This is a genomic window from Mesorhizobium prunaredense (assembly GCF_900156895.1).
Taxonomy (GTDB): domain Bacteria; phylum Pseudomonadota; class Alphaproteobacteria; order Rhizobiales; family Rhizobiaceae; genus Mesorhizobium; species Mesorhizobium prunaredense.
In genome coordinates this window covers 1-43980 of sequence record NZ_FTPD01000024.1, presented here as the reverse complement: position 1 = coordinate 43980, position 43980 = coordinate 1, and the positions used below count along the sequence as shown (strand labels likewise).

Sequence of the window (43980 nt, the reverse complement as noted above, 5' to 3'; positions counted from 1 at the left end):
CCGGAGCCGGAACCGGCGGAGCCGCAAGGCGAGAACATCCCGCTCGACGTCCTCTATGAAGACAATGAATTGATCGTCATCGACAAGCCGCCGGGGCTGGTCGTCCATCCCGGCGCCGGCAACTGGACCGGCACGCTGGTCAACGCGCTGATCCACCATTGCGGCGACAGTCTTTCCGGCATCGGCGGTGTGCGGCGGCCGGGCATCGTCCACCGCCTGGACAAGGAGACCAGCGGCGTCATGGTCGTGGCAAAAACCGACCGCGCCCACAAATCATTGTCGGAGGCCTTTGCCGACCATGGCCTGACCGGCGATCTCAAACGCGCCTATCTGGCGCTGGTCTGGGGCATTCCGATGAGACCGACAGGCACGGTCGACGAGCCGCTTGGCCGCGCCGCCGACCGCGTGCGCCGTGCCGTGGTGCCACAGGGCCGCGACGATGCCCGCCACGCCGTCACCCATTTCACGGTGGTCGAGCGCTTTGGCGAGCAGCAAAAGGAGTTTGCCACGGCGAGCCTGGTCGAATGCCGGCTCGAGACCGGGCGCACCCATCAGATCCGCGTCCACATGGCTCATATCGGCCATCCGGTCGTCGGCGATCGCGATTACGGCCAGGCCTTTCGCACCAAGGCGAACCGGCTGCCCGAGCCGCTGAAAGGCCAGGTGAAGGCCTTTCCGCGACAGGCATTGCATGCCCGCCTCCTTGAATTTCGGCATCCGACTACCCATTTACCGATGTGGTTCGAGGCGCCGCTACCGAGCGACATGGAGGAACTTGTGGACGGCTTCCGCAGACTCTGAACCGGCTTCATCCATTCAAAACCAGATCGGCAAAAACCTGACCCGCGTTGTTCACTTTGGCGTGACACACTGTTTCGTGTTGAACCAAATGCTGTCCTTTCTGGTTTTGTTCCTGTATACATCCGCTGTCGCGAACGAGCCTTTGGCGTTCGTGACATATGCCCGCCGCGTTAGGGGGCACCACTCCGAGAGAGGGGGCGCTATCATGGCCCAGTCACTACCCAGTATCGTTTCCGGTGAAGGCGGCCTCAGCCGCTACCTGGAAGAAATCCGTCGCTTTCCGATGCTTCAGCCGCAGGAAGAGTACATGCTCGCCAAGCGTTACGCTGAGCACGAGGACACCACGGCTGCGCACAAGCTCGTCACCAGCCACCTTCGGCTCGTCGCCAAGATCGCCATGGGCTATCGCGGCTACGGCCTGCCGATCGGCGAAGTGATCTCGGAAGGCAATGTCGGCCTGATGCAGGCCGTCAAGAAATTCGAACCGGAGCGCGGCTTCCGGCTCGCCACCTACGCCATGTGGTGGATCAAGGCCTCGATCCAGGAATACATCCTGCGCTCGTGGAGCCTGGTCAAGATGGGCACCACCGCCAACCAGAAGCGCCTGTTCTTCAACCTGCGCAAGGTGAAGGGCAAGATCCAGGCGCTCGACGACGGCGACTTGAAGCCCGAGCAGATCGCCGAGATCGCCACCCGCCTCAACGTGTCGGAAGCGGAAGTGGTGTCGATGAACCGCCGCCTGTCGGGCGACGCCTCGCTCAACGCGCCGATCCGGGCGAGCGAGGGCGAGTCCGGTGAGTGGCAGGACTGGCTGGTCGATGACCACGAAAGCCAGGAAGAGGCGCTGATCGAGCAGGACGAACTGGAAAACCGGCGCGGCATGCTGTCCGGCGCTCTTGCCGTGCTCAACGAGCGCGAGCGGCGCATCTTCGAGGCGCGCCGCCTGGCCGAGGAGCCGCTGACGCTGGAAGAGCTGTCGGCCGAGTTCGACATCAGCCGCGAGCGCGTGCGCCAGATCGAGGTGCGCGCCTTCGAGAAGGTGCAGGACGCGGTCAAGGCCGCAGCCAAGCGCCAGATGCAGGCGTTGCGCACCATCGAGGCGCAGCCGGCGGCGTAAACCTCCGGCGGAAACAAATAGCGGCGGCGTCAGGTAACTGGCGCCGCCTTTTTTATGGTCCACCGACTGCCGGGAACTGTCCCTTGGGTTGCCGGTTCCGCCGCGCCTTTGCGAACGCCCGATCCGTCGCCATAACGGCTCAATCATCGGTGTGATCAGCCTGGCCGGCTCATAGCGGCATTATAGCAATTTTCCCCAAGCCCTGGGAACCGCAACGCTGCAAATTGTGGCGGCAATGTTCCGGCGCCGACGCGGGCTTCCGTCGCGAAATTTCACGAGGCGGCGCTTGCTGCAAGCGGGCGCGACCATGGGCCGTCGGGGCTGCGCTGGGCAGTTGAGCTCGCCTATTTGGAAACCAAAGGCAGTATGACGATGACGATTTCTCCGTTTCTCACCGCTCTCGGGTCCGTAGGTCCCCCAGCCGACCGAGCGAAAGACATGAACCTGTATGGATGGCTAATTGGAAGCTGGGAAATGGACACGGTCCACTACCGCGATGACGGCACAATCCAGAAATGGGATGGAGAATGCCATTTTGGCTGGGTGCTCGAAGGCCGCGCGATTCAGGACGTCTGGATCAGGCCCAAGCGCCCTGCGCCATCCACGATGTATGGCACGACTTTGCGCATCTTTGATCCTGGGATCGATGGCTGGCACATCATATGGAACGACCCGCTCAACCGAGATCACTCGCGCCAGATCGGGCGGGCCGAGGGTAAGGACATTGTCCAACTCGGCACTGATTCGCGCGGTCTGAAAACTCAATGGCGTTTCACCGAGATCACTGCCAACAGCTTCCATTGGATCGGCGAGGAACGATCTTCCGAGAGCGACCCTTGGCAAATCACGTATGAACATTTAGTCCGCCGAACAAAACCCTGAAGCTAGACTGGCTGGCGTCTGCGCTGCCCCTCATCCGGCTGCCGCCACCTCCTCCCCGTATAGGGACGGGGAGAAGAGGCCCGGCAGGGCGATGAGGGGCGGCGCCGAGATTGCAGAAGTTGGACCCGCGCCCCTCAAAGGCAATCCAGCGGAAATTTCAAATAGCGGCGGCCGTTGGGCTCCGGTTCCGGCAAGCGCCCGCCATTCATGTTGACCTGCAGCGCGTGCAGGATCAGCCTCGGCATCGGCAGCGTCCTGTCGCGCGCCTCGCGCAACGCTACGAAATCGGCCTCCGTCCTACAGGCGGCAACATGGGTGTTCTTGGATTTTTGTTCCGCGACCGTGCTCTCCCACAAGGGCTCGCGCCCCTCCGCCTGGTAGTCATGACCGACGAAAAGGCGTGTCTCGTCCGGCAGCGCGAGGATATTTTGGATCGAGCGCCAGAGTTGCGCGGCACTGCCGCCGGGAAAGTCCGCTCTCGCCGTGCCGCTGTCCGGCATGAACAGCGTATCGTGGATGAAAGCGGCGTCGCCGATCACATAGGTGATCGAGGCCAGCGTGTGTCCCGGCGAAAAAAGCACCTTTGCCGGAATGCCGCCGACCGTAAAGGTCTCGCCGTCGGCAAACAGCCTGTGCCACTGGGATCCGTCGGCAGGAAACCCCGGCCAGTTGTAGATTGCCTTCCACAGTTTCTGGACGTCGACGACCTTCTCGCCGATCGCCGTGGGCGCTCCTGTCTTCGTGCTGAGATAGTGTGCCGCGGAGAAATGGTCGGCATGCGGGTGGGTGTCGAGGATCCATTCGACAACCAGCCGTTGATCTCTAATGAAGTCGAGCAGGGCGTCGGCATTTTTCGTGGCAGTGGCCCCGGACTTCTCGTCGAAATCCAGGACCGGATCGATGATTGCGCATCGTCGCGTCTGCGGGTCGGCAACGACATACTGGATGGACCCGCTCGGCTTGTCGTAAAAGCCTGCCACCTGCAGCTTGGCCGATGATGCGTCCAATCCCGGCTCCCTCAGCTCCCACCCGGCAGGAATGGTTTTCCCTGCCGGGGTAAAAGAAGAGCATGGTCATTCGCCAGCGCCACGCCGTCAAGCACCGCATGCTTCGCCGAGGCAAAAAAGCCGAAAATCCTTCCGTGCCGCCCTGGCCCCTCAGGCGGAGGGCTGCTTGGTCTTCCGGAGATACGGCAGGATCGTCTCGAAGGCGCCGAAACGCTTGACCGCATCCTCGTTGGAAACGGCGGCGGTGATGATGACGTCCTCGCCCTGCTTCCAGTTCGCCGGCGTCGCCACCTGGTGCTTGGCGGTCAGCTGGATGGAATCGATCGCACGCAGGATCTCATCGAAGTTACGGCCGGTCGTCATCGGATAGGTGAGAACCAGCTTGATCTTCTTGTCGGGGCCGATGACATAAACTGAACGCACCGTCGCGTTGTCGGCGGGCGTGCGCCCTTCCGAGGTTTCGCCGGCGCCCGCCGGCAGCATCTCGTAAAGCTTGGCGACCTTGAGGTCCTTGTCGCCGATCAGCGGGTAGTTCACCGATTGGCCGGTCGCCTTCTTGATATCGTCCTGCCATTTGCCATGGCTTTCGACCGGATCGACGGAAATGCCGATGATCTTGACGTTGCGCTTCTTGAACTCACCTTCCAGCCCGGCCATCGTGCCGAGCTCGGTCGTGCAGACCGGCGTGAAATTCTTCGGGTGGCTGAAAAGCACCGCCCAGCCGTCACCGATCCATTCGTGGAAGTTGATCGTCCCTTGCGTGGTTTCGGCCGTGAAATCCGGCGCGGTGTCATTGATACGAAGGCTCATGATGCGTCCCTACCCTGTGATTGCAGCCGGCATTGACCATCCACCGGCCCTGCTTCTGCCTTTCTACCACTGCGGCGTCATCCTTCAAATGCCTGTTGCACCGGCACCGAGGCCGGCGGCGAAAACTTTTCGCCTTTAGTCGTAAACAGCAGCATTCCCGCCCATTGATGCCGTTGCAACAGGGGCGCGATGGCAGTGGAAGTCTAAGCCTTGTTCACCGCCAGCGTCGTCGCCAGATCTTCCATGCGCTGGGCGAGCGCGCCAAGCGCTTGGGTCAGCACGGAATCGTTCTTGTCGGCCTTGGTCAGCGCGTCGTCACGCGTCTTGCGCAGCGTCAGCACTTCGCTTTCCAAGCCCTTGACGCGTTTTTGCAGTTCCGAAAGTTCGTCCATGACCATGATGCCGGCCATTACGGTCAGCCGCTGGTCGCCGATTTCGCCGAATGAGTCTTTCAGATGCGAGACATAGCGGTCGAAGCGCTCGGCAAGGTCGATCAGATGCTCTTCCTGGCCCTCGTCGCAAGCCATGCGATACTGCTTGCCATCGATGGAAACCGTGACTTGTGCCATTGGGCCAGCCCCTATCTATCCAACACGGCGCGGATGGTTTCCATGGCGGTCACCAGCCGACGCGACACTTCCTTGTTGGCGTCTTCCAGCCGTTCGGCGCGCGCTTCGGAATTGTCGAGTTCCTGCGCCAGCCGCGAGCGGTCGGCGTTCATGCGCTGCACCTCCGCCTCGGCTTCCGTATAGTCGCGCTCGTGCTCGAGCTTGGCCGCGACGGCGTTTTCCAGCCCCTCGATGGCCTTACCCAGCCTGGCAATGACTTCCTTGAGTGTCGTTTCCCCGGTCATGGCTTTCGTCCTGCGCCCTGCCCATCACCGAATCATCCACGTTCAGAACGCGTTATGTCTGAAACATTACGCGCCGTGTGAAGCCAACGTCAATAAAGCTCTCGCGACTGTCCCCTGCTAACGCTAATTTAGGCCACCAAAGCCCTTCCGGCGCCATCGCAAGACCGGCAAAAGCGCCGGTTTAATGACCAACAAGATCGGCAAAAGCGCGCCGGTTTGTTGACTAAAAAGCCGCGCCTGCTATGTGTCGCGCACCCCTTTCCAGGGCTCTCCCAAGGCCCGCCCCCCTCACACTGGAGGAAGCATGACCTCGCGCGAACAACATGACCGGATGGCCAATGCGATCCGTTTTCTTTCCATGGACGCCGTCGAGAAGGCCCAGTCCGGGCACCCCGGCCTGCCCATGGGCTGCGCCGACATCGCCACCGTGCTGTTCACGCGTTTCCTGAAATACGATGCGAAGAGCCCGCATTGGCCCGATCGCGACCGCTTCATCCTGTCGGCCGGCCACGGTTCGATGCTGCTCTATTCGCTGCTCTATCTGACCGGCTACGAGGACATCACCCTCGACCAGATCAAGCATTTTCGCCAGGTGGGATCGAGGACGGCGGGCCATCCCGAATATGGCCATGCCGCCGGCATCGAGACGACGACCGGCCCGCTCGGCCAGGGGCTTGCCAATTCGGTCGGCTTCGCGCTCGGCGAGCGCATCATGAATGCCGCCTTCGGCAACGACCTCGTCGACCACTACACCTATGTGCTGGCCGGTGACGGCTGTCTGATGGAGGGCGTTTCCCAGGAAGCCATCGCGCTTGCCGGACATCTCAAGCTGAACAAGCTGATCGTCTTTTGGGACAACAACAACATCTCGATCGACGGCCCGGTTTCACTGGCCGACAACACCGATCAGGTCGCCCGCTTCCAGGCGTCCGGCTGGAACGCCAGCCACATCGACGGCCAGGATCCGGAGGCGATCGCCTATGCCATCGAGGCGGCGCGCCATTCCGACAAACCGACGATGATCGCCTGCAAGACGACGATCGGCTTCGGCGCGCCGACCAAGGCCGGCACCAACAAGGCACACGGTTCGCCGCTCGGCGCCGAGGAAATCGCCGGCGCCAGAAAATTCTTCGGTTGGGATTATCCGCCTTTCGAACTTCCTGCCGATATCCTCGATGCCTGGCGCGACGCCGGCAAGACCGGCGTCAAGGCACGCACCGACTGGGAAGGCCGCCTTGCCGGGGCCGACGCCCAATTGCGCAGCGAATTCGAGCGCCGCATCAGTGGCACGCTGCCGGCGAATTTCGACGCCGTCATCACCGACTACAAGAAGAAGCTCAGCACGGACAAACCGAAGGTCGCCACCCGCAAATCGTCGGAAATGGCGCTCGAGATCATCAACGGCGCCGTGCCGGAAACCATCGGCGGCTCAGCCGACCTGACCGGCTCCAACAACACCAAGACCAGCCAGACCAAGAACATCACGGCAGACGATTACGGCCAGCGCTACGTTCACTACGGCATCCGCGAGCACGGCATGGCCGCCGCGCTCAACGGACTGACGCTGCATGGCGGCCTCATCGCCTATGGCGGCACGTTCATGTGCTTTTCCGACTATGCCCGTCCGTCGATGCGGCTCGCCTCGTTGATGGGCATCCGCTCGATCTTCGTCATGACCCACGATTCCATCGGTCTCGGCGAAGACGGCCCGACCCATCAACCGGTCGAGCATCTGGCCGCACTGCGCGCCATTCCGAACCACAATGTCTTCCGCCCGGCCGACGCGGTCGAGACCGCCGAATGCTGGCAGTTGGCCATCGAACAGGAAAAGACGCCTTCGACGCTGGCGCTGACCCGGCAGAACCTGGCGGCGGTACGCAACGACTTCGTTGCGGAAAACCTTTGTCGCCAGGGCGCCTATGAGTTGGCCGCCGCCAGTGGCGATGCGGCGGTGACGATCTTCGCTTCGGGCTCCGAGGTCGAGATTGCGCTGGCGGCGCGCGAGGCGCTGGAGAAGCACGGCCATCCGACCCGCGTCGTCTCTGTGCCCTGCTTCGAATTGTTCGACAAGCAAAGTGCTGATTACCGCAACAAGACGATCGGCAACGCGCCGATCAAGATCGCCATCGAAGCCGGCATCCGCCAGGGCTGGGATCATTTCATCGGCACCGACGGCATCTTCATCGGCATGACCGGCTTCGGTGCCTCTGGCACGATCGAACAACTCTATCCGCATTTCGGCATCACCGCCGAAGCGACGGTGAAGGCGGCGGAAGCCCGCCTGCACGGCGAGTAAATGCGCTGGTATCCGGCGAAGCCGCACATGGCGGTTTCGCCGGCAGCCGCGACCTAATGGACTTAAATCCAACCCATCGACGGCTGGATTCTTTGCCAGCCCGCCGTTATGAAGCTGCGGACTTGATCTTCGGCCTCCAACTCCCAGGGAGAGAAAAATGACCGTCAGAGTTGCCATCAACGGATTCGGCCGCATCGGCCGCAACATCCTGCGCGCCATCCACGAATCCGGCCGCAAGGACATCGATGTCGTCGCCGTCAACGACCTCGGCCCGGTCGAGACCAATGCGCATCTGCTGCGCTACGACAGCGTGCATGGCCGCTTCCCGCATGAAGTGACGGTCGACGGTGACCAGATCACCGTCGGCAGCGAAAAATTCAAGGTCACCGCCATCAAGGACCCGACGCAGCTGCCGTGGAAGGATCTCGGCATCGATATCGCGCTCGAATGCACCGGCATCTTCACCGCCCGCGACAAGGCCGCCGCGCACCTGACCGCCGGCGCCAAGCGCGTCCTCGTCTCGGCGCCTGCCGAGGGCGCCGATCTCACCGTCGTCTATGGCATCAATCATGACAAACTGACCAAGGACCACATCGTCATCTCGAACGCCTCCTGCACCACCAACTGCCTGGCGCCGCTGGCAGCCGTGCTGCATGAGGCCGTCGGCATCGAGAAGGGCATGATGACGACGATCCACTCCTACACCGGCGACCAGCCGACATTGGACACCATGCACAAGGATCTCTACCGCGCCCGCGCCGCGGCGCTGTCGCAGATCCCGACCTCGACCGGTGCGGCCAAGGCGATCGGCCTGGTGCTGCCCGACCTCAAGGGCAAGCTCGACGGCATCTCCATTCGCGTGCCGACCCCGAACGTCTCGGTCGTCGATTTCAAGTTCATCGCCAAGCGTGCGACCACGGTGCAGGAAATCAACGAAGCGGTGATCGCCGCCTCCAACGGCAAGCTGAAGGGCGTTCTCGCCGTCACCCGTCATCCGAACGTGTCGATCGACTTCAACCACGATCCGCACTCCTCGATCATGGCGCTCGACCAGACCAAGGTCATGGACGGCAATTTCGTTTCGGTGCTGTCCTGGTACGACAATGAATGGGGTTTTTCCAACCGCATGGCCGACACCGCAGTCGCCTTCGGCAAGACCATCGTCTGACCGCAAGAACGATCTTCTTGCGCTTGAATCGCCCGGCCTGTCCGGGCGTTTTCATGAGGGCGCCCAGCGCCCTTTTGGATGCGCAAACGACGCTCCAAGGGTTTGTTTGGCAAGACCCGCGCCTCGAGCGCCAAAACACTCGAAAATCAGCGGCATAGGGCAAAAAACCACCCTCACGCCTTGCACCGGTCATGTCTTCGCCTCACTCTGCCGTAAAGCGAGAGGAACACGAATTCGAGGGCAATTGGCGGATGGAGCATGCGATCTATCTCGTGACGCTGGTCGGCGCCGCACTCGTCGTCGCCGCCGCGTTTTCGAGCCTGATCGCCTTCCGCTTCGGCGCCCCTCTCTTGCTGCTGTTCCTCTGCATTGGCCTGGCCACCGGAACCGACGGCCTCGGCATCCAGTTCGACAATGCGCGGCTGGCTTATTTTGCCGGCTCACTGGCGCTGGCGGTCATCCTGTTCGATTCCGGTTTCGGCACGCCACTCAACGCGTTGCGCCAGGCGGCCGGACCGGCGCTGTCGCTGGCGACCGTCGGCGTCCTTCTGACCACCGGCCTGTTCGGCGCCGTCGCCCATTATCTGCTCGATCTCAGCTGGCTGGAATCCTTCCTGCTCGGGGCCGCTGTCGCCTCGACCGACGCGGCAGCGGTGTTCTTCCTGTTGCGCGCCGGCGAGATCAATTTGCGCGAACGCGTGCGTTCGACGCTCGAGGTGGAATCCGGCACCAATGACCCGATCGCCATCTTCCTGACCATAAGCCTGGTCGAGATCATCGCCGCCAACGCCAGCCCCGAGGCCAGGGTGCTGGTTACCGACCTCGCCCTCGGCTTCCTTCTCAACATGGGGCTTGGCGCCATCGTCGGCATTTTCGGCGGCCTCGCCATCGTTCGCCTCGTCGACCGGCTCAATCTCGACCACGGGCTGCTGCCGATCTTCGTGCTGACGCTGTCGCTGATGGTGTTCGCCGCCGCCGGCGCCATTGGCGGCTCCGGCTTTCTGGCGGTCTATCTCGCCGGCCTCGTTGCCGGCAATTCCGACATCCGCGCCGTCACCATCCTCAAGCGCTTCCAGGACGGCATGTCGTGGCTGGCGCAGATCATCATGTTCTTGATCCTCGGCCTGTTCGCGACGCCCTCGCAATTTCCGGCGATCCTGCTGCCGGCGGTGCTGCTGGGCCTGTTCCTGATATTCGTGGCGCGGCCGATCGCCGTCTGGCTTTGCCTGATGCCGTTTCCTCTGCCGCGCCCGGAAGTCGCCTTCGTCTCATGGGTGGGTCTGCGTGGCGCCGTGTCGATCCTGCTCGCCATCACGCCGCTGCTTGGCGGTCTTGAGAATGGCCGCCTCATCTTCAACACCGCCTTCATCGTGGTGTTGGTGTCGCTGGTCATCCAGGGATGGACCGTCGGACCGCTGGCGCGCCGCCTCGGCCTGATCGTGCCCGCCCGCCTGGGTCCGTTGGACAAGGTCGAGCTCGAATTGCCTGGCTCCGCCCATCACGAGCTGCTCGCCTACCGCGTAGCACCAGGCAGCCCGGTGGCGCGCGGCGAGCGCATCCCGCGCTGGGCGCGGCCGTCGCTGGTGCTGCGCGACGGGCGCTCGATGCGCTTCCAGGACATGGGCAGGCTCGCCGCCGGCGACCATGTCTACATCTTCGTGCCGGATCGCTATCCGGCCCTGCTCGACAAGCTGTTCGCCAGCCGCGCCGTGGTCGATCCCGAGGATGCCGACTTCTTCGGCGCCTTCGCCGTCGATCCGGCGCGCTCCGCCGCGGAACTGGAAGCGGCTTACGCGCCGGGCCTGACCGAGGAGGAACGCAAGCTGACCGTCGGCGACCTGGTGACGGCGCGGCTCGGCGGCCATGCCGAATATGCCGACCGCGTGCTGATTGGTCCGATCGAGCTGATCGTCCGCGACGTCGACGACAAGGGCAAGATCACCGGTCTCGGTCTTTCCCTCGAGCCGACCGCGCCGGTGGCACGGGTGCCGGTGTTCCTGAGTGCCGGCGAGATCGCCGACCGCATCGTTGGCTTTGTGCGCAATTGGCGCAAGCGGACCAAAAAGCAGGGTGCCGAGGCGCCGGCGGACGCGGAACCGGCTCCACAGCCAGTGGTGGGAAAAGCAACCGGCGAGGGCTGACTGCCTGCGACCCGAGGCGTGGATCATATTTTCCGTGAACTCCCATGCAGGTCTTGCATCGTCGTTGATGCGGGGTAAGGTCGCCGCGATTTTTCGCGAAAGGGAACAGCATGGCCGGCTTCAAGACACTGGACGACATCGGCAATATCGACGGCAAACGTGTGCTGGTGCGCGTCGACCTCAACGTTCCCGTCGCCGACGGCAAGGTCACCGATGCCACCCGCATCGAGCGCATCGCGCCGACCATCGCCGAGCTTTCCGGCAAGGGCGCCAAGGTCATCCTGCTTGCCCATTTCGGCCGGCCCAAGGATGGACCTTCGCCCGAATTCTCGCTTGAGCCGATCGCCAAGGCGGCCGCGGAGGTGCTTGGCCGCCCTGTCGGCTTCGCGGCGGATTGCATCGGCGACAAGGCCTCGAGCGCCGTCGCCGCCATGAACAACGGCGACGTGCTGCTGCTCGAAAACACACGCTTCTACAAGGCCGAGGAGAAGAACGACCCGGCCTTCACCGAAAAGCTGGCCGCCAATGGCGACATCTTCGTCAACGACGCCTTTTCCGCCGCCCACCGCGCCCATTCGTCGACGGAAGGGCTTGCGCAGCTGCTGCCGGCCTTCGCCGGCCGTACCATGCAAGCCGAGCTCGACGCGCTGGAAAAGGGCCTCGGCAACCCCGTCCGCCCTGTCGTCGCCATCGTCGGCGGCGCCAAGGTCTCGAGCAAGATCGACCTCCTGATGAATCTGGTGAAGAAGGTCGACGCGCTGGTCATCGGCGGCGGCATGGCCAACACCTTCCTCGCCGCGCGCGGCACCGCCGTCGGGAAATCGCTGTGCGAGCATGATCTCGCCAACACCGCCAAGCAGATCATGATCGAGGCGGCCGAAGCCGGCTGCGCCGTCATCCTGCCGGTCGACGGTGTCGTCGCCAGGGAATTCAAGGCGGGCGCCGCCAGCGAAACCGTCGCCATAGCGGAGGTGCCGGCCGACGCCATGATCCTCGATGTCGGCGAAAAGACCGTGAAGGCCGTTGCCGACTGGATCGACCGCGCCGCGACGCTGGTCTGGAACGGCCCGCTCGGCGCCTTCGAGATCGAGCCGTTCGACCGGGCGACAGTGGCGGCGGCCAGGCACGCCGCGGCCCGCACCAAGGCCGGCAAATTGATCTCGGTGGCAGGTGGCGGCGACACGGTGGCCGCCCTCAACCATGCCGGCGTCGCCGACGACTTCACCTATGTCTCGACCGCCGGCGGCGCCTTCCTGGAATGGATGGAGGGCAAGCCGCTGCCCGGTGTCGACGTGCTGAAGCACTGAGGCCCTGGGCAACAGGCGAACGAGCGCGTTTGCGCGTTTCAATCGATTCGAGCTTTCCGCTCGGACTGGTTCGACTTGAACCTGCTTTGCTCTAGTGGTCTGCTAGCCCGGATATTTCACACTGTTGGAACAACCGGTTCAGGAGGATGCACAATGAGCGAACGTCTCGAGGACATTGCCGCTGCGATGGTGGCCAACGGCAAGGGTCTTTTGGCCGCCGACGAGAGTTCCGGCACCATCAAGAAGCGCTTCGACGTGATCGGCGTCGAATCGACCGCCGACAGCCGCCGCGACTATCGCGAGATGATGTTCCGCGCCAAGGAGGCGATGAGCAGATACATCTCCGGCGTGATCCTCTATGACGAGACCATTCGCCAGAAAGCCGCCGACGGCACGCCGCTGGTCGACATCATCAAGACGACGGGCGCCATTCCAGGCATCAAGGTCGATGCCGGCGCCAAGCCTCTGGCCGGGTACCCCGGCGACACCATCACCGAAGGCCTCGACGGCCTGCGCGAGCGGCTCGCCGACTATTACAAGCTCGGCGCCCGTTTCGCCAAATGGCGTGCGGTGATCGACATCGACGTCGCCAGGGGCGTGCCTTCCGCCACGTCGATCGGCTCGAACGCCCATGCGCTGGCCCGCTATGCGGCGCTCTGCCAGGAGGCCGGCATCGTGCCGATCGTCGAGCCGGAGGTGCTGATGGACGGCGCCCACGACATCGGCACCTGCTACGAGATCAGCAAGGCAACGCTGACGAAACTCTACACCGAGCTCTACGCCGCCCGCGTCGTCCTCGAAGGCACCATCCTGAAGCCGAACATGGTTCTCGCCGGCAAGAAGTCCGGCAACACCAGCAGCCCCGAAGAAGTCGCCGAAAAAACCATAAAACTGTTCCGCGAAACGGTGCCGGCAGCGATTGGCGGCATCGCCTTTCTCTCCGGCGGACAATCGGACGAGGAGGCGACCGCCAACCTCAACGCCATCAACGCCATCGGCCCGCATCCATGGAAGCTGACCTTCTCCTATGGCCGCGCCTTGCAGGCGGCGCCGCAGAAGGCCTGGGGCGGCAAGGCGGCCAACGTCGCCGCTGCCCAGGCAGCCTTCGCCCACCGCGCCCACATGAACCACCTGGCAGCGCTTGGCAAATGGCAGCCGGAACTGGAACAGGCCGCCTGACCGGTTTTTCTATCTTTGTCCGAACCCGGGCCATGTGCCCGGGTTCCCTCTTCACCAAAATGCCAAAAAAAGCGACGCCGGTGTCGGCTTGCGTTGAGCCCGAACGTCCTTGGGGCAAACGAGGAGCAGGCTGATGCCAAACAACAAGATCGTTTCACAGCAAGACTGGTTCCAGGCGCACAAGGCGCATCTGGCCCGTGAAAAGGAATTGACGCGTTTTCGCGACCGCATCGCTGCCGAACGGCGGGAATTGCCTTGGCTGAAGATGCGGAAGGACTATGTCTTTGAGACCGAACAGGGCCCGCAGAAACTGGCCGACCTGTTCGGAGGCGCGAGCCAGCTGATCGTCTACCACTTCATGTTCGGGCCTGGCGCCGACTACCGTTGCGAAGGCTGTTCCTTCCTTGCCGATCACATCGACGGCGCCAACCAGCACCTCAAGCACCATGATGTGTCGCTGGTCGTGATCTCGCGGGCGCCGCTGGCCGAATTTCTGCCCTACAAACAGCGCATGGGCTGGAACTTCGACTGGGTGTCGTCCTACGCCTCGGACTTCAACTTCGACATGCAGGTTTCCTTCACCGACAAGCAGATCGCATCCGGCGACACGACCTACAATTTCGAGCAGCGCGCGTTGAAATCGAAGGACCTTCCCGGCATCAGCGTGTTCTACAGGGATGAGAACGGCGACATCTTCCTGACCTTCATGTCGCGCTCCAGGGGCGGCGATCCGCTGATCGGCGCCTATCACTATCTCGACCTGACGCCGAAGGGCCGCAACGAGACCGGTCCCTACCACAGCCTGATGGACTGGGTGCGGCTGCACGATGAATATGCGGGCAGGCACGAAATGCAAGACGCCTGCTGCCATTGACGACGGACCGTCGACGCAAGGTCTTTCGTCTTTGGCCCGATCTGCGCTAAGTGCTGCTCGACGGACTTGCCGCTTTAACGGTTTGCGATGCAGCGCTTTCTTGCCCTCCTCACCTGGCTCGCCTTTCCGGTCTATGTCTGGCAGGGGCTCGGCGTGCGCCGCCGCACCAGCCGCATGCTGCCGGCGCAAGGTCCGGTCATGCACGAGATTTCGGGCCAGGCGCCGGCGATCTCGCTGCTGATGCTTGGCGATTCTTCCGCCGCATCGGTCGGCATCGGCAATTCCGAATACGGGCTGGCCGCGCAACTGGCCGAGCTGATCTCGAAACGCACCGGCCGCGCGGTGCGCTGGCGGGCAGCCGGCTTCAACTCGGCGACCTCAGGCCAGATCCGCGATCATGTGCTGCCCAATCTGTCGGCCGATCCGTGGACGCATATCGTGCTCGCCATCGGCACCAACGACACCAAGAACTTTCACTCGGTGCCACGCTTCAAGAGCGATTTTGGCGGCCTGCTCTACGCGCTGCGCGCCAAATGGCCGGAGGCGCGCGTCGTGTGGTCGCCGGTGCTGGAATTCACCCGCGCACCGGCAATGCCGCCGCTGCTCGGAAAGATCCTTGAAATCCGCGCCGCCGAGATGAACCGGATGGGCGAGCGCCTTTGCCTCGAACGCGGCGCTGTGCCGGCGCCGCGCCTGCCGATCACCAATGCCGAAGCCGGTTTTGCCTCCGACGGATTTCATGCCTCGGAAGCCGGCTACCGGGCCTGGGCGGAACATCTGGTCGATTTGGTGCTGGCCAACGAACCACGCCTCGCGTAGCGGGCCGCCAGCCCTAATGCATGTCGCGCAAAAGTGTGCAGCGGTCTTGCGATAACGACATGCATAAACAACAACCTAAAGCGCGTCGCGTGAGGTCGGTCGAACGCGACGCGCTTTAGGTCCAATGGCCCAGCGCCGCTGTTATCGAAATTGCCGCCATCGCCAGCACCGCCAGCTTCCAAAAATCGCTGCGCCGCTTCAGCCCCGGCCAGCCGAGCGGCTTGATCAGCTGGATGACCATCATGGCAATGATAACGAGCGCGAGGAGTTTCGACATGCCGCTTTTGACTAGCGCATCGGCCCGCAAATCGAAATCGATTTTCGGAAAGCACGATGCGTAGAGTCAATGCTGCTGGAGCATCCTTTGCGCCTCCAAGGGGCACGCGGCGCTCCAGCATCACGGTCGGCTGTCAAAGTGCTCCTTTCGCTGGCTCACGGGAGCACTATGCCAGCGGTTTGAGGCCGGCCTCGATCGCAGCCCGTTTCGGTTCGAGGAACGGTGGCAAGGCCAGCCTTTCGCCCAGCGTTTCCAGCGGCTCGTCGGCCGTGAACCCTGGGCCGTCGGTGGCAATCTCGAACAATATGCCGTTCGGCTCACGGAAGTAGAGCGAGCGGAAGTAGTATCGCTCGACCTCACCGCTTGACGGCAGGCGGAACTCGGCCAGCCGCGCCGTCCATTGATGCAAGATCTCCTGGTCCGGCGCCCTGAATGCCACGTGGTGGACCGCACCGGCGCCCTGCCGTGCCGGCGCAAGGCCCGGCTGCACGGCGACATGAAGCTCCGCCGCCGGGCCGCCTTCTCCCATCTCGAAGACGTGAACCTGGCCCTGACCATCCGGCGAGGCATAGTCCCGCGCCTTGCGCATGTTCATCACCCTGGTCAGCACGGTTTCAGTGTTGGTGATGTCGGGAACGCTGATGACGATAGGCCCGAGCCCGCGTATCTGGTGCTCGATTGGGACCGGGCTTTGCACCCAGGGGTGACTGTCGCCCTTGCCGCCATCGCTGACGAGACGCAGGCGCTGGCCTTCCGGGTCTTCGAAGTCCAGCGACGGGTAGCCGCCGATATCGCCGATCTCTCCCGTCGCGACGGTCTCGCCGGACAGGTACTGCTTCCACCAGGCAAGGCTTTCAGGGCTGGCGACCCTCAGGCTGGTCCGCACGATGCTGTTGGTGCCGCGCCGCTCGCGTCCGACCGGCCAATCGAAGAAGGTAAGATCGGTGCCAGGCGTCGCCACGGCGTCGGCATAGAAAAGGTGATAGGCCGACGTGTCGTCCTGATTGACCGTCTTCTTGACCAGTCGCAGGCCCAGGGTCCTGGTGTAGAAACGAAGGTTTCCGGGTGCATTGGCCGTGATTGCGGTCAGATGGTGAATTCCTGTCAGTTGCAGGCTCATTGTCATCTCCCTGATCTCTGGAAAATTCTCTCCTTCAATACCAGAACCCCGGCCCTATCGCTGCTGCGGATTCCGACGCTCCGTCGTTGGCAAATGAAAGACTTGATCCCGGCGACGAGAAAGCCTGCTTCTCTCGGGCAGACGGAGCGGAACCGGCAAAACCTGGCACGCTCACCAAAAACCGCTCAGCCTCCTGACAGACTGCTGTCAGGAGGGGTGTGAGATAGTGTCTCCATCGAAAGAGAGGAGACCAGCTATGAACGGTTTTACCATTCTGCGTAGCGTGCAGCACTATGTCGGCAAGATCCGGACGATGCGCAACGAGATCCGCACCCGGCGTTTCATGAACGAGTTGCCGCAGAGCATCCGCAAGGACATCGGTTGGCCGGATAATTATGAAGGCCGCCACGGCCGCGGCCATTGAGGCGATTTTTTCGCAGCAGCAGTTGGATGCGGACGCCAAGGCGCCCAGATAAATAGGTCCGGCGGACCGAAAGACGGAGCAGGAAATGTCCGAACAGAAAACCATCGGCGTTCTTTTTATCGATCGCTTCGCCGACTGGGAATATGGGCTGCTGGCGGCTTCGGCGGTCGAATGGTTCGGTGCACGCGCGGTGTCGCTGACCCCGAACGGCAAGCCGGTGACCTCGGCCAGCGGATTTGTGCTGACGCCCGACCGCTCCACCGCGGTTGATGAAAACACCGATCTCGACGCCGTCGCGGTCATCGGCTCCGACCAGTGGGTCGATGCTCCGCCTGACATCTCCGCACTGCTGACAGCGATTGCGGCGCGCGGCGGCGTGGTCGGCGGCATCTGCGCCGGCACGCTGGCACTGGCGCGTGCCGGCCTGTTCGACAATGCCAAACACACCAGCAATGGTCGTGACTGGATCAACGAAAAGGAACCGGGCTATCCGGGCGCTCAGAACTATCAGGACGTGCCCTATGCCGTCGCCGACGGTCGCATCGTGTCCGCGCCGGGTTCGGCTCCCGGCACGTTCGCTCTTGCCTATTTGAAGACGCTCTATCCCCAGAGAAGCAGCGATCTCGCTGAGATGCGCACGCTGTTCGCCAAGGAGTATTCTGAAGGGGAATATGCTGAAGCCTCCTGACAGTATGGTGTCAGGAGCAGCGTGCAATAGTGCGATAGTATCAGGAGACAGACATGGCCTTCATCCCTGCAAAAGCTTCGGGCTCTTCGTCTAGGTGACGCATGGTAAGGAGCTGGAACGACAGACTGAACACGCCGGGCATCAACGGTATCAAGCCGACGCCGCGGACTGTTGGCGACGTCATCGAGGGCCAGCCGATGCTGGTGCCGACGGCACGGCAGGTCGATGATTTCATCCGCTCCATTCCAGAGGGCGTGGCCATGGATGTCCGCGCGTTGCGCACCGCGCTCGCCATTGAGCACGGCGCCGAAGTGACATGTCCGGTCACCATCGGCTATCATCTGCGCACTGTCGCCGAGGCCGCCAACGAGGATCTGGAACGCGGCATGACGCTGAGCGACATCGCGCCGTTCTGGCGGGTGCTGGATGCAAAGACGCCTACAACAGGGAAGTTGTCCTTCGGCGCGGCATTCGTCGCCGCGCAGCGCAAGCGCGAAGGGCTGAAATCATAATGCATGTCGCCCAAAAGTGGGACCGGTTTTGGGACAACGACATGCATAAAAATAATGTAAAGGGAACGTACGATGCGCCGCGCCGACAGGCTCTTCCAGATCGTGCAGCATCTGCGCGGTGGCCGTCTGGTCACCGCCCAGAAGCTGGGCACGTGGCTCGAGGTTTCCGAGCGAACCATTTACCGCGACATCGCCGACCTGCAGTCGACCGGCGTGCCGATCGACGGCGAGGCCGGCGTCGGCTACATGATGAGGGAGGGTTTCGACCTTCCGCCGCTGATGTTCACGCGTGACGAGATCGTCGCGCTGGTCGCCGGTGCCCGCATGGTGCGCGCGTTTGGCGGCGCTGCCATGGCGCGGGCCGCCGACGAGGCGCTGGTCAAGATCGGCGCCGTGCTGCCCGACGCCGAAAAGGACCGCATCGCGCGCACCGAGATTCACACGCCGATGTGGGTGGTGAGCGATGCCGCCCGCGAAGCAATCGACCTGATCGAGCGCGCGGTGGAAAAACGCCAGGTGCTAACCATCGACTACTCCGACGAAGCAGGCCGCAGCACCGTGCGCGACATCAGGCCATTGGGCCTGTGGTTCTGGGGCAAGGTGTGGACGCTGGTCGCCTGGTGCGAGATGCGCGACGACTTTCGCGCTTTCCGCATCGACCGCATCGCTTCGGTGGTCATAGCCGGCCGCGTCTTCAAGCCGGAGCGCGGCAAGCAGCTCGCCGATTTTTACCGTGCGGTGGAGCGCAGCGAGGACTACGGCATGGCGCCGGACCGGGCCGCGCGAACTTAGGCGCTCTTACCTTCTCCCCTTGTGGGGCCCGAAGGGCGGGCGAGGCCCGTGACTCGCCCCGGGCGGTGGAGGCGCGCAGCGCCAAGACGGAAGAGGGGTGTTGGACGGAGTGCGTCGGCACCCCTCATCCGGCCGCTTCGCGGCCACCTTCTCCCACAAGGGGAGAAGGAACAGCGCCGCTTCTTACGCCTCGTCGTCCTTATCCTCGTCCTTCGACTTCAGCGCCGAGAGCTTGGCGAAGACGGCGTTGGCGTCGAGTTCCGCATCCTCGTCCTTTGGCTTCTCCGGCGCCGGCACGAGGCGCTCGGTCAATGCCGCCGGCAGCAGCGTGTCGCCGGCAGGCTGCGCCTGCTCGCGGCCACGCGAGGCGCGGTTGACTTCCATGTCGAGGTCGATCTGCGAGGCGAGCCCCAGCGTCACCGGATCCATCGGCTGCAGATTGGCTGAGTTCCAGTGCTTCCTGTCGCGGATCTGGTCGATCGTCGACTTGGTGGTGCCGACGAGGCGCGCGATCTGCGCGTCCTTCAACTCGGGATGGTTGCGCACCAGCCACAGGATGGCGTTGGGCCGGTCCTGGCGCTTCGACAGCGGCGTGTAGCGCGGCCCCTTGCGCTTGGATTCCGGCACCCGCACCTTGGGGTCGGACAGCTTCAGCCGATGGTTCGGATCCTTCTCGGCGCGTGCGATCTCGTCGCGGCTCAGCTGGCCGGTCATGATCGGGTCCATACCTTTGATGCCTTGCGCCGATTCGCCGTCGGCGATCGCCTTGACCTCGAGCGGATGCAGCCCGCAGAACTGCGCGATCTGCTCGAACGACAGCGCGGTGTTGTCGACCAGCCAGACGGCGGTCGCCTTGGGCATCAGCAGCGTATTGGCCATTGCAAATATCCTTCTCGTTCGCCCGCGTTCCCGCGCGGGCGGTGGTTTTAGAGCCACCAAAATGGGAAAATCGCGATTTATATAGCCGCTCCGTTGCCGTTCCGCAACGTTTTTGGAAGGACACGTTTTTGGAAGGTTCCGTCGCCGACTCGTCAACTATGCAACTTGCGCGAGAGCCTTGGTGCGTTTAGCCTCGTGACATCAGCAGGATCAAGGGCGCCCCATGGCTGACGTCACCACCGAAGCGGTATCCGCTGTTGTCGGCCAGATCTACGAAGCTGCCTATGATCAGGAACGATGGCCCGACGCGGTGACCGGTCTGCGCGACCTGTTCGGCGGCTCGCGCTCCTGCATTGTGCGCCTCAGTGCGGAAACGTTCGATGCGGTTGCATCCGACCTGGACCCGGAATTCACTTCGCAAAGGGGCATCGAGGCTCTTCTGCGCGATCCCTTGGCTGCGGCGGCAGCCGCCATACCTGTCGGCGCGGTCACTCACTGGCCAATGGGCCTCGACGTGGCGGCGTTCCGCCGCCGCGAACTCTGGCAGGACTGGCTGAGGCCGCGCGACATGTATCACGGACTCGCCTGCAAGCTGCTCTCGTCCAGCAGCGCAAACTGGCTGCTTAGTATAGATCGCGGTTCAAGGCAGGGGGCATTCGATAACGCCGATATCGACCTTTTGCAAAAGATCGTGCCGCATATGCTGCGCGCCGGGCAGATCGGTCGACAGCTGGAGAACACCTCGGCGCTGGCATCGGCCTTCTCGCACCTGCCCTTCGGCGTGTTTCTGGTAAACGGACATCAGCATATCGCGCAGATGAACGAAGCCGCCGAGGCAATGCTGGCGCGATCCGACACCCCGATGAAGCTGAATGGCGGCGCAATCGTCGCCTCCAATCCCAAGGACACACAGGCGCTTCAGCGGCTGGTCGAGGACGCCTGTTGTTTGCGGGACGGCACGATGCCCGGAACCGGAGGAACATTGATGGTGCCGTCGGATCACAAGCGCTCTGACCTGACCCGACTGGTGCTGTCGGTCGCTCCATTCGTCGATGCCCGCGCCTATGGACTGGCGTCGGAACGTTGCGCGGTGATCATGGTCACCGAGGTCGCCCGACGCATTCCCGATGGCTTCGAACAGCATGTGCGCAGCCTGTTCGACTTGACGTCGGCCGAAGCCCGGCTCGCAGCCGGTTTGGCATCCGGGAGGACTCTGAAAGAAGCAGCGGCGAGCTCGAGCATAACCGTGAAGACCTGCCGCACTTATCTGGAACGGATTTTTTCCAAGACCAGCACCCGTCAGCAGAGCGAATTGGTCGCGCTGCTCAAGAGCACGGAACCGCTGAGCGGCCGCGGCCGCTAGTCCGGCAACAAAACGTCCTGATGCCGGCATTTGCCGACTGTTAGAGAGGACGCGTTTCATCCACATTTTGCTTCGGTAGCGGCGACCTGCTTTGGGAGAGCAAGCCGCCGCCGATGTGGGCTAATCGATGTTGGAAACCGGGCACGCTGTCGCGGCGGGGTTGTTTCCGTTTGCCATTTCCTATGCGCTGTTGGCAATGCTGCCGGGCGCCAATTTTGCTGTCGTCGCGCTGGCCGGGCTAACCGCTTCGCGTACCACAGCGCTTTCGGCAGCCGCCGGCATCGCCTTGGGCGCGAGTTCGCTGGCGATGGTCGTCGCGACGGGCGCCGCAGCCTACGCTGAAACTGGAGTCAACCGCAGATTGCGGCCGAGTTGTATTCGGTTCTGGATAGTGGCCATCATAGCAGCCGCCGCTGTAGTCTCGGACGTCAAATGACAAAACCCGCCGGACTGGGTCCAGCGGGCTCGGAACCGGCGACGGGAAACCCGCCTGCCTCGGCTCTTGCTTAGCGGATCAAAGCGTCTTGCGGGCGATCCTCTCGATGTCACCACGGTTGATGCCGAGGTCGTTGAGCTCGCGGGCGTTCAGGCGGTTCAGTTCGCGCACGGTTTCATTGTACATGCGCCAGTTACGGAAAGCACGGATCGGGTTCATGGTAGCCCTCCATCGTTTCGATGCCGCTCAAATAGGCACCGTTGATGAAAAGTTGAACAGACGCTTTTGCATGGCGGCAATGCGTTTGTTGCATTGCGCAATTAAGGTTTTGTTCAGCTTGCTTACCGACCGTCAGCCGACATCGAGCACGATCTTGCCGATGTGGTCGCCGTCCTCCATCCGCTCATGCGCCCGCCACGCTTCCTTGAGCGGAAAGATCATGTCCATGACCGGTGCTACCTTGCGGGTGCCGAGCAGCGGCCACACCTGCGCCTCCAATGCCGCGGCGATCGCCGCCTTGAATTCGACGCTGCGCGGCCGCAGCGTCGAGCCGGTGTGGCTGAGCCGCTTGACCATGATCTTCGAGAAATCGGCGCTCGCCACAGCCCCGCCCTGCGTGGCGATCTGGACGATGCGGCCTTCCACCGCCGCAGCCTCGTAGTTTCGCGCCACATAGTCGCCGCCGACCATGTCGAGGATGACGTTGGCGCCGCGGCCGTCGGTCGCGTCCTTGACCGCCGCGACGAAATCCTCCTCGCGGTAATTGATCGCCCGGTCGGCGCCGAGCTTCAGACAGGCGTCGCACTTCTCCTGGCTGCCGGCGGTGGTAACGACATAGGCGCCGAAGGCCGAGGCGAGCTGGATCGCCGTGGTGCCGATCCCGGATGAGCCGCCATGCACGAGCAGCGTCTCGCCGCTCTTCAAGGCCCCGCGCTCGAAGACATTATGCCAGACGGTGAAGTAGTTTTCCGGTACCGCCGCCGCCTCGGTGTGGGTGAAGCCGGCGGGCAGCGGCAGCACGCTGCCGGCATGGACCTTGACGTATTCGGCATAGCCGCCGCCGGGCGTCAGCGCGCAGACCCGGTCGCCGACGCGCCAGCGCGATATCTCGTCGCCAAGAGCGGCGACTTCGCCGGACACTTCGAGGCCCGGCAGGTCCGACGCACCGGGCGGCGGTGGATAGGCGCCCTTGCGTTGCTGCACATCCGGCCGGTTGATACCGGCGGCGCGCACCCGGATCAGGATTTCGCCGGGACCGGGCACGGGCACGTCGCGCGTTTCCGGTTTCAGCACCCGTGGTCCGCCGGGTTCCGAGATCGCGATGGCCGTCATCTTCGCCGGAATCTTGTCCTGTCCGCTCGCCATGAATTTTTCCCGTCTCGCTTCACCAGTTTCTTGCCAGCTGCCGGTTTTGTTGCCGACTGCCGGTTTTCTTGCCGACTGTTTGCATCCATGCCCCTGTCCTATGTATGCTGATTGCCAAATCAGGCAAATGGCCCCTGCAGCGCCGGGCGTGCGATTGGACGCGCGAAGGACGCTGTAGCCGTTTAATTTTTGCGCATCAGCGAGGAGCGACGATGGCGATCTTCGACGACGAACCCAAAAAGAAAGCCCGCCCGCATGAGATCGGGCAGGATCTGTCGCTGCTTTCCGTCGATGAACTGTCCGAGCGGATCGGCATCTTGCGCGACGAGATCGCCCGGCTCGAAGCCGAGCTCAAGACCAAGAGCACCACCAAATCAGCGGCCGAGGCGCTGTTTCGCCGCGGATAGTTTCCAGAGCCGAAGCGCCCGCCGCCGAAAAGCTCGAATGCGCCTGTCTTCAGACCCTCCCCAAATTCCAGCCGGATCAGCTAAATGTTTGCAAGCTACCGACCGATCCTTTCGCTGCTTCGCGGCACCGCTTTCCTGCTGGCGGCAACCGGACTGCACGGGCTGTTGTTGCCGCTGCGCGGCCAGCTAGAGGGTTTCTCGACCGCATCGCTCGGCCTGATGGGCACGGCCTGGGCCGGCGGCTTCGTCACCGGCTGCTTCTTTGCGCCGCGCCTGGTGCGCCGCGCCGGTCACGTACGCGCTTTTGGTGCCTTTGCGGCATCGGGCGCCATTGTCGCACTGCTCACCGGCCTGATCATCGACGAATATATCTGGATCCTGCTGCGCGCCTTCACCGGCTTCACCATGGCCGGCGCCTTCATGATCATCGAAAGCTGGCTCAACGAGAAGTCCACCAATGAGAACCGCGGCGCCGTCTTCGGGCTTTACATGATGGTCACCTATGCCTCGATCATGGGCGGCCAGATGATCGTTGCCGGCGGTGACGTGAAGTCGGCCTCGCTGTTCATGATCACCGGTATCCTGTTCTGCCTGTCGCTCATTCCGACCGCAGTGTCGACGGCTTCGCATCCCAAGCCGCTGCAGGACGTCTCGCTCGACGTCAAGGGGCTCTATGTCAATTCGCCGGTGTCGGCGATCGCCTGCGTTTTGATCGGCGTCGCCAACGGCGCCTGGGGCACGCTTGGCGCCGTCTATGGCGCCCGCATCGGCATTTCCACGGCCGAGATCGCGCTGATGATGAGCCTGGTGGTCGTCGCCGGCGCCGCCATGCAACTTCCGGCCGGGCGTCTCTCCGACAAGACCGACCGCCGCTTTGTGCTGGCAGGCCTGGCCTTCGGCGCGGCGCTGTTCGCCCTCGCGCTGTTCCTGTTCGAGCCGCGCTCCGGCGTCTTCGTCATCGTCTGTACCGCCGCCTACGGCGCCTTTGCCTACACGCTCTATTCGATCGCCGTGGCCCATGCCAACGACCACGCCCGCGCGGAGGATTTCGTCAAAGTGTCCGGCGGCCTGCTGCTGCTCTATGGTTTCGGCACGATGATCGGGCCGCTGCTGGCCGCCGGCCTGATGGGCTGGATGCGTCCGGAAAGCCTGTTCCTTGCAACGGCCCTCGCGCATCTTTGCCTGGCATTCTATACGCTGCTGCGCATCAGCCGGCGCGCACCGGTGCCGATCGAAGATCGCGACGCCTTCAAGACGCAACCGGCCGAGCGCTCGATCACCCCGGAAGCCTTGCGGCTCGATCCGCGCAGAAAGCCTGAAACCAACGGTTGAGATTTGGAACACTTTGCCTCACAAATAAGGCATGATGTTTTCCGACGCCTTCATGGCGATTGCCGATCCCAACCGGCGCCATCTCTTGGAAGAGCTCAGGCGCGGCCCGAAGACGGTCAACGAACTGGCCGCCGGGTTGCCGGTCTCGCGACCGGCTGTTTCGCAGCATCTGAAGGTGCTGCTCGACGCCGGGCTGGTCAACGCCAAGCCGGAAGGGACAAGGCGCGTCTATACGGTCAGCAGTGCCGGCTTCCTGAAGCTCAACATCTGGCTCGACCAGTTCTGGGAGGCCGAGCAGCTTGGCTCGCCCGGAAGCTGAGGTGCGCCGTGCGTTCCTTTTGGCTCGAGGACACCGGTGCCGAGGTTCGCCCCGCTGCTTACCTGGCTTGGCTATGGCTGACGATGGCACCAACGATCGCGTCCCAATCGTCGGGATGCAGTTCGTGGCCGCCGCCTTCAATGCGGACAAGCCTCGCGCCGGCAACTGCTTCGGCCAGAGCGGCGCCATGCTCGACCGGAAAGATCGGATCCGCGGTGCCGTGGATGACGAGGAGCGGAACCTTCAAGTCGTGCAAGCGACCCTTCCGATCCTCGCCGCCCTGATCTTCACCGCTCTTGAGCATGAAATGATTGGTCGCGCTTAGAAAACCGCCGGACCGGTCGTAGTCCTGTTCGACGAAAGCCCTCGTCCGCTTCTGGTCGAAGGGATGCGCGGTGCCGGCGATCGCGTACGCGTCCTTGACGATGTAGTCGACCACCTGGGCTCGGTCAGACCAGTCGACCCTGGCGCCTTCGGCCGAATGATTCATATAGGCTTCGGTCGTGCCAAGCAGGTGCGACGTGTCGATCCCTACAGGAGAAGTGCTGATCGCCGTTAGCGAGACGATCCGCGACGGATACTTCAGCGCCACAAGCTGCGCGATCATGCCGCCCATCGACATGCCGACGACATGCGCTTTCGCGACGCCATAATTGTCGAGGACGCGGATGGCGTCGTCCACCATGTCGTCGAAAGTGTAAGGCGGCTCGCCCGGCGCATATTTGGTCGAACGGCCGGTATCGCGATTGTCATAGCGGATCACGAACAGGCCCTTGCCGGCCAGTTTCCGGCAGAACGCCTCGGGCCACCAGAGCATCGAAGCCATCGCGCCCATAATCAGCAGCATCGGCGGATGCGCGGGATCGCCAAACGTCTGCGACGCGATTTCCGGTTCCGCTGCCTTGGTCATGGTCACCGTCTCCTCTCCGTTAAACCGATTGCCTTTCGCAATCAGTTGCACGATAATAAAACTGATATAGTAATGCAACCGGTTTCTGTCGGAGAATCGCATGAGCATCGATCATCGATCTGGGTGCCCGATCAACCTGTCGCTTGAAGTGTTCGGCGACCGGTGGAGCCTGATCATCCTTCGCGACATGATTTTCGGCGGCAAACGCCACTTTCGCGACCTGCTCAACGGGTCATTGGAACGCATCGCTTCCAACATCCTCGCCGATCGGCTGAAGCGGCTGATGGAGCTCGGCATGCTGACCAGGGCCGACGATCCGACCCACAAGCAGAAGGCGATCTACAGCCTGACCGAAATGGCGATAACGCTGGTGCCGATCCTGGCACATCTCGGCGCCTGGGGTCGCGTCTGGCTGCCGGTCAGCGAGGAGCTCTCGATCCGCGCCGAGCTTCTGGAAAAGGGCGGCCAGCCGATGTGGGAAAAGTTCATGGACGAACTGCGCCACGAACATCTGAGCACGCCTTCCGACACGCCGCCGGATGCCACCGTGCGTGCGACGTTGCAGGCCGGATACGAGGCGGTTGTCGCCCGAAAGGCGCCGGGCGCCGGGTGCGATGCCGGCGCCTGACCAACTTATTTCCCCCATCGCAGGTCGGCTCTGCTATTAAAGCTATTGAAAACTATAATTTACGGGATTGGAAAAGCCCTTGGTTGAGAACTCTAAGGATACTGCCCGCGCGCGGGCCGATTTGCGTTTCAAGAAGCAGGAAGAGGCAGCCACGGTTCGTCAGAAGGCGATGGCGGAATATGTCGCCGAGAGCGATGCCCGCCAGATAAAGACCAACAAGCTGAGGGCGCTCCGCCTTGCCAAGGAAGCGGAAGACCTCGCCAATGCGCCGGCTGCTCCGGTGAAGAAGCCGGCGCGCGCCAAGAAAAAATAGCGGTCCAGCGTGTCGGGCGGGCCTGTCCTGCCCGTCGTCGGCAGGTGCTGACAACGAGGCGGCGGCTTCACCGCCTTTTATGCATGTCGTTATAGCAAAACCGCTGCGCACCCTCGGTTCAAGCCCACGGGCATGCTTTTGCGCGACATGCATCAGCCCATGTTGATGTCACGGGTGGCTGCTCGCATCGATACCGAGAAGCCGGCCAGGACGTCGACCAGTGCGATGACCATCAACGTAAAGAAAACCGAGTGCGCCGCGCCCTTCACCAGCAGGAACTCGACCAGGAACGCCACGAAGACGAAGGTCGACAACAGGTGGTCCATGATCGAGGCGCTCGACGTGCGTGTCGACTTCACGATCTCGACGAAGAAGAGAAGCAGCCCGATCAGCACGATCAGATCGCCGAGCGTCATCGAGAACACGCCGCCCGACATCATTCGGATCGAGAACATTTGGATTGCCCAGGGATCGTCGCCGCCGCCGAATATTCCCAGAAGCCCTAGATTATAGAGGACGAAGGGCACGATCAGCAGCGGGATTGCACCGAACATCAGAAGGCTCCGGTTGGACAGCCTTCTCTAGTATGCGCTCGGCGTTCGCCGTCAAGAATTTTCGCACGCGACCGCGAACACGGAAAGAGACCGTGCGAAATAACAGTACCAGCCGGTACGGCTGCATCCGGTACGGCTTCTGGCATGTTTGAAAACAATTCGGTGGGCGATCATCTGCGCAAAACGCAGAAAGACCGGCGCGATGGCCGGTCCTTCGATAGTCACAAACCGTCGAAAGCGTTCTCAGCTTTCCTTCGGCTCGAGAACCTGGCGACCGCGATACATGCCGGTCTTCAGGTCGATATGGTGCGGCCGGCGCATCTCGCCGGAATTCTTGTCCTCGACATAGGTCGGGGCCTTCAATGCATCGGCCGAACGGCGCATGCCGCGCTTCGACGGAGAGGTTTTTCGTTTCGGTACGGCCATGGATATGCTCCACTACATGGTCAAAATGCCCCGGCTGCCCTCGTGAAAGGGCCGCATCAGGGCCGGAATCTGAGAAAGTCGGGTGCCTATACACGCCCTGCGCCGTTTTGGCCAGCGCCGCCGCGAATTTTTTTAAGCTATCGCAGACAACCGACATAGGCGCCGGACCGGCCGGCGCGCCGCTCGATCAGCGAGGCCAGCCGTCTCAGCCCCGGCCCGGGCTTGGCCGGGTTGCGCGTGATCGGGTTCGGCAAGGTGACGGCAAGCAGCGCCGCCTGGCGACGCGACAATCGTTTTGCCGAAACCCCGAAATGGTGCTGGGCGGCGGCCTCGATGCCATAGATGCCCGGCCCCCATTCGGCGATATTGAGATAGATTTCCATGATGCGCCGTTTCGACATCACCATGTCGACATAGACAGCGAGCGGCAGTTCAACGACTTTCCGGACCGAGCCCAGCGGCCTTGACCAGAGATAGAGGTTCTTGACGCTCTGCATGGTGATGGTCGAGGCGCCGCGCGTCATCTCGCCGGCCAGCGCATCGTCGACGACGCCCCTCAACTCGCCGAGGTCGATGCCGCGATGGAAACAGAACTGCCCGTCCTCCGACATGATGACCGAATGCGCCAGCGCCGGCGCCACATCGTCGATCGAGACCCAGCGCCGGTCATAGCCCGAAAACGTCGCCAGATCCTTCAGCATCAGTGTCGATACCGGATGCACGAACGGCGGCAGATACAGAAAGGTCAACACCAGCGGCATCAGCGCCAGCACCACGGCGACGGTGATACCGCGCCGGACCCAGTGCCGGGGCCAACGTTTGAGACCGATGCGGTTGTCGCGTTTCGGCCTCGCCATATCAAGCCCTTCGGTTTCGTGATCGACGATCGGTTCCGCCAAGCCGCTCAATCCATGCTGCTCCCTGCCCCGGCATAATGGCGCTTGGCTTCTTGCGCAACGTCTGAGTGTCGGCTACCCGTCCCCGGCATGGCGAAAGACGATCAAATTCCGTTCGAAGCAGCGCTTCTCGCAAGCACAGGGCCGATCGAGGCGCTGCTCAGGCGGCTGCTCGACGACCGCCCGCTTTCAGGCGAGATCGCGCGGCCGCAGCGTCTGATGGAGGCGATGCGCCACGGCGTTTTGAACGGCGGCAAGCGCCTGCGCCCTTTCCTGGTGATGGAAAGCGCCGCGCTGTTTTCCGCCGACGGCGAGGCGGCGCTGCGCGTGGCGGCGGCGCTCGAATGCGTGCATTGCTACTCGCTGATCCATGACGATCTGCCGGCCATGGACGACGACGATCTGCGCCGAGGCCAGCCCACCGTTCACAAGGCCTTCGACGAGGCGACCGCCATCCTCGCCGGCGACGCCTTGCTGGCGCTCGCCTTCGACATCATTGCCGACGAAGCGACAATGCTGCCGGCCGAACGGCGGGCGGCGCTGGTGCTGGCGCTGGCCCGCGCCGCCGGAGCCGGCGGCATGGTCGGCGGCCAGATGCTCGATCTCGAAGCCGAGCGTATCCAGCCGGAGGAAGCCGGCATCATCCGGCTTCAGGCGATGAAGACCGGCGCGTTGATCCGCTTCGCCTGCGAGGCGGGCGCAATTGTTGCCGGCGCGCCGGCGGCCGACCGTGAAAGACTGGCGGAGTTCGGCTCGGCGATCGGGCTTGCCTTTCAACTCGCCGACGACCTGCTCGATCTGACGGCGGATGCGCGCCAGATGGGCAAGGCGACCGGCAAGGACGCAGCCGCCGGCAAGGCGACGCTGGTGGCGCTGCACGGCGCCAACTGGGCGCGGAACCAGCTTCAAGGCCTCGTCGACCAGGCCCACGCCTTGCTTTGTCCCTATGGCGAAGACGCCGTGCTTCTGAAGCAGGCAGCGGAATTCGTGGCGGCCCGCAACAGCTGACGCTGTTCCAAGCTGTACTCCCGTCCTATGGCGCGCCGTGTAGCCAAGGAGGGTTGGCGAACTGTTCGGCCAGGAAATCCACGAACACGCGCACGCGCGGCGACAGAATTCGGCCAGGCGGATAGACAGCGCAGATTGGCGTTCCGTCAGGATGATTGTATCTGGTGAGCAGCGCGGTCAGTCTGCCTGCCTTGATATCCGGCCCGACCAATATCTCCGACATGCGGATGATGCCTATACCGGCAAGCGCCAGCCGGCGTAGCGCTTCCGTGCTGTTGGCCTCTATCGGGCTGCGGATACGCATGCTTTGCAGACCGTCCGGGCCATCGAACTCCCAGATATTGAGACCGCCGCGTGCTGTGACGCCAAGACAGATGTGACCTTGAAGGTCGTCTGGCGTTATCGGCATGCCATGTCTTTCGAGATATCGAGGTGATGCGCAAATGACACGGCGATTGGGCGCCAGCCGCCGCACCACCAGCCTGGAATCGCTGTGTGCGGCAACGCGCACGGCGACGTCCGTTTCCTCAGCCAACAGGTCGACAATCGCATCTGTGAACATCAGCTCGAGTTCGATGGCCGGGTAGCGATCGATGAAGGCCGGCAACATTGGCACGATCAAGCGATGGCCGAAGGCGCTCGGAAGACTGACGCGCAGCCGGCCGCGCGGTTCTGCACCGGGTTGAACCGCGATTTCAGCCTCTTTGATGTCGTTCAGGATGCGGCGAGCGCTGTCGGCATAGGTGCTGCCTTCCGCCGTCAAGCTGATGCGCCGCGTCGAGCGCTGCAGCAAGCGCACGCCAAGGCGGGACTCAAGCCGACCGATGATTTTGCTGACGGCCGAAGGTGTCATCCGCAGCCGGCGTGCCGCTGCCGAGAAGTCGCCTTCCTCGACAACGGCCAGGAACACACCCATCGTCTCTTGCCGGTCCATGATATCTATTCCAATTCGTCACAGATGAACGGAAATTATCACCGATTATCGGCAGATACGAACCATAATATGTTCCTCTTCAGCATGCAAAATGCTGGAGAGGAGGTGCCATGGGTTCAGAACACGTAAACCTGCGAGATGCTCACGAACTGCATCGGTGGGCACGTCGTCAGCGCAGCGCCGCAATTGGGCGGTGGTGTCTTTGGCTTATCCGTACGCTCAATCGGTCACGTCAAAGAATGGAAAAACGCTCAAGGCGAAGCAATGTCCGGGCTAACGCAGCCGGCCGATCGGGATGATTTCGGGCGATGTCGGAGCGTATGGCTCGCCACGCCAGTTGTCGGGCAAATCGGTCAGTCCCCCATCACCGATTCCGCACCACAATGCATGCACCGCCGACGCTTTGCAGTTTCCGGCAGATGGTGTCGGCCTTGGCTTTGGAGTCGGCGCCGATCCGGACTGCATAGATGCCGCGCCTGCCGATCGGCGAGCGCACCCGGCTGACCACCGGATCATGGCCGTTGAGCAAGGCCGGAAACCGGCGCTTCACACCAGTCCATTGATTGAGCGCCGCGGCGCGGCGGAAATTGCCGGCCACCTGCACGCCCCACGGCTTGACGTTGATCGACGCCATGGCCACGGTCTGCGACTTGATGACCGGCAGCCTGCGGCAGGCGACCGCGAAGCTCGCTTTCTTGTCGAGCGGCTGGATGCTGCCGGCATAGGCGGTGTCGGTGAACCTGTCGGCCGGCTCGCCCATGATGTCCAGGACGTAGTTTTCGGTCTCCATCGGCAGGAAGCCGCCGGAACTCAGCCAGCGCGATACCCGGCTTTCGCCGGCATTGTAGGCGGCGGCGGCCAGGCCCAGATTGCCGAAGCCGGTTTTCATTTCGGCGAGATATTTTGCCGAGGCCGGAATGGCCTGCTCGATATCGAAGGAATTGGCGAGACCGCGTATCTTGGCGGTGCCCGGCATGAACTGGGCAATGCCTTCGGCGCCAACCGGACTGACTGCATTGGGATCGAAGCGGCTTTCCTTCCAGATCAACCGGGCAAAGAAATCCTTGGGCAGGCCGTTTTGATCGGCATGCGCCTCGATCAGATTGCAAACACGGTCGAGCAGCCGCTGCCTGGCGGGGCGCGGCGGATCGGCGTGGACGGCTGTCGCCCAGCCCAGCCCACCAAGCAGAACCAATCCACCAAGCAAAATCGGCGTCGCCCAAGGGAAGCGCCGCATCGACCTACTCCGCCGCAGCCTTGCCAGGTTGCCCAAACCGCTGCTCGATATAGTCGGCGACCATTTTCTCGAAGTCGGCGGCGATCGAAGGCCCGCGCAGCGTCGCCGCCTTCCTGCCGTCGACGAATACCGGCGCCGTCGGCGTCTCGCCGGTGCCGGGCAGCGAAATGCCGATATCGGCATGTTTGGATTCACCCGGACCGTTGACGATGCAGCCCATCACCGCGACTTTGAGGTTTTCGACGCCGGGGTATTTTTCACGCCACACCGGCATGTTCTTGCGCAGATCGGCCTGGATGTCCTGCGCGAGTTCCTGGAACACGGTAGAGGTGGTGCGGCCGCAGCCGGGGCAGGCGGCGACGATCGGCACGAACTGCCGAAACCCCATGGTCTGCAGGAGTTCCTGCGACACTTGCACCTCGCGGGTGCGGTCGCCGTTCGGCTCCGGCGTCAGCGAGATGCGGATCGTGTCGCCGATGCCTTGCTGGAGAAGAATGCCCATCGCCGCGGACGAGGCGACGATGCCTTTCGAACCCATGCCGGCCTCTGTGAGGCCGAGATGCAGCGCGTGGTTGGAGCGGGTGGCAAGCTCGGTGTAGACCGCGATCAGATCCTGCACACCGCTGACCTTAGCCGAGAGGATGATCTTCTCGCGGCCAAGGCCGATCTCCTCGGCCATTTCGGCCGAAAGGATCGCCGACTGCACGATCGCCTCGCGCGTCACCTCCTGCGCCGTCAGCGGAAAGCCTTGGCGCTGGTTGTCGTCCATCAGCCTGGTCAAAAGCTCCTGGTCGAGCGACCCCCAGTTGACGCCGATGCGCACCGGCTTGTCGTACCGGATCGCCATCTCGACGATCGCCGCGAACTGCCGGTCCTTCTTGTCCTTGAAGCCGACATTGCCTGGATTGATGCGGTATTTGGCCAGCGCCTCGGCGCAAGCCGGGTGGTCGGCGAGCAGCTTGTGGCCGATATAGTGGAAATCGCCGACCAGCGGCACATTGATGCCGAGTCGTTCGAGCCGCTCGCGGATGGCGGGCACGGCGGCGGCACTCTCATCGCGGTCGACGGTGATGCGCACGATCTCGGAGCCGGCGCGATGCAGCGCCGCAACTTGAGCGACTGTCTGGTCGACATCGGCGGTGTCGGTATTGGTCATCGACTGAACGACGACAGGGGCGCCCCCGCCGACCATCACGCCGCCGACGTCGACACCGACAGACGTGCGGCGCGGGAAGGGTGAAGAAAAATATCCGGTCATGGCCGGCTGCCCTTTGTTAGCGCCGAATTCCGGAATCGGTTTCCGGAAACAATCTGCGCAAAAATCAAAATACAGCGTCCTTGCGCGTCCGAAAGAAGGCGCGGCGCTATAGAAGGTCCCGGCATGAGGTGGAGGAGCAAAGATGGCTTGTCAATGGCGACAGGCAGGCAAACCTGCCAAATCGAAGCGCCGGACAAATAAGGAAACGCTCCGGCGGCATTGGTTGCCACCGGAGAAGATGGTCGCGCAAAGCGCGCACTGTCCCTACACGACCCCGAAACCGAAAGGATTTTCGGAAAGGACCATGCGCCAAATTAGAAGCACGACAGCGCGCCCTTTGCGCGTCCGAAGGACGCAGCGCTGTGGAAGAGCGTCAGTGCGTGGTGGGTTTCGGTTTCGCCTTCAATTTCTCAATCTCGTCCTTGAGCGCCAGCTTGCGCCGCTTGAGATTCACGATTTCGAGGTCGTCGACCGATGGATGGTTCATCGCATCATCGATTTCGCGTTCGATGTCGCCGTGTTTCCGCTGCAGCTCATCAAGATGGGATGCAAGAGACATGATTGGTTCTCCCTTTCATGGTTTCCTCGATTGCAGCCGTCAAGGCGCGCCCCACCGCAAATTCGCTTCTGTGACGGCATAATGACAGTGTGCCACTATCGGGCACCGATGTCGAATGCTGCGTGGTAGCATTCCACGACAATACGAAATGTGGTATTGGCTGCGCGCCGGTGCAAGATACCTCCGGCCTCGCCCAATCAGGCCCATTTTTGGGCGCCGCAGACGTGCAGACGGTAGATAATGTCCGAACAGGAACAGGCTGATATCCGCCTCGAATATTCTCGGCTGAAGCAGGAGCACGCCGATTTCGACGCGGCCATCAACGCGATGATCGCCATGAACTGCGACCCTCTGCAGATCCAGCGCATGAAGAAGAAAAAACTTTTCCTGAAAGACCGGCTGATGGCGCTGGAAGACCGGATCATCCCCGACATCATCGCGTGAGCGAATCCCACTTACGGTCGCGACAAATCCTGCTCATCCCGTGATCGAAAGCCTCGCCGCGCGTTCGCGCAGCAGGGCGATGAGATCGCCGGTCTTCTCCTCGGAAGTGTCGATGGGAACCACCAGGCATATCGTCGCCTCGACCTTGCCGGCAGCTGAAAAGACCGGCGCGGCAAGGCACTTCGTATAGGCGTCGACAAGACCGGAGGTCACACAGTAGCCGGCAGCCCCGGCCGTAGCGATATCTTCTATGAAGTCGTCCAGCAACAATCTGCGGCCGTCCGGCAGGACGAGATCGTCCTCGGACACCATGTCTTCGATCACAGCCCTTTCGAAACCGGCGAGAAGCAACCGCCCGGAAGCGGTCCAGGGAAGCGGGATCTGCAGACCGGTGGCCGAACTGATCCGGAACGGCCTGGTGCCCGGACTGGAATGGACAATCGTGTAGCGGCCGCTTTGCAGCATGCACAATTCGGAGGTCTCGCCTGTCTCGCGCGAAAGGTTGTCGACTTCCTGACGCCCTCGCCTGAGCAGGTCGTTGCCGCGCACATAGTCCATTCCGTAGAGATAAAGCTTCTTCCCGAAATAGACCCGGTTGCCGTCGCCGGCCATTTCCAGCAGGCCCGCATCCACGAGCGAGCGCACAAGCGTGTAGATCGTCGAGCGTGGCGCATTCACTCCCTTGGCGAGATCACCAATCCCGATCGCACGCTGGTTCGCATGAAGAAACTCCAGGATATGGAGCACCCGATTGAGACCCTTCTCGCGGGAGCCCGAAATCCTGTCTTCGCCCGGATCGGCGTCCGGCCGAACTGCCAAGGCATTGCCATCTTGCATTGCTGATTCCTGATGTTAGTATCTGTCTTGTACAGGATACATGTGTCTTCTGTAAGAGACAATCCAGCAGATTACCGATGCATGTATCGGCAAGGGGAACACAACACGAAAAGGAGGTCGCCGTGAACGAAACATCCAAAAGACGTGATTTTCTGAAACTGGCCGGGCTTGCAACGGCCGGAGTGGTGGGCGCAGCGACAACAGTCGATGTTCAGAAGGCGGCGGCGCAGGCGGCACCGGACAGCCTGCTGCGCACCGTTCTCGATCGCGGCAAGGTGATCGTCGGCACCGGCAGCACCAACGCGCCCTGGCACTTCGAAAACGATGCCGGCGAACTGGTCGGCATGGACATCACCATGGGGCGCATTCTTGCCAAGGGACTTTTCGACGATACGACCAAGGTCGAGTTCGTCATGCAGGATCCGGCCCAGCGCATTCCGAACGTGACCACCAACAAGGTCGACATTTCGATCCAGTTCATGACCATGACCGCCCAGCGCTCGCAGCTGATCCACTTCTCCCGGCCCTATTACGTCGAAGGCATCGCCTTGCTGACGCTTCCGAACGCCGAAAACAAGACCTTCGACAAGCTGCTTGCCGGCGGTTCGGCGACGCGGGTTTCCATCCTGCAGAATGTCGATGCCGAGGCAAATGTGCACATCGTCCTGCCGGAGGCGCAGGTGATGCAGATAGACACCCAGGCCAACGTGCTGCAGGCATTGGAATCGAAACGCGTCGACGCCGCCGCCGTCGATCTGTCGACGGTTCGCTGGCTCGCCTCGCGCAATCCGGACAAATACTTCGATGCCGGCAAGAGCTGGTTCTCGATGCTTTACGGTGCCGCACTTCGGCAAGGCGACCTCGACTGGCTGACCTTCGTCAACACGACGTTCACCACCGCCATGTTCGGCCATGAGACGGTGCTCTACGACGCTGCATTCAAGGACTATTTTGGACAGGAGCCGCCGGCGCGCCATCCCGGCTTCCCGGTCATCTGATGCAAGCCGGCGGAAGGGCTTGCGCCCTTCCGCCTGCTTATCGTCGACAGCCCTCGATATGACAGGGACACATGGGCTATACCCTGAACTTCAACCTGATCTGGCGGCATTTCGACAAGCTTTGGGGCGGGCTGCTGCTCAGCCTCGAGCTGGCCGTGATCTCCATCGCGATCGGCATCCTCATCGGACTGCTTCTGGCGGTCTGGTACGTGTCGGCCGGGCGTGCGGTGCGGGCCGTCATCGCAGCCTATGTCGAGTTCATCCGCAACGTGCCGCTGATCCTGCTCGTCTATCTCGTCTTCTACGGCCTGCCGACGGTGGTCGACATCGCCTACAGCGCGCAGACCTCGTTCATTGCCACGCTGTCGCTCTATAGCGGCGCTTATCTGGTCGAGGTGTTCCGCTCGGGGCTGGAAGCAGTTCCGCGCGGACAGCTCGACGCCGGCAAGGCGATCGGCCTGACGCCATGGCAAAGGCTGGTCCATGTGCGCCTGCCGACGATGCTGCGCATAACGCTGCCCGCGCTTTCCAACACGTTCCTGTCGCTGTTCAAGGACACGTCCGTTGCCTCGGTCATTTCGGTGCCCGAGCTCACCTACGGCGCCCAGTGGATCAACTTCAACACCTTCCGCATCGTCGAGGTCTACCTTGTGGTGACGGCGATGTACCTCTTGACCGGCTACGCGCTTCTTTATGCGCTTCGGCTTGTCGAGCGCCGGTTCAGGGCGGCGCACTAGGATGCTTGGCCAGATCGCCTATGCCTTGCCCTTCCTGGCCCAGGGTTTTGCCGTGACGCTATGGGTATCGCTGCTGGTCGTGGTGTTGTCGCTCGTCGCCGGTGTGATGATGGGCGTCGGCCTTGTCTACGGCCCGGCTCCGCTGCGCTGGGCGGTGCGCATTTTCAGCGATACCATTCGCGGCATTCCGATCCTGGTGCTCATCTTCTTCGTCTATTACGGCCTGCCTGCCGTCGGCCTCCATCTGGAATCCTTCTGGGCAGCCGTGCTGGCGCTCACCCTGTTCAAGACGGCGCAGGTCATCGAGTATCTGCGCGGTGCGGTCGGTTCCATACCGAAGGGGCAGTCCGAAGCGGCGATGGCGATCGGGCTGACCTTTCGCCAGCGACTGGCCTACGTCATCTTCCCGCAAGCGTTCAGGCGTTTCCTGCCGCCATGGATCAATGGCGTCACCGATGCGGTGAAGGGCAGCGCGCTGGTTTCGCTGCTCGGCATCACCGACCTGATGCACGCCATCAACCAGGTCATCGGCCGCACCTACGAAGCGATGCCGCTCTACATCCTCGGTGCGGTCATCTACTTCGCCGTCAATTACGCGCTCTCCCTGGCCAGCCGACGGTTGGAGCGGCGTTTCTCCTTCATCCGGGAATAGCAAGATGCCCATCGCCACGCCCGCCAATCCGGCGCTTCTCGATGTCTCCGAGGTTTCCAAATCGTTCGGATCCGTCGCGGTCCTGCGCTCCGTCAGCCTGCAGGTGACGCGCGGCGAGGTGGTGACTGTCATCGGGCCTTCCGGCAGCGGCAAGACCACGCTGCTGCGCTGCGTCAATTTCCTGGAGAGCTACGACAGCGGCTCCATCCGCATCGACGGCAGGGAGGTCGGCTTCCGCGACACGGGAACACGCCAGCGCCGCAGCGAGCGCGACCTGGCGAAGATGCGGGCCGAAACCGGAATGGTGTTCCAGAGTTTCAATCTGTTTCCGCATCTGACGGCGGCCGGCAACATCATGCTTGGCCTGCGCAAGGTGCGCGGCAAGAGCAGTACCGAGGCCCGCGCCATTGCCGAGCACTGGCTCGGCCGGGTCGGCCTTGCCCACAAGGCCGACAGCCTGCCGGCCGAGCTTTCCGGTGGCCAGCAGCAGCGCGTCGGCATCGCCCGCGCGGTGGCGATGGAGCCGAAAATCCTGCTTCTCGACGAGATAACCTCCGCGCTCGACCCGGAACTCGTCGGCGAGGTGCTCGAGGTCGTGCGCAGCCTGGCCGAGGACGGCATGACGATGGTGATGGTCACGCACGAGATGGCCTTTGCCCGCGATGCCTCGAGCCGCATCATCTTCATGGCGGATGGCGGCGTCAGCGCCGCAGGCCCGCCCGCCGAGATTCTGGGCGCAGAGATCGACAATGAGCGTCTCCGCAGTTTCCTGGCGCGGTTTCGTGCCTCGCATTTCTGACATCGGACGGCGAAAGCTGCCGCAAGGAGCCTTTTCATGACGCCTTACATCCGGCTCGCCGAGTTGGGCCTGACCCTGCCCGAGCCGCCGACGCCGATCGCCAACTTCGTCACCCACGCCGAAAGCGGACGGCTGATCTTCCTCTCCGGCCAAGGGCCGTTGCGCGCCGACGGCACGCTTTGCACCGGCAAGGTCGGCGAGGACGTCACGGTTGAAGAGGCCTATAAGCATGCCCGCCTCACCGGTCTGAACCTGCTTGCCGTCATGCACGCTGCGGCAGGCGACCTCGGCCGCATCGTGCGCGTCGTCAAGCTGCTTGGCTTCGTCAACGCGATCCCGACCTTCAGCGACCATCCGAAGGTGGTGAATGGCTGTTCCGATCTTTTCGCCGCTGTCTTTGATAGTATCGGCGGGCACGCCCGTTCGGCGATCGGTGTCGGCTCCCTGCCGGGCAACATCACCGTGGAAATCGAGGCGGTCATCGAGATCGCCGCCTGAAATCTACCAATGGGACCTCCAGAGATGAAAACCTATTCCGCAAACGGCTCCAACACGACAATCCGCGAACGGCTCAGCCTTCGCCCGATCATCAATGTCTCCGGCACGATGACGGCGCTCGGCGCCTCGATCATCGTCCCGGAAGCGATCGCCGCTATGTCGGAAATCGCCTCGCAATGGGTGGAGATGGACGATCTGCAGCGCGCCGCAAGCACGGTTGTCGCGCGCCTCACCGGCGGCGAGGCCGGCTTCGTCACCGCGTGCTGCGCCAGCGGCATCACCATGGCCATTGCCGGCACAATGACCGGCACCAACCTTCTGGCGATCGAGCGGCTGCCGGACGACACCGAGGGCCTCAAGTCCGAGGTCATCGTCCAACTCGGCCACATCGTCAACTACGGCGCGCCGATCGACCAGTCGATCCGGCTTGCCGGGGCAAGCACCGTACCGGCCGGTACGGTCAGCGTGACGCAGGATTATCATGTGCGCGAGGCGATCCGCGACCGCACCGCGGCAGGTCTCTATGTCGTTGCCCATCACACGGTGCAATACGGCATGCTTTCGCTCGAGGAGTTCTGCGAGATCTGCCACGCCAAGGGCGTCCCGGTGATCGTCGACGCCGCCTCCGAATACGATTTGCGCGGCTTTCTCGCACGCGGCGCCGACATCGTCGTCTACAGCGGGCACAAATTCCTCTCGGGACCGACAAGCGGCATCGTCACCGGGCGCAAGGATCTGGTGCGGGCCGCCTATCTGCAGGTCCGTGGCGTTGCGCGGGCGATGAAGGTCGGCAAGGAAAGCATCGCCGGCACCATGGCCGCACTGGAGGCCTGGGAGCGGCGCGACCATGCCGGCATCCGCAAGCGGGAAGAAGCGGCGCTCGATCTGTGGAAGGACGCATTGCAGGGCCTGCCGGGCATCGCAGCGCATGTCATTCCGGATCCGACCGGCAATCCGCTCGACCGCCTGCAGGTGTTTGTTACGCCTGAGAGCAGGTTCACCGCCGCCGGCCTTGCGTCGGCGCTGGCGGCAGGCGTCCCTCCCATTATCGTGCGCAATCACGAGGTCGAGCGCGGTCACTTCTTCCTCGACCCGTGCAATCTTCATCCCGGCGAGGCGGAGATCGTCGCCGAGCGCCTGCGAGCGGTGTTGGGCACAAGTGAGCGTCCGGCTGATGCGATGAAGTCGGCCCGCAAGGATAGCGCCGGCGCCTTGCGCTGGCCGGATTAGGTAATGATGGCGCCTCGCGCCAGAACGCTTGCGCAGAGGCAGCGCATCCTTGCCGTCGAACCCGAATTCCGCTAAGGCGCGCCTTTGCCGCCGGGAGCAGAAGCTTGGACGATCACCGCGCCGACGTCGCCATCATCATGGGCAGCCAGTCCGACTGGGCGACGATGCGCCACGCCGCCGAAACGCTGGAGGCACTGGGCATCCCGCACAAGCGGCTGATCGTCTCGGCCCATCGCACCCCCGACCGGCTCTATGACTTCGCCAAGGGCGCCAAGGCGGCCGGCTTTCAGGTGATCATCGCCGGCGCCGGCGGTGCGGCACACCTGCCCGGCATGACGGCGGCGATGACGCCGCTGCCGGTTTTTGGCGTGCCGGTGGAATCGAAGGCGCTCTCCGGACAGGACTCGCTGCTCTCCATCGTGCAGATGCCGGCCGGCATTCCGGTCGGCACGCTGGCCATCGGCAAGGCGGGCGCCACCAATGCCGCCCTTCTGGCTGCGGCCGTGCTGGCACTGACCGACGAAAAGCTCGCCGCCCGGCTCGATGCCTGGCGCGCCGCCCAGACCGCCAAGGTCGCCGCCGAGCCCACGGACACGCCATGAGCCTGGCCGCCGGATCGACCATCGGCATCATCGGCGGCGGCCAGCTCGGCCGCATGCTGGCGATGGCCGCGGCGCGCCTCGGCTACCGCACGGTCGTGCTGGAGCCGCAGCCGGATTGTCCGGCGGCACAGGTCGCCAACCGGCAGATCACTGCCGCTTATGACGACACGGCCGCGCTCGCCGAACTGGCTGCAGCCAGCGCCGTCGTCACCTACGAGTTCGAGAACGTTCCGGTCATGGCCGCCAGCGCGCTTGCCGTCACGGTCCCGGTCTACCCGCCGGCGCGCGCGCTGGAAGTAGCGCAGGACCGGGTGGCGGAGAAGAAATTCCTCAACGGCATCGGCATTCCCACCGCGGATTTCTGCCCCGTCGACAATGACGACGAATTGACGGCGGCGCTGAAAAAGTTCGACGGCAGCGGCATATTGAAGACGCGCCGCATGGGCTATGACGGCAAGGGCCAGCGCGTATTCCGCAACATGGAAACAGGCGGCTTTGCCGGCACCTGCGAGGCAATGGGCAACGTGCCGCTGATCCTCGAATCCTTCGTCGCCTTCGAACGCGAGATTTCGGTGATCGCCGCGCGCGGCATGGACGGTTCGCTCGCCGCCTACGATCCGGCAGAAAACATCCACCGCAGCGGCATCCTGCACAGCTCGACCCTGCCGGCCAGGATAGGGTCCGAAACCGCCGCTGCAGCGCAGGCGGCGGCGGCAGAGATACTTGCCGCGCTCGACTATGTCGGCGTCATCGGCATCGAGTTCTTTGTCCTTGCCGACGGCGCGCTGCTGGCCAATGAGATCGCGCCGCGCGTTCACAATTCCGGCCACTGGACGGAAGCCGCCTGCATCGTCTCGCAGTTCGAGCAGCACATTCGCGCCGTCGCCGGCCTGCCGCTGGGAAACCCCGGCCGCCATTTTGACTGCGTCATGGAAAACCTGATCGGCGACGATATCCTGCGTGTCCCGGCCCTGCTCGCCGAGCCCGATCTGATGCTGCATCTCTATGGCAAGGCCGAGGCACGCCCCGGCCGCAAGATGGGCCATTTTACGCGAATGAGCCGCCACCGTTGAGGCTGTTGGACGGCGCCGCTCTAACGCCGTCGGTAGAGCAGGAACTCAAAATCCGCCGCACCAGCTTCATCTATGAAGCACACTTGCGGTTGACACGGGCAAGGCTCCTCGTTTATGAGCCACGCACAAGTTGAGAGGCGCGCTTTCCGAGCGCGCCTTAATAGTTCGGCCCAAGCGGGCCCAGACCGACGGGCAAGACCATGAAGATCAAGAATTCGCTCAAGGCGCTCAAGGCGCGTCACCGCGACAACCAGCTGGTTCGCCGCAAGGGCCGCGTGTACATCATCAACAAGACCGCTCCGCGCTACAAGGCGCGCCAGGGCTGAGTCTTTTCGCGTTGGGGGCGCCTGCCTCCGCGCCTGCATGATGTAATTTGCCCGCCTGCCGGCCCTCTCACGCTAAATTCAGTTTGACGATCCGCTGTCCGGGGTTAGATTCCGGTCATGCGGATTCTTTTTGCATTCTTCGCGGCGCTTTTTCTTTTCGGTCTCGCCCCGCTTCCGGCTCAAGCGGAAGACCCGGTCACCCCTCCGGTTGCCACGACCAGGGAGGAAAGGCTCGACCAGCTGTTTGTCGACCTGAAGCGCGAGCGCAATGAAAAAGCCGCCGAGCGCATCGCCGCGCGCATCTCGCACGAGTGGTCGCAATCCGGCAGCGCCTCGATCGACCTGATGATGCAATGGTCGCAAAAAGCGGCCGAAGACAACAAGTTCGACGTGGCGCTCGACCTCCTCGACCAGGTGGTGACGTTACAACCGGCCTATGCCGAAGGCTGGAACCGGCGCGCCACCGTACATTTCATGATGAATAACTTTGGGAAATCGATGGCGGACATCGACCGCACGCTGCAGCTCGAGCCGCGCCATTTTGGCGCGCTGTCCGGCCTGGCGCAGATTATGGCGGTAACCGGCCACAAGCAGTCGGCGCTGGAAGCCTGGCAGCGCGTGCTCAGCATCTATCCGATGATGCGCAGCGCCCAGGATCAGGTCGGCACGCTTTCGGAAGAACTTGCCAGCGAAGGGATATGAGGTTGGCGGACAATTCCACTTGAGTGAAAGTCTTTTTAGCTAGACTGTGAACTAATTTCGCTCCAGTCCGTACCTCTCTCCATGAACCCGATCTACGCCGCGGTCGCCTTCCTCCTGGCGCTTGTGTTCACCCTTGCAGGTGTCACCCGCGCCGGTTCATGGCTGATCGAGCGCCGCAATCCGCCGATCGGCGACTTCGCGGATATAAACGGTGCCCGCATCCACTACGTTCACGTTCCGGCGCGGGAAAACGCCGAACTGCCGCCGATTGTCTTTATCCACGGCGCCAGCGCCAACCTCAGGGATCAGATGCTGCCGTTGAGGCCCTTGCTGGAAGGCCGTGCCGAGATGCTGTTCTTCGACCGCCCGGGTGCAGGCTGGTCGGCGCGCGGCCCTGGCAACAACGAGACCCCATCGGCACAGGCCAGCACCATCGCAGCGCTGATGGACCATCTCGGCATCAGGAAAGCTATCATCGCCGGCCATTCCTTCGGCGGCTCGGTGACCACCGCCTTCGGCCGCGAGCATCCCGACAAGACGCTCGGCCTGGTGTTCATGGCGCCTGCCACCCATCCCTGGCCGGGCGGCGCGACCGCCTGGTACTATAATTTGACGACCATTCCGATCGTCGGCCGGCTTTTTTCCGAAACGCTGACCTATCCGTCGGGAACGCTGCAGATGAATGCCGCCACCGCCTGCGTCTTTGCCCCCAACAAGGTGCCGGACTTCTATGTCGCCGAGGTCGCGATCCCGCTGGTGCTTCGGCCGAACGCCTTTCGTGCCAACGCCACCGATGTCGCCGGGCTTTATCGCTACACGCTCGATGCCGCACCGCACTACCGCGATATCAAGGCGCCGACTGTGGTCATCTCGGGCGACCGCGACAAGGTGGTCTATGCAACGATCCATTCGGTCGGCCTCGTCCGCGATATCGCCGGGGCCGAACTGGTCTGGGTCCGCAATCTCGGCCACAAGCCAGACTGGATAGCACCCGATCTCGTTGTCGGCGCGATCGAAAAGGTCGCCGGCAGGGCCGTGGACCTTCAGGCAATGGCGAAGGCCGTGGAAATCAGGATTGCCGGCGACACCTACGGTGCCAAATGCGCCGACATCACAGCGCCGGAAGCCGAACTCGCGCCAATTTAGAGCGAAGCGACGGCCAAGCTGAGCGGCCTAGAGCGGGATGAATTT

General features: G+C 63.0%; 52 protein-coding genes. 34 read left to right on the top strand and 18 right to left on the bottom strand.

Translation table 11 applies throughout. The features are described 5' to 3' along the window. The 3 genes from BQ8794_RS20465 to BQ8794_RS20455 all read left to right on the top strand — a co-directional run. Window positions 1-801, top strand: an 801-nt coding sequence (locus BQ8794_RS20465) for an RluA family pseudouridine synthase (protein WP_077380503.1), incomplete at its 5' end; no start/stop codon positions are given. A 205-nt stretch (window positions 802-1006) separates the two neighbouring features. Continuing rightward, window positions 1007-1918, top strand: coding sequence for an RNA polymerase sigma factor RpoH (gene rpoH, locus BQ8794_RS20460; RefSeq protein ID WP_023797074.1), 912 nt, complete (start codon window positions 1007-1009; stop codon window positions 1916-1918). 474 nt (window positions 1919-2392) lie between these two features. Further along, window positions 2393-2800, top strand: a complete 408-nt coding sequence (locus BQ8794_RS20455; protein ID WP_244555039.1) for a hypothetical protein — start codon at window positions 2393-2395, stop codon at window positions 2798-2800. Window positions 2801-2934: 134 nt separating this feature from the next. Here BQ8794_RS20455 and BQ8794_RS20450 read toward each other — a convergent pair whose 3' ends face one another. From BQ8794_RS20450 to BQ8794_RS20435, 4 genes are all read right to left on the bottom strand, one after another. Further along, window positions 2935-3807, bottom strand: a complete 873-nt coding sequence (locus tag BQ8794_RS20450) for an MBL fold metallo-hydrolase (RefSeq protein WP_077380502.1) — start codon at window positions 3805-3807, stop codon at window positions 2935-2937. 150 nt (window positions 3808-3957) lie between these two features. Next, window positions 3958-4617, bottom strand: coding sequence for a peroxiredoxin (locus BQ8794_RS20445; RefSeq protein WP_077380501.1), 660 nt, complete (start codon window positions 4615-4617; stop codon window positions 3958-3960). Between the two features lie 203 nt (window positions 4618-4820). Next, window positions 4821-5186 (bottom strand): cell division protein ZapA, encoded by a 366-nt coding sequence (locus tag BQ8794_RS20440; RefSeq protein ID WP_077380500.1) that lies wholly within the window; start codon window positions 5184-5186, stop codon window positions 4821-4823. An 11-nt stretch (window positions 5187-5197) separates the two neighbouring features. Further along, complete coding sequence (locus BQ8794_RS20435; protein WP_023797069.1) at window positions 5198-5470, bottom strand: DUF4164 domain-containing protein; 273 nt, start codon at window positions 5468-5470, stop codon at window positions 5198-5200. A 304-nt stretch (window positions 5471-5774) separates the two neighbouring features. On the opposite strand from BQ8794_RS20435, the gene tkt reads away from it, so the two are divergent. The 7 genes from tkt (at window position 5775) to BQ8794_RS20400 (ending at window position 15254) form a co-directional block, all read left to right on the top strand. Beyond that, complete coding sequence (tkt, locus tag BQ8794_RS20430) at window positions 5775-7766, top strand: transketolase (RefSeq protein ID WP_077380499.1); 1992 nt, start codon at window positions 5775-5777, stop codon at window positions 7764-7766. Window positions 7767-7923: 157 nt separating this feature from the next. Beyond that, complete coding sequence (gene gap / locus BQ8794_RS20425) at window positions 7924-8934, top strand: type I glyceraldehyde-3-phosphate dehydrogenase (RefSeq protein WP_077380498.1); 1011 nt, start codon at window positions 7924-7926, stop codon at window positions 8932-8934. 251 nt (window positions 8935-9185) lie between these two features. Further along, window positions 9186-11075 carry a potassium/proton antiporter gene (locus BQ8794_RS20420; RefSeq protein ID WP_077380497.1) on the top strand — a complete coding sequence of 630 codons (1890 nt, stop codon included), beginning with the start codon at window positions 9186-9188 and terminating at the stop codon, window positions 11073-11075. A gap of 110 nt (window positions 11076-11185) precedes the next feature. Further along, on the top strand, window positions 11186-12382 hold the full coding sequence (locus BQ8794_RS20415) for a phosphoglycerate kinase (RefSeq protein ID WP_077380496.1): 1197 nt from the start codon (window positions 11186-11188) through the stop codon (window positions 12380-12382). Between the two features lie 153 nt (window positions 12383-12535). Continuing rightward, window positions 12536-13561 (top strand): class I fructose-bisphosphate aldolase, encoded by a 1026-nt coding sequence (locus BQ8794_RS20410; protein WP_077380495.1) that lies wholly within the window; start codon window positions 12536-12538, stop codon window positions 13559-13561. 133 nt (window positions 13562-13694) lie between these two features. Continuing rightward, window positions 13695-14435 (top strand): DUF899 domain-containing protein, encoded by a 741-nt coding sequence (locus BQ8794_RS20405; protein WP_077380494.1) that lies wholly within the window; start codon window positions 13695-13697, stop codon window positions 14433-14435. An 87-nt stretch (window positions 14436-14522) separates the two neighbouring features. Further along, complete coding sequence (locus tag BQ8794_RS20400; protein ID WP_077380493.1) at window positions 14523-15254, top strand: SGNH/GDSL hydrolase family protein; 732 nt, start codon at window positions 14523-14525, stop codon at window positions 15252-15254. Window positions 15255-15369: 115 nt separating this feature from the next. Here BQ8794_RS20400 and BQ8794_RS20390 read toward each other — a convergent pair whose 3' ends face one another. Beyond that, the gene (locus tag BQ8794_RS20390) at window positions 15370-15531 is read right to left on the bottom strand and encodes a hypothetical protein (RefSeq protein WP_077380491.1); all 162 of its coding nucleotides are present in this window, start codon (window positions 15529-15531) and stop codon (window positions 15370-15372) included. A 166-nt stretch (window positions 15532-15697) separates the two neighbouring features. After that, window positions 15698-16651, bottom strand: coding sequence for a ring-cleaving dioxygenase (locus BQ8794_RS20385; protein WP_077380490.1), 954 nt, complete (start codon window positions 16649-16651; stop codon window positions 15698-15700). A gap of 256 nt (window positions 16652-16907) precedes the next feature. Here BQ8794_RS20385 and BQ8794_RS20380 point away from each other — a divergent pair, with 256 nt between their 5' ends. From BQ8794_RS20380 to BQ8794_RS20360, 4 genes are all read left to right on the top strand, one after another. Then, window positions 16908-17075 (top strand): hypothetical protein, encoded by a 168-nt coding sequence (locus BQ8794_RS20380; protein WP_077380489.1) that lies wholly within the window; start codon window positions 16908-16910, stop codon window positions 17073-17075. Window positions 17076-17160: 85 nt separating this feature from the next. After that, the gene (locus tag BQ8794_RS20375) at window positions 17161-17763 is read left to right on the top strand and encodes a DJ-1/PfpI family protein (protein ID WP_077380488.1); all 603 of its coding nucleotides are present in this window, start codon (window positions 17161-17163) and stop codon (window positions 17761-17763) included. Between the two features lie 101 nt (window positions 17764-17864). Further along, window positions 17865-18275, top strand: coding sequence for a hypothetical protein (locus BQ8794_RS20370; protein ID WP_077380487.1), 411 nt, complete (start codon window positions 17865-17867; stop codon window positions 18273-18275). 72 nt (window positions 18276-18347) lie between these two features. Then, complete coding sequence (locus tag BQ8794_RS20360) at window positions 18348-19067, top strand: helix-turn-helix transcriptional regulator (protein ID WP_023797058.1); 720 nt, start codon at window positions 18348-18350, stop codon at window positions 19065-19067. 183 nt (window positions 19068-19250) lie between these two features. Here the strand turns inward: BQ8794_RS20360 and BQ8794_RS20355 are convergent, their stop codons facing one another. After that, on the bottom strand, window positions 19251-19946 hold the full coding sequence (locus BQ8794_RS20355; RefSeq protein ID WP_077380486.1) for a DUF1013 domain-containing protein: 696 nt from the start codon (window positions 19944-19946) through the stop codon (window positions 19251-19253). Window positions 19947-20169: 223 nt separating this feature from the next. On the opposite strand from BQ8794_RS20355, the gene BQ8794_RS20350 reads away from it, so the two are divergent. Together BQ8794_RS20350 and BQ8794_RS20345 are read left to right on the top strand one after the other, a co-directional pair. Further along, window positions 20170-21309, top strand: coding sequence for a LuxR family transcriptional regulator (locus tag BQ8794_RS20350; protein ID WP_077380485.1), 1140 nt, complete (start codon window positions 20170-20172; stop codon window positions 21307-21309). 127 nt (window positions 21310-21436) lie between these two features. Further along, a complete protein-coding gene (locus BQ8794_RS20345) occupies window positions 21437-21745 on the top strand; it encodes a hypothetical protein (RefSeq protein ID WP_077380484.1) in 309 nt (102 codons plus the stop codon). 78 nt (window positions 21746-21823) lie between these two features. Here BQ8794_RS20345 and BQ8794_RS20340 read toward each other — a convergent pair whose 3' ends face one another. Next, a complete protein-coding gene (locus BQ8794_RS20340; protein WP_023797054.1) occupies window positions 21824-21964 on the bottom strand; it encodes a DUF1127 domain-containing protein in 141 nt (46 codons plus the stop codon). Window positions 21965-22096: 132 nt separating this feature from the next. Continuing rightward, window positions 22097-23110, bottom strand: coding sequence for an NAD(P)H-quinone oxidoreductase (locus BQ8794_RS20335; protein WP_077380483.1), 1014 nt, complete (start codon window positions 23108-23110; stop codon window positions 22097-22099). Window positions 23111-23322: 212 nt separating this feature from the next. Here BQ8794_RS20335 and BQ8794_RS20330 point away from each other — a divergent pair, with 212 nt between their 5' ends. From BQ8794_RS20330 to BQ8794_RS20320, 3 genes are all read left to right on the top strand, one after another. Next, window positions 23323-23517 (top strand): DUF1192 domain-containing protein, encoded by a 195-nt coding sequence (locus BQ8794_RS20330; RefSeq protein WP_023797052.1) that lies wholly within the window; start codon window positions 23323-23325, stop codon window positions 23515-23517. Between the two features lie 84 nt (window positions 23518-23601). Beyond that, on the top strand, window positions 23602-24849 hold the full coding sequence (locus BQ8794_RS20325; RefSeq protein WP_077380482.1) for an MFS transporter: 1248 nt from the start codon (window positions 23602-23604) through the stop codon (window positions 24847-24849). Window positions 24850-24880: 31 nt separating this feature from the next. Further along, window positions 24881-25168 carry an ArsR/SmtB family transcription factor gene (locus BQ8794_RS20320; RefSeq protein ID WP_077380481.1) on the top strand — a complete coding sequence of 96 codons (288 nt, stop codon included), beginning with the start codon at window positions 24881-24883 and terminating at the stop codon, window positions 25166-25168. 58 nt (window positions 25169-25226) lie between these two features. Here the strand turns inward: BQ8794_RS20320 and BQ8794_RS20315 are convergent, their stop codons facing one another. Further along, window positions 25227-26078, bottom strand: coding sequence for an alpha/beta fold hydrolase (locus tag BQ8794_RS20315; RefSeq protein WP_077380505.1), 852 nt, complete (start codon window positions 26076-26078; stop codon window positions 25227-25229). 100 nt (window positions 26079-26178) lie between these two features. Here BQ8794_RS20315 and BQ8794_RS20310 point away from each other — a divergent pair, with 100 nt between their 5' ends. Both BQ8794_RS20310 and BQ8794_RS20305 read left to right on the top strand, forming a co-directional pair. Then, window positions 26179-26706 carry a winged helix-turn-helix transcriptional regulator gene (locus BQ8794_RS20310; protein WP_077380480.1) on the top strand — a complete coding sequence of 176 codons (528 nt, stop codon included), beginning with the start codon at window positions 26179-26181 and terminating at the stop codon, window positions 26704-26706. 79 nt (window positions 26707-26785) lie between these two features. Continuing rightward, window positions 26786-27019 carry a hypothetical protein gene (locus BQ8794_RS20305; protein ID WP_029348749.1) on the top strand — a complete coding sequence of 78 codons (234 nt, stop codon included), beginning with the start codon at window positions 26786-26788 and terminating at the stop codon, window positions 27017-27019. A 152-nt stretch (window positions 27020-27171) separates the two neighbouring features. On the opposite strand, the gene BQ8794_RS20300 is transcribed toward BQ8794_RS20305, so the two are convergent. From BQ8794_RS20300 to BQ8794_RS20290, 3 genes are all read right to left on the bottom strand, one after another. Beyond that, entirely contained in the window at window positions 27172-27573 is a 402-nt protein-coding gene (locus BQ8794_RS20300; RefSeq protein WP_077380479.1) for a hypothetical protein, read from the bottom strand. 243 nt (window positions 27574-27816) lie between these two features. Continuing rightward, entirely contained in the window at window positions 27817-27999 is a 183-nt protein-coding gene (gene rpmF, locus BQ8794_RS20295; RefSeq protein WP_006203806.1) for a 50S ribosomal protein L32, read from the bottom strand. Window positions 28000-28136: 137 nt separating this feature from the next. Then, window positions 28137-28907, bottom strand: a complete 771-nt coding sequence (locus BQ8794_RS20290; RefSeq protein ID WP_077380478.1) for a biosynthetic peptidoglycan transglycosylase — start codon at window positions 28905-28907, stop codon at window positions 28137-28139. Between the two features lie 78 nt (window positions 28908-28985). Between BQ8794_RS20290 and BQ8794_RS20285 the strand changes: the two genes are divergently transcribed. Further along, window positions 28986-29903, top strand: a complete 918-nt coding sequence (locus BQ8794_RS20285) for a polyprenyl synthetase family protein (protein ID WP_077380477.1) — start codon at window positions 28986-28988, stop codon at window positions 29901-29903. 25 nt (window positions 29904-29928) lie between these two features. On the opposite strand, the gene BQ8794_RS20280 is transcribed toward BQ8794_RS20285, so the two are convergent. The 4 genes from BQ8794_RS20280 to BQ8794_RS20265 all read right to left on the bottom strand — a co-directional run bounded on the left by BQ8794_RS20280 (window position 29929) and on the right by BQ8794_RS20265 (window position 33891). Continuing rightward, window positions 29929-30837, bottom strand: coding sequence for a LysR family transcriptional regulator (locus tag BQ8794_RS20280; RefSeq protein ID WP_077380476.1), 909 nt, complete (start codon window positions 30835-30837; stop codon window positions 29929-29931). A gap of 364 nt (window positions 30838-31201) precedes the next feature. Beyond that, window positions 31202-32074: a lytic transglycosylase domain-containing protein gene (locus tag BQ8794_RS20275; protein WP_077380475.1), complete on the bottom strand. Its 873-nt coding sequence runs from the start codon at window positions 32072-32074 to the stop codon at window positions 31202-31204. Between the two features lie 4 nt (window positions 32075-32078). Further along, window positions 32079-33332, bottom strand: coding sequence for a flavodoxin-dependent (E)-4-hydroxy-3-methylbut-2-enyl-diphosphate synthase (gene ispG / locus BQ8794_RS20270; RefSeq protein WP_077380474.1), 1254 nt, complete (start codon window positions 33330-33332; stop codon window positions 32079-32081). A gap of 373 nt (window positions 33333-33705) precedes the next feature. Further along, window positions 33706-33891 carry a YdcH family protein gene (locus BQ8794_RS20265; protein WP_023797036.1) on the bottom strand — a complete coding sequence of 62 codons (186 nt, stop codon included), beginning with the start codon at window positions 33889-33891 and terminating at the stop codon, window positions 33706-33708. A 240-nt stretch (window positions 33892-34131) separates the two neighbouring features. On the opposite strand from BQ8794_RS20265, the gene BQ8794_RS20260 reads away from it, so the two are divergent. Then, window positions 34132-34335 (top strand): YdcH family protein, encoded by a 204-nt coding sequence (locus BQ8794_RS20260; protein ID WP_077380473.1) that lies wholly within the window; start codon window positions 34132-34134, stop codon window positions 34333-34335. A 33-nt stretch (window positions 34336-34368) separates the two neighbouring features. On the opposite strand, the gene BQ8794_RS20255 is transcribed toward BQ8794_RS20260, so the two are convergent. Then, the gene (locus tag BQ8794_RS20255; RefSeq protein ID WP_077380472.1) at window positions 34369-35172 is read right to left on the bottom strand and encodes an IclR family transcriptional regulator; all 804 of its coding nucleotides are present in this window, start codon (window positions 35170-35172) and stop codon (window positions 34369-34371) included. 122 nt (window positions 35173-35294) lie between these two features. Between BQ8794_RS20255 and BQ8794_RS20250 the strand changes: the two genes are divergently transcribed. From BQ8794_RS20250 to BQ8794_RS20200, 11 genes are all read left to right on the top strand, one after another. Beyond that, a complete protein-coding gene (locus tag BQ8794_RS20250; protein WP_077380504.1) occupies window positions 35295-36170 on the top strand; it encodes a transporter substrate-binding protein in 876 nt (291 codons plus the stop codon). A 71-nt stretch (window positions 36171-36241) separates the two neighbouring features. After that, window positions 36242-36907: an amino acid ABC transporter permease gene (locus BQ8794_RS20245; protein ID WP_077380471.1), complete on the top strand. Its 666-nt coding sequence runs from the start codon at window positions 36242-36244 to the stop codon at window positions 36905-36907. A gap of 1 nt (window position 36908) precedes the next feature. After that, window positions 36909-37559 (top strand): amino acid ABC transporter permease, encoded by a 651-nt coding sequence (locus BQ8794_RS20240; RefSeq protein ID WP_077380470.1) that lies wholly within the window; start codon window positions 36909-36911, stop codon window positions 37557-37559. A 4-nt stretch (window positions 37560-37563) separates the two neighbouring features. Next, a complete protein-coding gene (locus tag BQ8794_RS20235) occupies window positions 37564-38358 on the top strand; it encodes an amino acid ABC transporter ATP-binding protein (RefSeq protein WP_077380469.1) in 795 nt (264 codons plus the stop codon). A gap of 36 nt (window positions 38359-38394) precedes the next feature. After that, a complete protein-coding gene (locus tag BQ8794_RS20230) occupies window positions 38395-38856 on the top strand; it encodes a RidA family protein (protein ID WP_077380468.1) in 462 nt (153 codons plus the stop codon). 24 nt (window positions 38857-38880) lie between these two features. Further along, entirely contained in the window at window positions 38881-40086 is a 1206-nt protein-coding gene (locus BQ8794_RS20225; protein WP_077380467.1) for an aminotransferase class V-fold PLP-dependent enzyme, read from the top strand. A 104-nt stretch (window positions 40087-40190) separates the two neighbouring features. Further along, on the top strand, window positions 40191-40688 hold the full coding sequence (purE, locus tag BQ8794_RS20220; protein ID WP_077380466.1) for a 5-(carboxyamino)imidazole ribonucleotide mutase: 498 nt from the start codon (window positions 40191-40193) through the stop codon (window positions 40686-40688). Then, window positions 40685-41761: a 5-(carboxyamino)imidazole ribonucleotide synthase gene (locus BQ8794_RS20215; protein ID WP_077380465.1), complete on the top strand. Its 1077-nt coding sequence runs from the start codon at window positions 40685-40687 to the stop codon at window positions 41759-41761. Before purE ends, BQ8794_RS20215 begins: the two co-directional genes overlap by 4 nt. A gap of 200 nt (window positions 41762-41961) precedes the next feature. Further along, complete coding sequence (gene ykgO / locus BQ8794_RS20210; RefSeq protein ID WP_006327841.1) at window positions 41962-42087, top strand: type B 50S ribosomal protein L36; 126 nt, start codon at window positions 41962-41964, stop codon at window positions 42085-42087. Window positions 42088-42204: 117 nt separating this feature from the next. Beyond that, window positions 42205-42789, top strand: coding sequence for a tetratricopeptide repeat protein (locus tag BQ8794_RS20205; protein WP_077380464.1), 585 nt, complete (start codon window positions 42205-42207; stop codon window positions 42787-42789). Window positions 42790-42870: 81 nt separating this feature from the next. After that, window positions 42871-43935: an alpha/beta fold hydrolase gene (locus BQ8794_RS20200; protein ID WP_077380463.1), complete on the top strand. Its 1065-nt coding sequence runs from the start codon at window positions 42871-42873 to the stop codon at window positions 43933-43935. Window positions 43936-43980: the final 45 nt, after the last annotated feature.

What these genes read in the sequence shown, in the direction of transcription:
- rpoH (WP_023797074.1), top strand. Translation starts at nt 1,007, where the DNA reads ATGGCCCAGTCACTACCCAGTATCGTTTCCGGTGAAGGCGGCCTCAGC.
- BQ8794_RS20455 (WP_244555039.1), top strand. Translation starts at nt 2,393, where the DNA reads ATGGACACGGTCCACTACCGCGATGACGGCACAATCCAGAAATGGGAT.
- BQ8794_RS20445 (WP_077380501.1), bottom strand. Translation starts at nt 4,617, where the DNA reads ATGAGCCTTCGTATCAATGACACCGCGCCGGATTTCACGGCCGAAACC.
- BQ8794_RS20440 (WP_077380500.1), bottom strand. Translation starts at nt 5,186, where the DNA reads ATGGCACAAGTCACGGTTTCCATCGATGGCAAGCAGTATCGCATGGCT.
- BQ8794_RS20435 (WP_023797069.1), bottom strand. Translation starts at nt 5,470, where the DNA reads ATGACCGGGGAAACGACACTCAAGGAAGTCATTGCCAGGCTGGGTAAG.
- tkt (WP_077380499.1), top strand. Translation starts at nt 5,775, where the DNA reads ATGACCTCGCGCGAACAACATGACCGGATGGCCAATGCGATCCGTTTT.
- gap (WP_077380498.1), top strand. Translation starts at nt 7,924, where the DNA reads ATGACCGTCAGAGTTGCCATCAACGGATTCGGCCGCATCGGCCGCAAC.
- BQ8794_RS20420 (WP_077380497.1), top strand. Translation starts at nt 9,186, where the DNA reads ATGGAGCATGCGATCTATCTCGTGACGCTGGTCGGCGCCGCACTCGTC.
- BQ8794_RS20415 (WP_077380496.1), top strand. Translation starts at nt 11,186, where the DNA reads ATGGCCGGCTTCAAGACACTGGACGACATCGGCAATATCGACGGCAAA.
- BQ8794_RS20410 (WP_077380495.1), top strand. Translation starts at nt 12,536, where the DNA reads ATGAGCGAACGTCTCGAGGACATTGCCGCTGCGATGGTGGCCAACGGC.
- BQ8794_RS20405 (WP_077380494.1), top strand. Translation starts at nt 13,695, where the DNA reads ATGCCAAACAACAAGATCGTTTCACAGCAAGACTGGTTCCAGGCGCAC.
- BQ8794_RS20400 (WP_077380493.1), top strand. Translation starts at nt 14,523, where the DNA reads ATGCAGCGCTTTCTTGCCCTCCTCACCTGGCTCGCCTTTCCGGTCTAT.
- BQ8794_RS20390 (WP_077380491.1), bottom strand. Translation starts at nt 15,531, where the DNA reads ATGTCGAAACTCCTCGCGCTCGTTATCATTGCCATGATGGTCATCCAG.
- BQ8794_RS20385 (WP_077380490.1), bottom strand. Translation starts at nt 16,651, where the DNA reads ATGAGCCTGCAACTGACAGGAATTCACCATCTGACCGCAATCACGGCC.
- BQ8794_RS20380 (WP_077380489.1), top strand. Translation starts at nt 16,908, where the DNA reads ATGAACGGTTTTACCATTCTGCGTAGCGTGCAGCACTATGTCGGCAAG.
- BQ8794_RS20375 (WP_077380488.1), top strand. Translation starts at nt 17,161, where the DNA reads ATGTCCGAACAGAAAACCATCGGCGTTCTTTTTATCGATCGCTTCGCC.
- BQ8794_RS20370 (WP_077380487.1), top strand. Translation starts at nt 17,865, where the DNA reads ATGGTAAGGAGCTGGAACGACAGACTGAACACGCCGGGCATCAACGGT.
- BQ8794_RS20360 (WP_023797058.1), top strand. Translation starts at nt 18,348, where the DNA reads ATGCGCCGCGCCGACAGGCTCTTCCAGATCGTGCAGCATCTGCGCGGT.
- BQ8794_RS20355 (WP_077380486.1), bottom strand. Translation starts at nt 19,946, where the DNA reads ATGGCCAATACGCTGCTGATGCCCAAGGCGACCGCCGTCTGGCTGGTC.
- BQ8794_RS20350 (WP_077380485.1), top strand. Translation starts at nt 20,170, where the DNA reads ATGGCTGACGTCACCACCGAAGCGGTATCCGCTGTTGTCGGCCAGATC.
- BQ8794_RS20345 (WP_077380484.1), top strand. Translation starts at nt 21,437, where the DNA reads ATGTTGGAAACCGGGCACGCTGTCGCGGCGGGGTTGTTTCCGTTTGCC.
- BQ8794_RS20340 (WP_023797054.1), bottom strand. Translation starts at nt 21,964, where the DNA reads ATGAACCCGATCCGTGCTTTCCGTAACTGGCGCATGTACAATGAAACC.
- BQ8794_RS20335 (WP_077380483.1), bottom strand. Translation starts at nt 23,110, where the DNA reads ATGGCGAGCGGACAGGACAAGATTCCGGCGAAGATGACGGCCATCGCG.
- BQ8794_RS20330 (WP_023797052.1), top strand. Translation starts at nt 23,323, where the DNA reads ATGGCGATCTTCGACGACGAACCCAAAAAGAAAGCCCGCCCGCATGAG.
- BQ8794_RS20325 (WP_077380482.1), top strand. Translation starts at nt 23,602, where the DNA reads ATGTTTGCAAGCTACCGACCGATCCTTTCGCTGCTTCGCGGCACCGCT.
- BQ8794_RS20320 (WP_077380481.1), top strand. Translation starts at nt 24,881, where the DNA reads ATGATGTTTTCCGACGCCTTCATGGCGATTGCCGATCCCAACCGGCGC.
- BQ8794_RS20315 (WP_077380505.1), bottom strand. Translation starts at nt 26,078, where the DNA reads ATGACCAAGGCAGCGGAACCGGAAATCGCGTCGCAGACGTTTGGCGAT.
- BQ8794_RS20310 (WP_077380480.1), top strand. Translation starts at nt 26,179, where the DNA reads ATGAGCATCGATCATCGATCTGGGTGCCCGATCAACCTGTCGCTTGAA.
- BQ8794_RS20300 (WP_077380479.1), bottom strand. Translation starts at nt 27,573, where the DNA reads ATGTTCGGTGCAATCCCGCTGCTGATCGTGCCCTTCGTCCTCTATAAT.
- rpmF (WP_006203806.1), bottom strand. Translation starts at nt 27,999, where the DNA reads ATGGCCGTACCGAAACGAAAAACCTCTCCGTCGAAGCGCGGCATGCGC.
- BQ8794_RS20285 (WP_077380477.1), top strand. Translation starts at nt 28,986, where the DNA reads ATGGCGAAAGACGATCAAATTCCGTTCGAAGCAGCGCTTCTCGCAAGC.
- BQ8794_RS20280 (WP_077380476.1), bottom strand. Translation starts at nt 30,837, where the DNA reads ATGGACCGGCAAGAGACGATGGGTGTGTTCCTGGCCGTTGTCGAGGAA.
- BQ8794_RS20275 (WP_077380475.1), bottom strand. Translation starts at nt 32,074, where the DNA reads ATGCGGCGCTTCCCTTGGGCGACGCCGATTTTGCTTGGTGGATTGGTT.
- ispG (WP_077380474.1), bottom strand. Translation starts at nt 33,332, where the DNA reads ATGACCGGATATTTTTCTTCACCCTTCCCGCGCCGCACGTCTGTCGGT.
- BQ8794_RS20265 (WP_023797036.1), bottom strand. Translation starts at nt 33,891, where the DNA reads ATGTCTCTTGCATCCCATCTTGATGAGCTGCAGCGGAAACACGGCGAC.
- BQ8794_RS20260 (WP_077380473.1), top strand. Translation starts at nt 34,132, where the DNA reads ATGTCCGAACAGGAACAGGCTGATATCCGCCTCGAATATTCTCGGCTG.
- BQ8794_RS20255 (WP_077380472.1), bottom strand. Translation starts at nt 35,172, where the DNA reads ATGCAAGATGGCAATGCCTTGGCAGTTCGGCCGGACGCCGATCCGGGC.
- BQ8794_RS20245 (WP_077380471.1), top strand. Translation starts at nt 36,242, where the DNA reads ATGGGCTATACCCTGAACTTCAACCTGATCTGGCGGCATTTCGACAAG.
- BQ8794_RS20240 (WP_077380470.1), top strand. Translation starts at nt 36,909, where the DNA reads ATGCTTGGCCAGATCGCCTATGCCTTGCCCTTCCTGGCCCAGGGTTTT.
- BQ8794_RS20235 (WP_077380469.1), top strand. Translation starts at nt 37,564, where the DNA reads ATGCCCATCGCCACGCCCGCCAATCCGGCGCTTCTCGATGTCTCCGAG.
- BQ8794_RS20230 (WP_077380468.1), top strand. Translation starts at nt 38,395, where the DNA reads ATGACGCCTTACATCCGGCTCGCCGAGTTGGGCCTGACCCTGCCCGAG.
- BQ8794_RS20225 (WP_077380467.1), top strand. Translation starts at nt 38,881, where the DNA reads ATGAAAACCTATTCCGCAAACGGCTCCAACACGACAATCCGCGAACGG.
- BQ8794_RS20215 (WP_077380465.1), top strand. Translation starts at nt 40,685, where the DNA reads ATGAGCCTGGCCGCCGGATCGACCATCGGCATCATCGGCGGCGGCCAG.
- ykgO (WP_006327841.1), top strand. Translation starts at nt 41,962, where the DNA reads ATGAAGATCAAGAATTCGCTCAAGGCGCTCAAGGCGCGTCACCGCGAC.
- BQ8794_RS20205 (WP_077380464.1), top strand. Translation starts at nt 42,205, where the DNA reads ATGCGGATTCTTTTTGCATTCTTCGCGGCGCTTTTTCTTTTCGGTCTC.
- BQ8794_RS20200 (WP_077380463.1), top strand. Translation starts at nt 42,871, where the DNA reads ATGAACCCGATCTACGCCGCGGTCGCCTTCCTCCTGGCGCTTGTGTTC.